The organism is Pseudoclavibacter sp. 13-3, from assembly GCF_021168475.1.
Classification (GTDB): domain Bacteria; phylum Actinomycetota; class Actinomycetes; order Actinomycetales; family Microbacteriaceae; genus Pseudoclavibacter_A.
Genome location: NZ_JAJOZT010000001.1, coordinates 516,869 through 574,321, shown reverse-complemented (window position 1 = coordinate 574,321; position 57,453 = coordinate 516,869). Strand labels below are relative to the sequence as shown.

Annotated in this window: 53 protein-coding genes (1 of these 53 running past the window's edge); 46 read left to right on the top strand and 7 right to left on the bottom strand. The window is 67.0% G+C overall.

Annotation, left to right across the window (positions count from 1 at the left end; translation table 11 throughout):
• Positions 1–161: the 3' end of a cation:dicarboxylate symporter family transporter gene (locus LRX77_RS02525; RefSeq protein WP_231831270.1), read on the top strand. It extends 1,174 nt beyond the left edge of the window; only the last 161 of its 1,335 coding nucleotides appear in the window; its start codon lies beyond the left edge, outside the window; the stop codon is at positions 159–161.
• Between the two features lie 146 nt (positions 162–307).
• Here the strand turns inward: LRX77_RS02525 and poxB are convergent, their stop codons facing one another.
• Positions 308–2,035, bottom strand: coding sequence for a ubiquinone-dependent pyruvate dehydrogenase (gene poxB, locus LRX77_RS02520; protein ID WP_231831269.1), 1,728 nt, complete (start codon positions 2,033–2,035; stop codon positions 308–310).
• A gap of 248 nt (positions 2,036–2,283) precedes the next feature.
• Here poxB and LRX77_RS02515 point away from each other — a divergent pair, with 248 nt between their 5' ends.
• The 6 genes from LRX77_RS02515 (at position 2,284) to LRX77_RS02490 (ending at position 8,452) form a co-directional block, all read left to right on the top strand.
• Complete coding sequence (locus LRX77_RS02515) at positions 2,284–3,303, top strand: TerC/Alx family metal homeostasis membrane protein (RefSeq protein WP_231831268.1); 1,020 nt, start codon at positions 2,284–2,286, stop codon at positions 3,301–3,303.
• 180 nt (positions 3,304–3,483) lie between these two features.
• Positions 3,484–5,028 carry a 3-isopropylmalate dehydratase large subunit gene (leuC, locus tag LRX77_RS02510; protein ID WP_231831267.1) on the top strand — a complete coding sequence of 515 codons (1,545 nt, stop codon included), beginning with the start codon at positions 3,484–3,486 and terminating at the stop codon, positions 5,026–5,028.
• A gap of 1 nt (position 5,029) precedes the next feature.
• On the top strand, positions 5,030–5,629 hold the full coding sequence (gene leuD, locus LRX77_RS02505; protein WP_231831266.1) for a 3-isopropylmalate dehydratase small subunit: 600 nt from the start codon (positions 5,030–5,032) through the stop codon (positions 5,627–5,629).
• A complete protein-coding gene (locus LRX77_RS02500) occupies positions 5,626–6,330 on the top strand; it encodes a lysophospholipid acyltransferase family protein (RefSeq protein ID WP_231831265.1) in 705 nt (234 codons plus the stop codon). Before leuD ends, LRX77_RS02500 begins: the two co-directional genes overlap by 4 nt.
• Positions 6,327–7,355: an NAD(P)H-dependent glycerol-3-phosphate dehydrogenase gene (locus LRX77_RS02495; protein ID WP_231831264.1), complete on the top strand. Its 1,029-nt coding sequence runs from the start codon at positions 6,327–6,329 to the stop codon at positions 7,353–7,355. The genes LRX77_RS02500 and LRX77_RS02495 overlap by 4 nt, the downstream gene beginning before the upstream one ends.
• Positions 7,352–8,452: a D-alanine--D-alanine ligase family protein gene (locus LRX77_RS02490; protein WP_231831263.1), complete on the top strand. Its 1,101-nt coding sequence runs from the start codon at positions 7,352–7,354 to the stop codon at positions 8,450–8,452. The genes LRX77_RS02495 and LRX77_RS02490 overlap by 4 nt, the downstream gene beginning before the upstream one ends.
• 3 nt (positions 8,453–8,455) lie before the next feature.
• On the opposite strand, the gene LRX77_RS02485 is transcribed toward LRX77_RS02490, so the two are convergent.
• Both LRX77_RS02485 and LRX77_RS02480 read right to left on the bottom strand, forming a co-directional pair.
• On the bottom strand, positions 8,456–9,007 hold the full coding sequence (locus LRX77_RS02485; RefSeq protein ID WP_231831262.1) for a DUF3515 family protein: 552 nt from the start codon (positions 9,005–9,007) through the stop codon (positions 8,456–8,458).
• Positions 9,008–9,011: 4 nt separating this feature from the next.
• Entirely contained in the window at positions 9,012–9,602 is a 591-nt protein-coding gene (locus tag LRX77_RS02480; RefSeq protein ID WP_231831261.1) for an RsmD family RNA methyltransferase, read from the bottom strand.
• 49 nt (positions 9,603–9,651) lie between these two features.
• Between LRX77_RS02480 and LRX77_RS02475 the strand changes: the two genes are divergently transcribed.
• The 12 genes from LRX77_RS02475 (at position 9,652) to ftsY (ending at position 28,765) form a co-directional block, all read left to right on the top strand.
• Entirely contained in the window at positions 9,652–11,868 is a 2,217-nt protein-coding gene (locus LRX77_RS02475; RefSeq protein WP_231831260.1) for an ATP-dependent DNA helicase RecG, read from the top strand.
• Positions 11,869–11,992: 124 nt separating this feature from the next.
• The gene (coaD, locus tag LRX77_RS02470; RefSeq protein WP_231831259.1) at positions 11,993–12,484 is read left to right on the top strand and encodes a pantetheine-phosphate adenylyltransferase; all 492 of its coding nucleotides are present in this window, start codon (positions 11,993–11,995) and stop codon (positions 12,482–12,484) included.
• A 64-nt stretch (positions 12,485–12,548) separates the two neighbouring features.
• A complete protein-coding gene (gene dinB / locus LRX77_RS02465; RefSeq protein WP_231831258.1) occupies positions 12,549–13,802 on the top strand; it encodes a DNA polymerase IV in 1,254 nt (417 codons plus the stop codon).
• Positions 13,803–14,041: 239 nt separating this feature from the next.
• Positions 14,042–16,063 carry an acetate--CoA ligase gene (gene acs, locus LRX77_RS02460; protein WP_231831257.1) on the top strand — a complete coding sequence of 674 codons (2,022 nt, stop codon included), beginning with the start codon at positions 14,042–14,044 and terminating at the stop codon, positions 16,061–16,063.
• Positions 16,064–16,107: 44 nt separating this feature from the next.
• The gene (locus LRX77_RS02455; protein ID WP_231831256.1) at positions 16,108–16,668 is read left to right on the top strand and encodes a YceD family protein; all 561 of its coding nucleotides are present in this window, start codon (positions 16,108–16,110) and stop codon (positions 16,666–16,668) included.
• A gap of 6 nt (positions 16,669–16,674) precedes the next feature.
• Positions 16,675–16,878 carry a 50S ribosomal protein L32 gene (rpmF, locus tag LRX77_RS02450; RefSeq protein ID WP_158031007.1) on the top strand — a complete coding sequence of 68 codons (204 nt, stop codon included), beginning with the start codon at positions 16,675–16,677 and terminating at the stop codon, positions 16,876–16,878.
• Between the two features lie 18 nt (positions 16,879–16,896).
• Positions 16,897–17,604 (top strand): ribonuclease III, encoded by a 708-nt coding sequence (gene rnc, locus LRX77_RS02445; protein WP_231831255.1) that lies wholly within the window; start codon positions 16,897–16,899, stop codon positions 17,602–17,604.
• Positions 17,597–18,502, top strand: a complete 906-nt coding sequence (gene mutM, locus LRX77_RS02440; protein ID WP_231831254.1) for a bifunctional DNA-formamidopyrimidine glycosylase/DNA-(apurinic or apyrimidinic site) lyase — start codon at positions 17,597–17,599, stop codon at positions 18,500–18,502. The genes rnc and mutM overlap by 8 nt, the downstream gene beginning before the upstream one ends.
• A gap of 173 nt (positions 18,503–18,675) precedes the next feature.
• Positions 18,676–19,146: an NUDIX hydrolase gene (locus LRX77_RS02435; RefSeq protein ID WP_231831253.1), complete on the top strand. Its 471-nt coding sequence runs from the start codon at positions 18,676–18,678 to the stop codon at positions 19,144–19,146.
• A 391-nt stretch (positions 19,147–19,537) separates the two neighbouring features.
• Complete coding sequence (locus LRX77_RS02430) at positions 19,538–24,112, top strand: FtsK/SpoIIIE domain-containing protein (RefSeq protein ID WP_231831252.1); 4,575 nt, start codon at positions 19,538–19,540, stop codon at positions 24,110–24,112.
• A gap of 136 nt (positions 24,113–24,248) precedes the next feature.
• The gene (smc, locus tag LRX77_RS02425; protein ID WP_231831251.1) at positions 24,249–27,872 is read left to right on the top strand and encodes a chromosome segregation protein SMC; all 3,624 of its coding nucleotides are present in this window, start codon (positions 24,249–24,251) and stop codon (positions 27,870–27,872) included.
• On the top strand, positions 27,869–28,765 hold the full coding sequence (gene ftsY / locus LRX77_RS02420; RefSeq protein WP_231831250.1) for a signal recognition particle-docking protein FtsY: 897 nt from the start codon (positions 27,869–27,871) through the stop codon (positions 28,763–28,765). The genes smc and ftsY overlap by 4 nt, the downstream gene beginning before the upstream one ends.
• Positions 28,766–28,782: 17 nt before the next feature.
• Here the strand turns inward: ftsY and LRX77_RS02415 are convergent, their stop codons facing one another.
• Positions 28,783–29,667: an A/G-specific adenine glycosylase gene (locus LRX77_RS02415; protein ID WP_231831249.1), complete on the bottom strand. Its 885-nt coding sequence runs from the start codon at positions 29,665–29,667 to the stop codon at positions 28,783–28,785.
• Between the two features lie 108 nt (positions 29,668–29,775).
• Here LRX77_RS02415 and LRX77_RS02410 point away from each other — a divergent pair, with 108 nt between their 5' ends.
• The 3 genes from LRX77_RS02410 to ffh all read left to right on the top strand — a co-directional run bounded on the left by LRX77_RS02410 (position 29,776) and on the right by ffh (position 33,700).
• On the top strand, positions 29,776–30,789 hold the full coding sequence (locus LRX77_RS02410; RefSeq protein WP_442961580.1) for a bile acid:sodium symporter family protein: 1,014 nt from the start codon (positions 29,776–29,778) through the stop codon (positions 30,787–30,789).
• Positions 30,790–30,880: 91 nt separating this feature from the next.
• On the top strand, positions 30,881–31,948 hold the full coding sequence (locus LRX77_RS02405; protein ID WP_231831248.1) for a 6-phosphofructokinase: 1,068 nt from the start codon (positions 30,881–30,883) through the stop codon (positions 31,946–31,948).
• A gap of 117 nt (positions 31,949–32,065) precedes the next feature.
• Positions 32,066–33,700, top strand: a complete 1,635-nt coding sequence (ffh, locus tag LRX77_RS02400; protein ID WP_231831247.1) for a signal recognition particle protein — start codon at positions 32,066–32,068, stop codon at positions 33,698–33,700.
• 85 nt (positions 33,701–33,785) lie between these two features.
• Here the strand turns inward: ffh and LRX77_RS02395 are convergent, their stop codons facing one another.
• Positions 33,786–34,922: a glutamate--cysteine ligase gene (locus LRX77_RS02395; protein WP_231831246.1), complete on the bottom strand. Its 1,137-nt coding sequence runs from the start codon at positions 34,920–34,922 to the stop codon at positions 33,786–33,788.
• Positions 34,923–35,139: 217 nt separating this feature from the next.
• Between LRX77_RS02395 and rpsP the strand changes: the two genes are divergently transcribed.
• From rpsP to LRX77_RS02335, 12 genes are all read left to right on the top strand, one after another.
• Positions 35,140–35,553 carry a 30S ribosomal protein S16 gene (gene rpsP / locus LRX77_RS02390; protein WP_231831245.1) on the top strand — a complete coding sequence of 138 codons (414 nt, stop codon included), beginning with the start codon at positions 35,140–35,142 and terminating at the stop codon, positions 35,551–35,553.
• Positions 35,554–35,555: 2 nt separating this feature from the next.
• Complete coding sequence (locus LRX77_RS02385) at positions 35,556–35,792, top strand: RNA-binding protein (protein WP_231831244.1); 237 nt, start codon at positions 35,556–35,558, stop codon at positions 35,790–35,792.
• Between the two features lie 3 nt (positions 35,793–35,795).
• Entirely contained in the window at positions 35,796–36,449 is a 654-nt protein-coding gene (gene rimM, locus LRX77_RS02380) for a ribosome maturation factor RimM (RefSeq protein ID WP_231831243.1), read from the top strand.
• Positions 36,450–36,469: 20 nt separating this feature from the next.
• Positions 36,470–37,153: a tRNA (guanosine(37)-N1)-methyltransferase TrmD gene (gene trmD / locus LRX77_RS02375; RefSeq protein WP_231831501.1), complete on the top strand. Its 684-nt coding sequence runs from the start codon at positions 36,470–36,472 to the stop codon at positions 37,151–37,153.
• A 229-nt stretch (positions 37,154–37,382) separates the two neighbouring features.
• Positions 37,383–37,727, top strand: a complete 345-nt coding sequence (rplS, locus tag LRX77_RS02370) for a 50S ribosomal protein L19 (RefSeq protein ID WP_158031021.1) — start codon at positions 37,383–37,385, stop codon at positions 37,725–37,727.
• A gap of 113 nt (positions 37,728–37,840) precedes the next feature.
• Positions 37,841–38,596 (top strand): signal peptidase I, encoded by a 756-nt coding sequence (gene lepB, locus LRX77_RS02365; RefSeq protein WP_231831242.1) that lies wholly within the window; start codon positions 37,841–37,843, stop codon positions 38,594–38,596.
• Positions 38,596–39,276 carry a ribonuclease HII gene (locus tag LRX77_RS02360; protein WP_231831241.1) on the top strand — a complete coding sequence of 227 codons (681 nt, stop codon included), beginning with the start codon at positions 38,596–38,598 and terminating at the stop codon, positions 39,274–39,276. Before lepB ends, LRX77_RS02360 begins: the two co-directional genes overlap by 1 nt.
• A gap of 13 nt (positions 39,277–39,289) precedes the next feature.
• Entirely contained in the window at positions 39,290–39,616 is a 327-nt protein-coding gene (locus LRX77_RS02355) for a DUF2469 family protein (protein WP_158031023.1), read from the top strand.
• Positions 39,617–39,751: 135 nt separating this feature from the next.
• The gene (locus LRX77_RS02350; RefSeq protein WP_231831240.1) at positions 39,752–40,159 is read left to right on the top strand and encodes a YraN family protein; all 408 of its coding nucleotides are present in this window, start codon (positions 39,752–39,754) and stop codon (positions 40,157–40,159) included.
• Positions 40,156–41,739, top strand: a complete 1,584-nt coding sequence (locus LRX77_RS02345; protein ID WP_231831239.1) for a YifB family Mg chelatase-like AAA ATPase — start codon at positions 40,156–40,158, stop codon at positions 41,737–41,739. The genes LRX77_RS02350 and LRX77_RS02345 overlap by 4 nt, the downstream gene beginning before the upstream one ends.
• Positions 41,729–42,964, top strand: coding sequence for a DNA-processing protein DprA (gene dprA / locus LRX77_RS02340; RefSeq protein ID WP_231831238.1), 1,236 nt, complete (start codon positions 41,729–41,731; stop codon positions 42,962–42,964). Before LRX77_RS02345 ends, dprA begins: the two co-directional genes overlap by 11 nt.
• 20 nt (positions 42,965–42,984) lie before the next feature.
• A complete protein-coding gene (locus LRX77_RS02335) occupies positions 42,985–43,911 on the top strand; it encodes a tyrosine recombinase XerC (protein WP_231831237.1) in 927 nt (308 codons plus the stop codon).
• 74 nt (positions 43,912–43,985) lie between these two features.
• Here the strand turns inward: LRX77_RS02335 and LRX77_RS02330 are convergent, their stop codons facing one another.
• Positions 43,986–44,654 carry a M23 family metallopeptidase gene (locus LRX77_RS02330; protein WP_231831236.1) on the bottom strand — a complete coding sequence of 223 codons (669 nt, stop codon included), beginning with the start codon at positions 44,652–44,654 and terminating at the stop codon, positions 43,986–43,988.
• 329 nt (positions 44,655–44,983) lie between these two features.
• Here LRX77_RS02330 and rpsB point away from each other — a divergent pair, with 329 nt between their 5' ends.
• From rpsB to LRX77_RS02285, 9 genes are all read left to right on the top strand, one after another.
• Positions 44,984–45,814, top strand: coding sequence for a 30S ribosomal protein S2 (gene rpsB, locus LRX77_RS02325; RefSeq protein WP_231831235.1), 831 nt, complete (start codon positions 44,984–44,986; stop codon positions 45,812–45,814).
• Positions 45,815–45,858: 44 nt separating this feature from the next.
• Positions 45,859–46,686, top strand: coding sequence for a translation elongation factor Ts (tsf, locus tag LRX77_RS02320; RefSeq protein WP_231831234.1), 828 nt, complete (start codon positions 45,859–45,861; stop codon positions 46,684–46,686).
• A gap of 198 nt (positions 46,687–46,884) precedes the next feature.
• Positions 46,885–47,598, top strand: a complete 714-nt coding sequence (gene pyrH / locus LRX77_RS02315; RefSeq protein ID WP_231831233.1) for a UMP kinase — start codon at positions 46,885–46,887, stop codon at positions 47,596–47,598.
• Positions 47,599–47,642: 44 nt separating this feature from the next.
• Complete coding sequence (gene frr / locus LRX77_RS02310) at positions 47,643–48,197, top strand: ribosome recycling factor (RefSeq protein WP_231831232.1); 555 nt, start codon at positions 47,643–47,645, stop codon at positions 48,195–48,197.
• Between the two features lie 24 nt (positions 48,198–48,221).
• Positions 48,222–49,124, top strand: coding sequence for a phosphatidate cytidylyltransferase (locus tag LRX77_RS02305; RefSeq protein WP_231831231.1), 903 nt, complete (start codon positions 48,222–48,224; stop codon positions 49,122–49,124).
• A 35-nt stretch (positions 49,125–49,159) separates the two neighbouring features.
• The gene (locus tag LRX77_RS02300; protein WP_231831230.1) at positions 49,160–49,702 is read left to right on the top strand and encodes a DivIVA domain-containing protein; all 543 of its coding nucleotides are present in this window, start codon (positions 49,160–49,162) and stop codon (positions 49,700–49,702) included.
• 75 nt (positions 49,703–49,777) lie between these two features.
• Positions 49,778–50,428 (top strand): transglycosylase family protein, encoded by a 651-nt coding sequence (locus LRX77_RS10315; RefSeq protein WP_269453600.1) that lies wholly within the window; start codon positions 49,778–49,780, stop codon positions 50,426–50,428.
• Between the two features lie 8 nt (positions 50,429–50,436).
• On the top strand, positions 50,437–51,033 hold the full coding sequence (locus LRX77_RS10575; protein ID WP_442961578.1) for a lytic transglycosylase domain-containing protein: 597 nt from the start codon (positions 50,437–50,439) through the stop codon (positions 51,031–51,033).
• A gap of 51 nt (positions 51,034–51,084) precedes the next feature.
• Positions 51,085–51,816 carry an alpha/beta hydrolase gene (locus LRX77_RS02285; RefSeq protein WP_231831229.1) on the top strand — a complete coding sequence of 244 codons (732 nt, stop codon included), beginning with the start codon at positions 51,085–51,087 and terminating at the stop codon, positions 51,814–51,816.
• 10 nt (positions 51,817–51,826) lie between these two features.
• Here the strand turns inward: LRX77_RS02285 and LRX77_RS02280 are convergent, their stop codons facing one another.
• Positions 51,827–53,020, bottom strand: a complete 1,194-nt coding sequence (locus tag LRX77_RS02280; RefSeq protein WP_231831228.1) for an AI-2E family transporter — start codon at positions 53,018–53,020, stop codon at positions 51,827–51,829.
• A gap of 233 nt (positions 53,021–53,253) precedes the next feature.
• Here LRX77_RS02280 and LRX77_RS02275 point away from each other — a divergent pair, with 233 nt between their 5' ends.
• From LRX77_RS02275 to LRX77_RS02265, 3 genes are read left to right on the top strand one after another with little or no spacing between them, the layout of a single operon-like run.
• The gene (locus LRX77_RS02275) at positions 53,254–55,197 is read left to right on the top strand and encodes a hypothetical protein (protein WP_231831227.1); all 1,944 of its coding nucleotides are present in this window, start codon (positions 53,254–53,256) and stop codon (positions 55,195–55,197) included.
• Between the two features lies 1 nt (position 55,198).
• Complete coding sequence (locus LRX77_RS02270) at positions 55,199–56,152, top strand: tetratricopeptide repeat protein (RefSeq protein WP_231831226.1); 954 nt, start codon at positions 55,199–55,201, stop codon at positions 56,150–56,152.
• Between the two features lie 2 nt (positions 56,153–56,154).
• Positions 56,155–57,354 carry a cysteine desulfurase family protein gene (locus LRX77_RS02265; RefSeq protein WP_231831225.1) on the top strand — a complete coding sequence of 400 codons (1,200 nt, stop codon included), beginning with the start codon at positions 56,155–56,157 and terminating at the stop codon, positions 57,352–57,354.
• Positions 57,355–57,453 lie beyond the last annotated feature (99 nt).

Here is a 57,453-nt window from a genome sequence, read left to right as displayed (position 1 = left end):
GGTTCATGTCTGAGGCTCGTGCTCTGACGAACTTCGCCGGCAACGCGATCGCGACCGTGCTCGTCGGCACCTGGACCAAAGAGATCGATCATGCTCAGGTCAAGAAGGTGCTGAGCGGCAACGACCCGTTCGACGAGGCCAACTTCGACGGCGGCCACTGATCGGCGCTGACCGGGCGCGCATGGCCAGCAGGTGCACCCGGTCGGTCTGCAGACGCAGAAGGGGCTGGGCCCGGAATCCTCATTCCAGGCCGAGCCCCTTCGTCATGCCCGACCGACATTCGCCGGCGTCTCGCCGCCTCAGTGCGTCAGAAGAGCTGCCGCCAGTTGGTCTGCGCCAGGTCGAGCAGCTCGTCGCCGCGCCCTGACATCACCGTGCGGATGGCATAGAGTGCGAAGCCCTTCATCTGCTGCGCCTTCACCGTCGGCGGCATCGAGAGCTCCTGCCTGTTGGTGACCACGTCGATCAGCGCAGGCCCGTCGTGGGCGAACGCCGCCTCGAGCGCGGGCCTGAGCTCACTGGGCTTCTCGACCCGCTGGCCGAAGATGCCGGCGCCGGTGGCGAGGTCGGCGAAGTTCGGGTTCTCGAGGCCGGTGCCGTAGTTCACGAAGCCGGCAGCCTTCATCTCGAGCTCGACGAAGTTCAGCGACGAGTTGTTGAACACGACCATCTTGACCGGCAGCTTCGACTGGGTCAGCGTCAGCAGGTCGCCGAGCATCATGGTGAGCCCGCCGTCGCCGCTGAACGTGACGATCTGACGGTCGGGGTGCGCCGACTGGGCACCGATGGCCTGTGGCACGGAGTTGGCCATCGAACCGTGCGTGAACGAGCCGAGCAGGCGCCGGCGGCCGTTCATGGTCAGGTAGCGTGCGGCCCAGACCACGGGAGAGCCGACGTCGGCCAGGAAGACCGCGTCGTCTGCGGCGAGTTCGTCGACGACCTTCGCGACGTACTGCGGATGCAGCGGGCCGTGATCGCGTCGGCCGGGGGTCGCGAGCTCGTCGAGCTTCGCTCTGGTCGACTTGTAGTGTGCGAGCGCGTCTTCCAGATGGCCGCGGTTCTGCTTGCGATCGAGCAGGGGAAGCAGTGCCTGCACGGTATCGCCGACGTCACCCACCAGACCGATGTCGAGCGGTGTGCGATGCCCGAGCTGCTCGCCACGGATGTCGACCTGGACGACCGTCGCATCCTGCGGGTAGAACTGGGGATACGGAAAATCGGTGCCCAGCATGAGCAGCACATCGGCCGCGTCGATGGCACGGTAGCCCGAAGCGAAGCCCAACAGGCCGGTCATGCCGACGCTGAAGGGGTTATCGTACTCGACGAACTCCTTGCCGCGCAGCGCGTGCACCACGGGTGCGCCGAGCGTGTCGGCGATCTGCACCAGCTCGTCGTGGGCACCCTGCACGCCGGCACCGGCCAGAATGGTCACCCTGTCGGCTCCGTTGAGCACGCTGGCGACGTGCTGCAGCTCATCGTCGCTGGGGCGCACCACGGGGTGCGTCCGGACGACTCTCGTCACGCGGCTGTCGAGCGCCTCGGTGAGCGCGACGTCGCCGGGAATGACGAGAACGGCGACGCCTCGGCGTTCGACCGCCGTGCGCATGGCGATCTCGAGCAGGCGAGGCATCTGCTTGGCATTCGAGACCAGCTCGGCATAGACGCTGCACTCGCGGAAGAGCTCCTGCGGGTGGGTCTCCTGGAAGTAGCCGGTGCCGACTTCTTCGCTGGGAATGTGCGCCGCGATGGCGAGCACCGGCGTGCGCGAGCGATTCGCGTCGAAGAGTCCGTTGATCAGGTGCAGGTTCCCCGGGCCGCACGATCCGGCGCAGACGGAGATCTCTCCGGTGAGCTGCGATTCCGCCCCGGCGGCGAAGGCGGCCGACTCCTCGTGTCGCACCTGCACCCAGTCGATGCCGTCGCTGGTTCGGATGGCATCGGTGATGCCGTTGAGCGAGTCGCCGGCGACTCCGTAGATTCGCGACACACCGTTCTTTTCGAGGGTGTCGATGAGGTTCTGCGCGATCGTCGTCATGGTGCTCTCCTCCTGACGGGGGCTGGTGGATGATGAGACGGTGCCGACTATACCGCTGTGGCCCGCGGCAGGACATGCTAGAGTTACCCCCTGCGAAGGGGAGTATCCCGACATCGCCAGGTCGTCAATACGTCAGATGCCATCATCCGACCGGCCGGCGGGCGTCTGCATGACGTGGGAGAGACTTTCGGCCATTGCAGTGCACCGTCGACGGTGCAGTGACCGGCCTCGAGAGGAAACCCCCGCCCATGGAACCCGTTCTGCCCGTCTCGTTCGAAATCGGCTCGACGATCGTCATGCTGCTGATTCTGGTCGCAGATCTGCTGCTGGTTCTCAAACGACCCCATGTGCCGTCGATGAAGGAGGCGAGCCTCTGGGTCGGCTTCTACGTGCTGCTGGCGCTCCTGTTCGCCGGCACCCTCTTCATCATCGGAGACGCTCAGCACGGCAGCGAGTTCATCGCCGGCTGGCTCACCGAGTATTCGCTGAGCATCGACAACCTCTTCGTCTTCGTGATCATCATGTCTCGCTTCGGCGTGCCCAAGAAGTACCAGCAAGAGGTGCTCATGGTCGGCATCATCGTGGCGCTCGTGCTGCGCGGCGTCTTCATCCTGCTCGGTGCTCAGCTCATCGAGAGCTTCAGCTTCGTCTTCTACCTCTTCGGCGCCTACCTCGTCTACACCGCGTGGAAGCAGGCGTTCGGCAAAGAGAACGAGAACGAGGGCCAGGAAGACAACCTCTTCATTCGCACGCTGCGCAAGCGCGTGGCGATCACCGACGAGTTCGACGGCTCCAAGCTGCGAACGACCATCGACGGTCAGCGCTTCTGGACACCGATGATCATCGTCTTTCTGGCGATCGGCAGCACCGATCTGCTCTTCGCCCTCGATTCGATCCCGGCGATCTTCGGCATCACGCAGAACGCCTTCCTCGTCTTCGCCACGAACGTCTTCGCACTGATGGGCCTGCGGCAGCTGTACTTCCTGCTCGGCGGGCTCCTCGAGAAGCTGGAGTACCTCAAGTACGGCATCGCGTTCATCCTGGCGTTCATCGGCGTGAAGCTCGTCTTCCACGCGATGCATGTGAACGAACTGCCGTTCCTCAACGGCGGTCAGCCGATCACGTGGGCGCCTGAGATCAGCACGCTGACGTCGCTGCTGGTCATTCTGGCCTCGATGGTGACCGCAACCGTGGCGAGCCTGGTGAAGGCTCGGAGAGAGGCGCGCCGAAGCGGCGAACACGGACCGCTTCCGGGCGTGCGGCTCTGAACCGCCTCCCGCAGGCGGATGCCGCCGCTGCCTGCGCATCGGTCTCTGCGTGGTAAAATCTCGGCCATGCAGTTCCAGCGGCTTCTTCTTGGGTGCCGCGACGAGATCGAGTTCTGACAGATCCACTCGTCGCGGAGTCTCACCGTGGTCTGAAGCCGAATGGAGAAAAGCGTAGCCAACATGTCAGAGACACAGTCACCAGCATCACACCCTCGCACACTGGCCGAGAAGATCTGGGACGCCCACGTCGTCAGAGCCGGTGAGAGCGGGTCGCCCGATCTGCTCTACATCGACCTGCATCTGCTGCACGAGGTGACGAGCCCGCAGGCGTTCGACGGTCTGCGGCAGGCCGGATGGCCCGTGCGCCGGCCCGATCTCACGATCGCCACCGAAGACCACAACACCCCGACGATCGACATCGATCAGCCGATCGCCGATCCGGTGAGTCGCGTGCAGATCGACACACTGCGTCAGAACGTCAAAGAGTTCGGCGTGCGACTGCATCAGCTCGGCGATGACGATCAGGGCATCGTGCACGTGGTCGGTCCGCAGTTGGGGCTCACCATGCCCGGCATCACCGTGGTCTGCGGTGATTCGCACACTTCGACGCACGGCGCATTCGGCGCCATCGGCCTGGGCATCGGCACCAGCGAGGTCGAGCATGTGCTGGCGACGCAGACGCTGCCGCTCAAGCGGTTCAAGACCATGGCGATCAACGTCGAGGGCACGCTTCGCCCGGGGGTGACGCCCAAAGACATCATCCTCGCCGTCATCGCCAAGATCGGCACCGGCGGCGGTCAGGGCTACATCCTCGAATACCGCGGCTCGGCCATCAGGGCCCTCTCGATGGAGGGGCGCATGACGATCTGCAACATGTCGATCGAGGCTGGAGCCCGGGCCGGCATGGTCGCTCCCGACGAGACCACCTTCGCCTACGTGCAGGGGCGCCCTCATGCTCCGCAGGGACAGGACTGGGACGACGCCGTCACCTACTGGCGCACGCTGCACAGCGATCCCGAGGCCGTCTTCGACCGTGAGGTCACCATCGACGTCGACACGCTCGAACCCTTCGTCACGTGGGGAACGAACCCGGGTCAAGGCGTGCCGCTGTCGTCGTCGGTGCCAGACCCGGCATCCTTCGACGACGACAACGACCAGCGCGAGGCCAGCCGTGCGATCGAGTACATGGGGCTCGACGTCGGCACTCCGATGCGCGACATCGCCGTCGACACGGTCTTCATCGGCTCATGCACCAACGGGCGCATCGAAGACCTGCGACAGGCCGCCTCGGTGATGGACGGACGCCACAAGGCCGCGGGACTGCGCGTGATGGTCGTCCCGGGATCGGCCCGTGTGCGCATGCAGGCCGAGGCCGAGGGCCTTGACCAGATCTTCACCGCGTTCGGAGCCGAGTGGCGTTTCGCCGGGTGCTCCATGTGCCTGGGCATGAATCCCGACCAGCTCTCACCGGGGCAGCGGGCGGCATCGACGTCGAACCGCAACTTCGAAGGCCGACAGGGCAGAGGCGGGCGCACCCACCTGGTGTCGCCTCTGGTGGCCGCGGCCACAGCCGTGCGCGGCACGCTGTCGTCGCCGAGCGATCTCGGCATCTCGAACGACCAGCTGCGGCGCAGCAGGCACTTCGCCCCGCTCGGCGAGCATCCAGTGAGGGCACGACCGATGCCCGCGCCACACACCCGACTGCTGCCAGTGGAGGTGCGCTGACATGGAGAAGTTCACCACGCTGACCGCCGTCGCCGCGCCGCTCAAACTCTCGAACGTCGACACCGACCAGATTCTGCCGGCCGTCTACCTGAAGCGCGTCACCAAGACCGGCTTCGAAGACGCACTGTTCCACCGCTGGCGCCAGAACCCCGACTTCATGCTGAACGACCCCGCGTTCGCACCGGCGCGCATCCTGGTCGCCGGCCCGGACTTCGCCACCGGCTCGTCACGCGAACATGCGGTCTGGGCGCTGCACGACTATGGGTTCCGCGCCGTCTTCTCACCGCGATTCGGCGACATCTTTCGCGGCAACGCAGGCAAGCAGGGGCTGGTCGCCGGCGTGCTCAGCGAGGCCGACACCGAACGGGTCTGGGCGCTGATCGACGAAGACCCGGGGCGTGCGGCGACGGTCGATCTGCTCGACCGCACGCTGACCGTCGGCGACGAGCAGTTCTCGTTCGACATTGATGACGACGTACGATGGAGGCTGCTCGAAGGTCTCGACGACATCTCGTTGACCCTGCGAGACGAAGAGGCGATCAGCCGATTCGAGGCCAAGCGCGCCTCCTGGCGCCCGAAGACACTACCGGCGAGGTCATGACGAGAAAACGACGGCGCAAGGCCGAGTATCCCCTGATCGCGTACGTCGTGGCGCTGATCATCGTGCCGGTCTCGAAGATCCTCGCGCGCTGCGAGTTCCGCGGACTCGACCGGCTGCCCGACGGGCCGTACATCCTCGTCGCGAATCACGTGACGAAGCTCGACCCGCTTCTGATGATCCGCTTCGTCTGGGAGGCACGCCGCATGCCGCACTTCATGGCGAAGGCGTCGCTGTTCAACCTGCCGATCGTCGGCTGGGTGCTGAGCGATTCCGGCCAGATTCCCGTCGATCGGCACGGCCACGGCGGCGCATCGGTCGAGGCGGCGGCCAAATGGCTCGCAGCGGGGCAGACGGTGCAGATCTATCCCGAGGGCACTCTGACCCGTGACCCGAACCTCTGGCCGATGAAGGGCAAGAGCGGCGCGGTGCGCCTGGCGCAAGAGGCGAACGTGCCGATCGTGCCGGTGGGGCAGTGGGGTGCGCAAGAGATTCTGCCGCCGTACGGCAAGGGTCTGCACATCTTTCCGCGCAAGCGATTCACCGTGCAGATCGGTGAGCCGATTCCTGCCGAGCACTTCGCGAATCTGCGCACCGGCGCCGAGTTCGCCGAGGCGACGGCGGATGTCATGGCCGCGATCACCGCAGAGGTCGAGACCCTGCGCGGTCCGAAACCGGTCGAGGCCGCCGGAGACGCCAAGTGACCCGCGCAGCGGTCGTCGGTGCAGGCTCCTGGGGCACCACTTTCGCGAAAGTGCTCGTCGACGCGGGCTGTGAGACCACGGTGCTCGCCCGACGAACCGAGGTCGCCGAACAGATCAACGGTCAGCATCGAAACGAGCAGTACCTTCCCGAGGTGGCGCTTCCCGAGTCGCTGCACGCGACCGTCGACCCGCATGATGCGCTGACGCACAGCGACCTGGTCTTTCTCTCGGTGCCCTCGCAGCAGCTGCGAGGGAGCCTCTCGGCGCTTAGAGCGAACCTGCCGAGCGACGCCGTGCTGGTCAGCCTGATCAAGGGGCTGGAACGCGGCAGCATGCTGCGGATGAGCGAAGTGCTCGTCAGCGAGATCGACTGGGACATCGGGCGTCTCGGCGTGCTGAGCGGCCCGAACATCGCCCGTGAGCTCGCGGCGGAGGAGCCCGCCGCTGCGGCTGTGGCCTCTGCAGACCTCGGCCTGGCCGAGTGGGTGGCGCAACAGGTCACCAATCGGTATTTCTCGGCGTTCGCCAACGACGACGTCGCCGGCACCGAATACGGCGGGGTGCTGAAGAACCTGATCGCGCTGGCCGTCGGCATCGTCACCGGTGTGGGCTATGGCGAGAACACCAAGGCCGCGATCATCACCCGCGGTCTCGAAGAGATCAGCCGATTCGCGGTCGCCCTCGGCGGGCATCCCGAGACGCTGGTCGGTCTCGCCGGTCTCGGCGACCTGATCGCCACCTGCGAGTCGCCGCTGTCGCGCAACCACACAGCCGGGCGTCTGCTCGGGCAGGGGCATCCGCTCGACGAAGTCGTGCACCGCATGCAGCAGACGGCAGAGGGCATCGGATCGGTGCGCCCTGTGCTCGACCTGGCTCGCGAACACGGCGTCGAGATGCCGATCGTCACCCAAGTCGCTCAGGTGCTCGACGGGCGCATGAACCCCGCCGATCTCACCGTGCACATCACACCCCGCAACGAAGAGGCCCTGGCCGACGCCACGGCCGGAGGAGACAGCATCCGATGACGAAGCAGAGAGTCGCGGTCGTGTTCGGCGGTCGCTCGAGCGAACACGCGATCAGCGTCGCGACGGCAGGCGGGGTGCTCGGGGCGATCGACCGCGAACGCTTCGACGTGGTGCCGGTGGGCATCACATCGGCAGGGCGCTTCGTGCTGCAGCCCGATGACGCGGGCCGCTTTCAGCTGGTCGACGGCATGCTGCCCGAGCTGGCCCCATCAGACACGACTGTGGTCTGGCCCAGCGGCACAGAGGATCACCATCTGAGAGCCATCGCCGACGACGGCACGGTCGCCGACCTCGGCGAGATCGACGTGGTGCTGCCGCTGCTGCACGGGCCGTTCGGCGAAGACGGCACGATTCAGGGGCTGCTCGCGCTGGCCGATCTGCCCTACGTCGGCTCGGGCGTGCTCGCCTCGGCCGTCGGCACAGACAAGGAGTACACGAAGATCGTTCTCGAGGCCGCCGGCATCGAGGTCGGACGCTACGTGACCGTGCGTCCCGACGAGTACCGCGCCGCACCCGCAGAGGTGCACGGCCGGGCGGCCGGTCTCGGCCTGCCGCTCTTCGTGAAGCCCGCCCGTGCCGGGTCGAGCGTGGGCGTCTCGAAGGTGACCGAAGACACTGAGCTGGATGCGGCGCTCGACGTCGCGTTCGCCGAAGACGACAAAGCCCTGATCGAAGCGGGCGTCACCGGTCGTGAGATCGAACTGGGCGTGCTCGGCTCGCTGCACGGCTCTGGCACCCGCGTCAGTTCGGTCGCTGGCGAGATCGTGGTCTCGGGCCAGGGATTCTACGACTTTGAGGCCAAGTATCTGGCCGACAGCCCGGCCCGTACGGTCTGCCCCGCCGACGTCACCGACGATGAGCTCGCCGAGCTGCGCCGAGTGGCCAAAGCCGCGTTCGAGGCCCTCGACTGCCACGGGCTGTGCCGCGTCGACGTCTTTCTGACGGCTGACGGGGTCGTGGTCAACGAGGTGAACACTATCCCCGGATTCACCCCGATCTCGATGTTCCCCCAGCTGTGGCACGCCTCTGGTCTCGACTACGGCGATCTGATCACCGATCTCATCGAGCAGGCGCTCGAACACGAGCCGCTGCGCTGAGGCCTAGTGGCAGCGCTTCGTCGCCGGGATGCGCTGCACCGCCGGCGAGATCTCGGCGAGCACGCTGTTGCCTGACACCGCAGTCGAGTCGATGACCAGCTCGGTCGCCGGGCTGCGCCCGTAGGTGGTGAAGCGATAGGTCGGGTCATCGGTGTCGTCGACGAGCCAGTCGACGTCGTCTACGGTCACGCAGCTCTGGCTGCTCACCTCGGGTTCGATGACTCCGCAGCTCAGCAGAATGCTCGCGGGCCTGCCCCAGGCCCCGGTCGCCTGCGCATTGGTGCGGCGCTTCTGCTGCTCGCCCAGCGTCGGCGGCAGGCGAACGATGATCTCTGCGCACGCCGGGTCATCGGCTCTGGGCGCGGGCTCCATCGGAACGGTACCGGTGCATCCGCTGAGCGCCGGCGTGAGCGCGGCGATTGCGCAGGCCGGCCCCAACACGGTGATCATGGGCCGGCGACGCGAGCGAACGACGGGCGCACCCGCAGTCGGCGCACCGCGCACGGCTGACGAATCGACAGCGGCAGCGGACGAGTTCACACGACGTACAGGCACCCTCTCAGCCTACCCGTGCATCCTGGGACTCGCCGAACCACAGCACCGTCTCGCCATAGCGCCGGGGCGGCTGCCCGATGTACCCGCTCGGCCAGTGCAGATCGGGCGTTCGCGAGCTGCGCTCGATCACGATGTCGGCCAGTGGCGAGAGCGCCGGTAGCAGGTCGACGAGGAGCGTCTCGAGCGTGCCGGTGCTGACCTCATAGGGCGGATCGACGAAGACCAGGTCGAAGTGCTCAGCCGGTGCACCCGGCAGCCAGCTCTGCACCCGCTGCTCGACCACGGTGATGCGGGCCGGGCGCACCGAGGCCTGAGCGAGCGCGTCGCCGACGGCCTGCGCGTTGCGCCGGGCGACGGATGCGGCGGTGCGGCCCGCCTCGACGGCGACGAGTTCCTCGGCACCGCGTGAGATCGCTTCGAGACCCAGCGCTGCCGACCCGGCGTACAGGTCGAGCACACGCAGGTCGGCGAAGTCGAGCCGCGCGTCGAGACGCGAGAAGAGCGCCTCTCTGGTGCGACCCGTGGTGGGGCGGGTGCGCGAATCAGGAGTCGCGAGAGAGAGGCCTCCGGCGATGCCGGCGATCAGACGAGTCATGCGGTCATTGTGCCACGGCGAGTGTCACCGGGGCCTCTACACTGAGAACATGCCTGCAGACGCGCTTGAGATCCCGCTTGAGCGGGTGCTCGGCGCGAAGACCGCGCGAGCGCTCACCCGTGCATACGCGGTGCGCACCGTCGGCGACCTGCTGAGCCTCTTTCCGCGCCGGTACGCGCATCGTGGCGAGCTCACCCCGATTCGGCTGCTGCACCCCAGCGAGCAGGTCACGATCGTGGCCGAGGTGGTCGAGACGCGCGAACGGGAGATGCGGGCGCGCCACGGCAAGATCACCGAGGCCCGTATCACCGACGGTCACGGCTTTCTCACACTGACCTTCTTCAACCAGCCATGGCGCACCGCCGAGCTGCAGCCGGGCGCACGCGGCGTGTTCTCCGGGCGAATCGGGGAGTACCGCGGCTCACTGCAGCTCGCGCACCCCGACTACGAGCTCTTCGCCGCCGAACCGGCAGACACCGCAGACGCCGCAGAGGCCTCCACAATCGACGAAGCCGCCGAAGACCAGGCTGACGCCTGGGCCCGGCAGCCGCTGCCGATCTATCCCGCCACGTCGACGCTGCCCAGCTGGAAGACCGCGAACAGCATCGCCGTCGTGCTCGAGGGGCTCGCCGACCTGCCCGAACTTCTGCCCGACGACGTGCGTCGTCGACACAGGCTGCTCGATCGCCGAGCCGCCTTCGAAGCGGTGCACCGCCCGAAAGACGACGGGCAGCTGCGTCGCGGTCTGCGTGCGGTGCGCTTCGAAGAGGCCTACGTGCTGCAGACCGCACTGCTCAGGCAGCGCGCAGAGCTCGAGGCCCAGCACGCCGAGGCGTTTCCGCACCTGCCCGGCGGCATGGTCGACGAACTCGACGAGCATCTGCCGTTCGACCTCACCGCCGGCCAGCGGGACGTCGGCGAGACCATCAGCGCCGAGCTGTCACAGGCGTCGCCCATGAATCGGCTGCTGCAGGGCGAGGTGGGCTCGGGCAAGACCCTCGTCGCACTGCGCGCCATGCTGCAGGTCGCCGACGGCGCCGGGCAGGCGGCGCTCATCGCTCCGACCGAGGTGCTCGCCACACAGCACTTGGCGAGTCTGCACGGCATGCTCGGGCATGACCTCTGGCAGCGGCTCATGCCGCAGCTGATCACCGGCAGCCTGCCGGCAGCCCAACGTCGTCACGCGGCGCTGGCGGTGGCCTCCGGGCGCTCGCGGCTGATCGTCGGCACGCACGCGCTGCTGAGTGACAGCACTCAGTTCGAGAACCTCGCTCTGGTCGTCGTCGACGAGCAGCACCGCTTCGGCGTCGAACAGCGTGAGGCTCTGAAGGCCAAGGGCGTGCAGCATCCGCATGTGCTGATGCTCACGGCCACGCCGATTCCGCGCACGGTCGCCATGACCGTCTTCGGTGACCTCGACATCTCGTCGCTGCATGAACTGCCGGCCGGGCGTCGACCGGTGGCGAGCTTCGTCGTGCCGCTCTCTGAGAAGCCCGCCTGGATCGAGCGCGTCTGGCAGCGTCTGGCCGAAGAGGTCGAGAAAGGCCGGCAGGGCTACATCGTCGCACCGTTCATCGACGATGCCGAGGTCGGCACAGCCGGCGCGACCAGCGCATCCGGCGTCGACACGGCCATCGGAGCCCCAGGCATGTCGGCGCAACGCTGGAGCGTCGATCGCGTGCTGCGCGTGCTGGCCGACCACCCGGCGACCAGACACCTTCGCGTCGCCGCGCTGCACGGTCGCATGAAGCCCGAGGAGCGCGAACAGGTCATGCGCGATTACGTCGAGCGCCGCCTCGACGTGCTGGTGGCCACGACGGTGATCGAAGTCGGGGTGAACGTGCCGAACGCCAGCGCGATGGTGGTCTTCGACGCCGACCGCTTCGGCGTGGCTCAGCTGCATCAGCTGCGCGGGCGCGTCGGCCGCGGCGAGCATCCGTCACTGGCGCTCTTCGTCACGACCGCCGCAGAGGGCACGCCGACCCGTGCGCGCATCGACGCCGTCGCGAACACGACAGACGGGTTCGAGCTCGCCGAACTCGATCTGAGTCTGCGACGCGAGGGCGATGTGCTGGGCGCCACACAGTCGGGCTCTCGCTCGCAGCTGCGCGCGCTGCAGGTCACTCGTGACGCCAAGATCATCGAGCAGGCCCGCGAGGCCGCTCACGAGCAGCTGCAGGCCGGGGAGCCACTGCCCGACGCGCTTGAACGCGCGATCCGTGCTGCGGTGACCGAGACCGACGAGCACTATCTGAGCGCATCGTAGCGACGTTGAGCGTCTCGTCTCGTCGCCATCGGTCTGCCGAAGAGCTGAGCCGCGAACCTGAGCGGCGTGCCCCGGGCAAGACGCCGAGACCGTGCATGTCGGCGGGGCAGCGTACGCTGTTGCCATGACCTCGACTGCTGTCTGCCCAGGCTCGTTCGATCCCGTGACCCTCGGCCATCTCGACGTGTTCGCGAAGGCCGCGCGCATCTTCGACGACGTCATCGCGCTCGTGGTGCACAATCCCAAGAAGAATCCGGCCTTCTCGCTGCAACAGCGCGTCGAGTTTCTGCGCGCAGCACTCGATGAGGCCGGTCTGTCACGGGTGCGGGTTGACACGCTCTCTGAGGGGCTGCTCGTCGAATACTGTCACCAGCAGCAGGCCAATGTCCTGGTCAAGGGCATTCGCGGCGATCTCGATGTGAGCTACGAGACGCCGATGGCCATCGTGAACCGCAACCTCGGCGCCGTCGAGACGGTCTTCCTGCTGCCCGAGCCCGAGCACTCACACGTCTCGAGCTCGCTGGTGCGCACACTCGCCGGCTTCGGCGGCGATGTCTCGCCCTACGTGCCCGAGCCGGTCGCTCGGCACTACCGCGAGCATCCGAGGCAGCAGTGAGACGCTTCGAGGGCGCTGGCAGAGACCCGCGCACACAGACGAGTCTGCCCGGCGAAAGGCACCGGTGAGCAGACAAGACGGCTCGCACCGTCGCGTCTCAGACGTGTCGGTCGACGACGGCACCGCACATATTCTGCACATCGACATGGACGCCTTCTTCGCGAGCGTCGAACTGCTCGAGCGCCCCGATCTGCAGGGCCTGCCGGTCATCGTCGCTCACGACGGCCCGCGCTCCATCATCACAACGGCCACCTACGAGGCTCGTCGATACGGCATCCACTCGGCGATGCCGCTGGCCCGCGCTCGGCAGCTCTGCCCGCGCGCCGTGCTGATCGAACCGCACTTCGAAAGGTACCGCACCGCGTCGGCCACGGTCATGCAGGTGCTGCAGCGCTTCACCCCGCTGGTCGAGCAGGTCAGCGTCGACGAGGCCTATCTCGACGTGCGAGGTGCGCAGCGGCTGTTCGGTTCGGCCGGTCAGATCGCCGAGCGCATTCGCCGCGAGGTGTTCGCCGCCACCGGGCTGCACTGCTCGGTGGGCGTCGCCACGGCGAAGTTCGTCGCAAAGCTCGCCTCGGGCATGGCGAAGCCCGACGGCATGCTCATCGTGCCCGCCGGCCAGACCCTGGCCTTTCTCGCGGCGCTCGAGGTCGGCGCGCTGCCCGGAGTGGGCGGCCGCACCGCCGAGAGGCTGCGGCGTCTGGGGCTGATGACGGTCGCCGATCTGGCGCAGGCCCCCGACCAGGTGCTCATGCGCGCCGTCGGCATCGCCCAGGGCACTCGCCTGCGCGAGCTCGCCCACGGCCGTGACGGGCGACTGGTCACCCCGGGCCGCGTCGAGAAGTCGATCGGCCATGAACGCACCTTTGACGACGACCTCGACGCGGCGACGGCCGCCGGTCGCGACCTGCTGCGGGCGGCCGTGCTCGACCTCGCCGAACGCACCTGCGCCCGCGCGCGCCGACATCACACAGTGGCACGCACGGTGGGGATCAAGGTGCGCGATGCCGCATTTCACACGGTGACGCGCTCGCAGACGCTGCGCGAGCCCACACAGACCGGCCGAACGGTGTTCGAGACGGCCTGGCGTCTCTTCGACGGGTCGGGCATGGCCAACAGTGCCATTCGACTGATCGGCGTGCGGCTCGAACAGCTCGGGCCGGTCGGAGCCGACGGCGCCGAGACCGCACTGTGGAGCGACGACGACCACTGGCGTGCCACCGACCAGGCGGTGGACGCCGTGGTCGACCGGTTCGGCCCCGGTGCGGTGCGCCCGGCCCGTCTGATGCGTCGTGACGAGCCGACGGGCGGCCACTGAGCGAGGCGGCCGGCAGAACCCCGCTTCTTCGCCAGAGGTGCAGGAATGCGATTCTTCTGGCGGCAACACCGAACTCGGGAGTGGTGCGCTTCGGGTGCTGCGCTAGTCTGGCTGCTACCCATCACGGTGTGGTGCGGGGAGCCGGACATGTCTCTGACGGCAATGGGGCCGTTCGACGTTCGACATGAGCCGGTTTCGGGCACCGCTCGGCACCGTGGAGCGCTCAACGAGGAGGGCCCATGAACGAACCAGCACCGGCGACGGCTCAGATCAATCGCATCTTCATCACCGATCAGCACGGCGTCATCGAAAGCCACCATCTCGATCTCGTCGATCGGTTCCCGCCGAGCACGGCGTTCGCCGCGCAGGCGAACTATGCTGCCGACGTCTACCGGCAGGCAGAGGCCGACCCCGAGGCGTTCTGGGCCGACCGCGCTCGTGAGCTGCACTGGCACAAGCCCTTCACCCGCACCCTCGACTGGAGCAGCCCGCCGTTCGCGAAATGGTTCGACGACGGCGAGATCAACGCCTCGTACAATGCGCTCGACCGGCATGTGATCGCAGGCACCGGCGACCGAGTCGCGCTGCACTGGGAGGGAGAGCCGGGCGACCGGCGAACGATCACCTACGCCCAGCTGCTCGACGAGGTGAAGCGCACGGCGAACGTGCTCACCGAGCTCGGCATCGGGCAGGGCGACCGGGTCGCAGTGTATCTGCCGATGATTCCCGAGACCGTCGCGACACTGCTGGCCATCGCCCGGGTCGGCGCCATCCACTCGGTCATCTTCGGCGGGTTCAGCGCCGACAGCCTGCGGGCCCGCATCGACGACTGCGAGGCGCGCCTGGTGGTCACCGCCGACGGCGGCTGGCGCAAAGGCCGCGTCTCACCGCTGAAGCCCACGGTGGATGCCGCGCTCGGCCTGTACCCGGAACGGCGGCACAGCGTCGAACACGTGCTCGTCGTGCGTCGTGGAGGCAACGACGTCGACTGGACGGACGGACGGGATCTCTGGTGGCACGACACCGTCGCCACGGCATCCGCCGAACACGAGGCACAGGGCTTTCCCGCCGAGAACCCGCTCTTCATTCTCTACACGAGCGGCACCACGGGTCGCCCCAAGGGCATTCTGCACACCACGGGCGGCTATCTCACGCAGACGTCGTTCACGCATCGGGCCGTGTTCGATCTGAAACCCGAGACCGACGTGTTCTGGTGCACGGCCGACGTCGGCTGGATCACCGGGCACAGCTATCTCGTCTACGGTCCGCTGATCAACGGCGCCACACAGGTGATGTACGAGGGCACACCCGAGACACCGAGCTGGGGGCGCTGGTGGCAGATCGTCGAGCGGTACGGGGTGACCACGCTGTACACCGCGCCGACGGCGATTCGGGCATTCATGCGGGTCGGGCGACAGGTGGTGGTCGATCACGACCTCAGCAGCATCCGTCTGCTGGGCAGCGTGGGCGAGCCGATCAACCCCGAGGCCTGGCTCTGGTATCGCGAGGTCGTCGGGTCGAATGCGGCACCGATCGTCGACACCTGGTGGCAGACCGAGACGGGAGCGATCATGGCGTCGCCGCTGCCCGGTGTCACGACCACGAAGCCGGGCAGTGCGCAGCGGGCGGTGCCCGGCGTCAGCCTCGGCGTGGTCGACGACAGCGGTGCCCCGGTGGGTAACGGCGACGGCGGGCTGCTCGTCGCCAACCGGCCGTGGCCCTCGATGCTGCGCGGCGTCTGGGGCGACGACCGACGCTATGTCGACACCTACTGGGCGACGTTCGGCGACCGATACTTCGCCGGAGACGGCGCCCGATACGACGACGACGGCGACATCTGGCTGCTCGGCCGGGTCGACGATGTGATGAACGTCTCTGGGCACCGTCTGTCGACGGCCGAGATCGAGTCTGCGCTGGTGGCCCATCATGCGGTCGCCGAGGCCGGCGTGGTCGGGGTGGCCGACGAGAACACAGGTGAGGCGGTCGTCGCCTTCGTGGCGCTCAAGCGCAACCAGCAGCTGGTCTCGGCGGCGGATGCGCCGGCTGAGCTGCGGCAGCACGTCGCGCAGCAGATCGGTGCGATCGCCCGGCCCAAGCGGGTCTACATCGTGAACGACCTGCCGAAGACGAGGTCGGGCAAGATCATCAGACGCGTGCTGCGCGATCTGGCCGAGGGCCGGCCGATCGGCGACACCACGACGGTGGCCGACCCCAAGGTGATCACCGCGATCGCTGAGCAGGTGCAGGCGACGAACGGCTGAGCGCCGCCGAACGGCTGCGTCGCCCTGGTCTAGACTTGGGCACCATGGCGAACCCCTATCTCATCAACGTTCATGACCTGGTCGGCAAGCCCGGCGCGATGCGCAGCCTGCAGGTGACGGTGCCTGCAGAGGCCGATCTGGGCGTCGGCCTGGCACGGGTGGCCGAGGGGTCGCCCATCGAGGCAGACCTGCGTCTGGAGTCGGTGCACGAGGGCATTCTCGTCACTGCCACGATTGATTTCGCAGTGGTGGGGGAGTCATCGCGCACCCTCGAGCCGCTGTCTTGGCGTGACGAAGTCGAATTTCGCGACCTTTTCGCGTATCCTGATTCAGAAGCAGCTTTAACACGCGATGACGGCGACGGCGAGATCCAGGTTCTGCAGAACGAACATGTCGATCTCAGCCAGAGCATCCGCGATGCGATCGTTCTGAATCTTCCTCTGAAACCAGTGGGAGACGAGCCTGCTGCCGAGATCTACTCCATCGGAGACCCGATCGAGCCTGCTGTCGCAGACGAAATCGATCCACGGTGGGCAGATCTGGGTAAACTGGCTCAGTTACCGAACGACGCGTCGTCGTCGCGTGCCGATTCAGAGAAGGAATGATCGATCATGGCAGTGCCCAAGCGCAAGCTCTCACGCAGCAACACCCGTAGCCGCCGCTCACAGTGGAAGGCCGAGGTGCCCAACCTCGTCAAGACCGTCGAGAACGGCAAGGTCGTCTACAGCCTGCCGCACCGTGCGAAGGTCGTCGAAGACTCAGCCGGCACCCCGCTCTACTTCGAGTACAAGGGTCGCAAGGTCGCTGACGCGTAGTCATACGCGGAGCAAGCGGTGAACGAGAGCGACAAAGCCGAGCTGCTGGAGCGGCTCGATGTGCAGATCGACGAGCCCTATCTCACGCGTGCGCTGACCCATCGGTCGTACGCGTTCGAGAATGGCGGTCTGCCGACGAATGAGCGCCTGGAGTTTCTCGGCGACTCCGTGCTGCAGCTGGTCGCGACAGACCTGCTGTTCCACGAGTTCCCCGACCTCTCTGAGGGCGAGCTGTCGCGGCGTCGTGCTGCGATCGTCAGCACCAATGCGCTCTCGTTCATCGCAGAAGACCGCGGCATCGGCGGCTACCTGCTGCTGGGCCGCGGCGAAGAGCTGACCGGCGGCCACCACAAGGCATCACTGCTGGCCGACATGGTCGAGTCTCTGATCGGCGCCACCTACCTCACCGGCGGGCTTGCGCAGGCGCGACCGTTCGTGCTCTGCCTGCTCTCACCGCTGCTGCCGCGCATTGAGACGCTGGCCGCACGCATGGATCCTAAGACCACACTGCAGGAATCCGCGTCAGAACACGGTCTGCCGTTTCCCGTCTACACCGTCTCGTCGACTGGCCCCGACCATGAGCGTCGTTGGGCCGCGAGCGTGCACTGCGGCGACGCGGTGAAGGGCGACGGCGAGGGCACCAGCAAGAAGCAGGCCGAGATGGCCGCGGCGTTCAACGCCTGGAAGTGCATCACCGACGCCGAGCTCAAGAAAGCGGATGCCTGAGCTTCCAGAAGTCGAGACGGTTCGCCTCGGCATCGAGCGTCTGTTCGCCGGCCATCGAATCGATGCGGTTCGCGTCTTCGACGAGCGTTCGCTGAAACGGCACCCGGGCGACAGCCAAGACTTCGTCCAGACGTTGGTCGGCGCACGCCTCGGCCAGCCGCAGCGACGTGGCAAGTTTCTCTGGATTCCGCTGGAACTCGCTGGCGCATCCTCAGCCGAATCGACCCCGCCACCCGCGCTGCTGGCGCACTTGGGCATGAGCGGGCAGCTGCTCGCCCACGACCTGCTGGCCGACGCGCCGCCGCTGCGGCACGAGCGCATCCGCATCGACACAGTCGACGAGCCGGGTCGACACCGCGAACTGAGCTTTCACGATCAGCGTCTCTTCGGGGCTCTGGCGGTCGACGCCCTCGTCGCCGATCGGTGTGCGCTGCGTGATCTCGTGCCGCAGCAGGCCGCGCATATCGCACCCGACCCGCTCGAAGCCGGATTCGATCGTGCGCGGCTGGCGCGCAGCATCCGCCGTCACCGGTCGGCGGTGAAACGCGTGCTGCTCGACCAGACCACCGTCTCGGGAATCGGCAACATCTATGCCGATGAGTCGCTCTGGGCGGCGCGGGTGCACCCCGAGCAGCCGGCCGACTCGCTGAGTCAGGCGCGTGCGCTGCGTCTGGTGGATGCGGTGGTCGCGGTGCTGCGTCGGGCGGTCGCCGTCGGCGGCACGAGTTTCGACGAGCAGTACAAGCACGTAAACGGGGAGTCGGGGTACTTCGCCATCGAGCTCAATGCCTACGGGCAGAGCGGGCAGTCGTGCCCGAGGTGCGGTCGGCCGATCAAGCGCGTGGCGTTCATGAACCGCCATTCGCATCTGTGCACCTACTGCCAGCGGCTGCGGTGAGTTCTTGCGCGGGAGTGGCTGGGTCTGGGTCTGGTGAGCTTTTGCCTAGGAGTGACAGCCCCTTCGGTTTTCAGCGCGAGAGTGACAGAAGCTGGCACTGCTGCGCAGATCAGTCACTTTTTGCGCTGCTGAATCTGACTCCGCTGCAGCATCTTCACACCACGAGGAACGCTATGAACGACAACGCTGAGAACCACGACCACGACCACGTGCTGCGCATCGCTGCAATCGTGCTCAACGACAGTGCCGGCCGCACACTGCTCGTGCGCAAACGAGGCACGACCGGGTTCATGCAGTGCGGCGGCAAACTCGAACCTGGCGAGACACCACTGCAGGCAGTCGTTCGCGAGGTCGGGGAGGAGCTGGGCCTGACCCTCGACCCAAGCGATCTCGAACATCTCGGGCGATTCGACGCTCCCGCACTGAACGAGGATCGCACACGTGTCGACGCTGACGCCTACTTCGTTCGAACGCCGTTCGTCGAGGCTGGAGTTCTCAGCGCGCATCGGGAGATCGCTGAGGTCGTCTGGGCCGATCCGGCACGGCCGGGTGTAGAGGTCGCTCCGTTGAGCCGCGATGTGCTGCTGCCGATCGCAGCCGAGCGCGCTGGCCAGCGACCACATGCCAGGACGAACACGCTGTGATCTGAGGGTCTGTGTTCGTAGGCTCTCGCAGGTAGCGCCTCTCAGACAGCGTGCAGCCAGTCAGTCTGGCAGTTATCCACACCCCCGAAAGCCGACGCTGCGCCTCGTCGGTAGAGTTGCGAACAGACTGCAGACCCGACATCGAGCGGTGCTCAGGCATCGTCCCCGAGACCGTCGGAACTGCAGAGGGGAGGGGTAGTCTGTGCGCATCGCATGCACCTTTGACACCGGTCGACAATGCACCGATATCGTCATCACGACTGATACGGCGACGCTCATCGGTGAAATCGCCGACCGTCTGCGTCATCACCTGCCGCCGACGCATCCCTTGTGCAGCCTAGCTCTGCGCACCGATGTGTCGCTCGCATCTGCACCGCCCGCGTCTGCACAGATGTCACACGTGCGGGCGACGCTCTGCGTCAGAATTTCCGGCCAGCCCACCCCGGTGATTCTCGACAGGCATCGCACACTGGGCGAGTCGGCACTGCAGCCCGGCTGCATCGTCTCAGTCGTCGACGATGCAGCGCCCAACAGCGATGCACGTCGCCAGTATCCACTGGCGGGGCACCTCGTCGAGCTCACACCATCGGCGCAGACCGGCGCGCCGCTGCGCCGCCGTCAGGTCGACACCGAAAACGCACCACGTGTCTACGGGCTGGTCGCGGGTGAGAATCTGATCGGTCGTGACCCCGCCACGAGGGTTCACCTGGCCACGCGCGACGTGTCGCGCCGCCATGCGCAGATCACCATCGCCGAAGACGGCACCGCTGCGGTGCACGATCTCGGCAGCGCCAACGGCGTCGAGGTGAACGACCAGACCGTCACAGACGCACCTCTGCGCAACGGTGACCGGCTGAGGCTCGGCACCAGACTGTTTCGTTACGACGCACTGGTACCGGGGCTCGCACAGCTGCAGAGTGAATCTGCGCTCACCCCACGAGTTGCGGTGATACCGGCCCCCGAGATCGTGCCCCGATTCGAACCGAGAGACCTCCACCTGCCGACTCAACCGCATCGACCTCGTCCGTCGCGCATGCCCGTGCTCGCCGCCTTGGCACCGCTGCTCGGTGGCATCGCGATGTTCGCGCTCACGAAGTCACCGTACAGTCTGATTCTTGTCGTGCTCTCTCCGCTGACACTGGCTGCGACCTGGCTCGACAGTCGCTTCGTCTCGGGGTGTGAGTATCGGCGGGAGCTCGCCGCATACCGGCAGTCGGTGCGCAAAATCGCAGACGAACTCGCCGACCAGCAGCAGCGTGAGCGAGCGGTGCGTCAACAGGCGAATCCGGGTTCGGGTGCGGCTCTGTGGAACCGACGGCCCGAACACCAGACCTTTCTCGAACTTCGCTTCGGGGCGGGCACTGATCTGAGCCTCACCGCGATTCCGACGGCTGAACGAGGAGAGCTGCCCGATGACGTCTGGGCGCAGATCGTCGATCTGCATGACCGCTTCGAGACGATCAGCGACGTGCCCGTGCTCGAGAAGCTGTCGAGCGCCGGCGCTATCGGCGTGACGGGCTCTGCTGGTGTCGCAGAAGAGGCCCTGCGTGCCCTGATCGTTCAGGTCGCCACGTCGCATTCGCCTGCGGACGCCGTGGTGGCGGCCTTCTGCGAGCCGCGTCAGCTGCCGGGCTGGAGCTGGCTCAAGTGGCTGCCGCACACCGCCTCGCCGCATTCGCCGATCTCGGGAGACCATCTGGCCAGCACCGCCGACGGTGCTCAGCAGCTCACGACGCGACTTGAAGAGGTGCTCGGCGAACGCAGCAGGTCGCCGACGCACGGCCAGGCCCGCTCACACCTGCCTGCGGGGGAGCGCCCGATTCGACATCATCACGAAGCTGCCGCGCCGTCTGAGCATTCGCCTGTCGTGATCGCCGTCGTGATCGGCAACCCCGGCGTCGACCCCGCCAGGCTTGTGCACATCGCCGAGGCGGGGCCCGATGCCGACATGCATGTGCTCTGGCTGGGCGAATCGGCGCAGGCTCTGCCAGCGGCATGCCGCACCTGGCTGCACATCGAAGATGACCTCACCGCTGCGCTGCACCGCGTGCGCTCGGCCAGCAGCATCCCCGTCACCAGACTCGACAGACTCGACGCGCGCCGGGCCGGCCAGATCGCTCGTGCACTTGCACCGCGGGTCGACAGCGGTGCGCTCGTCGTCGACGAGACCGACCTGCCTGCTCGCGTGCGGCTCAGCGAGATCGGCGACACCGACCTTTCAGAGCCGCTGGCGATCGAAAGGCGTTGGAAGGCCAACGACTCGCTCATGTCTGAGTGGGGCACTGACGGCACTCGGGTGCAGGCTCTGAACGCCGACTCCGGGCTGAACGCATATCTCGGCGTCGGCACGAATGGCACATTCGTCCTGAACCTGCGCGAACAGGGGCCGCACGCGTTGATTGGTGGCACGACTGGAAGTGGCAAAAGCGAATTCCTGCAGACGTGGATCATGGCGATGGCCGCCGAATACGCACCTGATCGTCTGACGTTTCTGCTCGTCGACTACAAGGGCGGGGCGGCATTCGCCGAGTGCGTCGGTCTGCCGCACACCGTCGGGCTGGTCACCGACCTCGACCCGCATCTCGTGCAGCGCACCCTGATATCGCTGCGTGCAGAGCTCACCCGACGCGAGCACCTGTTCAACGCCGTCGGAGCCAAAGACCTGCTCGGCATGGAGCGTCTGCGCGACCCGCGCACCCCGCCCACGCTCGTCATCGTGGTCGACGAGTTCGCCGCGCTCGTGGCCGATGTGCCCGAGTTCGTCACCGGCATCGTCGACATCGCGGCCCGCGGACGCTCGCTCGGGGTGCACCTGATTCTCGCGACGCAGCGCCCGTCGGGCGTCGTCAACGACAATCTTCGAGCCAATGCGAACCTGCGGGTCGCTCTGCGGATGGCAGACGAGCAGGACAGCACCGATGTGCTGGGCATACCTGACGCCGCGCACTTCTCGGCGAGCACCCCAGGTCGAGCCGCAGTGCGCGTCGGGCCCGGGCTCGTGCAGCACTTCCAGACGGCGTATCTGGGCGCACCGATGATCCTCGGCCGCGAAGCCGCACAGATCACGATCGCAGAGCTGCCCTTTCAGACGGCTCGACAGTGGCTGCAGCCCGCGACGCGCGATCGCACCGGTGCGCAGGCGCAGCGTGAGATCGAGGCCATGCGCGACGCGATGCTCGCCGCCGCCGAGGGGCTGCGGCTCGATGCACCGCGTCGCCCGTGGCTCGACGCGCTGCCCAGTCGGCTCGCGCTGCCACTGTCTGAGTCGTCTGAAATGAGTGAGTCGTCTGGGCTTTCTGGGCGACCTGGGTCGTCTGCAAGCGCTCAGACAGCCCAGCGGCCGCAGAGCGCCGATGAGATCGTGTTGGGGGTGGCAGACGACCCGCAGCATCAGCGGCAGCAGATCTATGCGTGGTCGCCTGCGGCAGACGGGCACCTTCGCGTGATCGGCAGCGCCGGCTCGGGCCGCACCCAGGTGCTGCGCACCCTCGCCTGGCAGCTGAGCGATCAGCCGAGCCGCACCGCGGCCACACACATCTATGTCATCGATGCCGCTGGAGCCGGGCTCGAACAGCTTGACACGCTGCCGACGGTCGGCGCGGTCATCGCCGCAGACGATCGTGAACGCATCCAACGCCTGCTGCGTCAGCTCGACGCCACTGCCACCGAGCGCCTCGCGCTGCTGCGACGAGCCAAGGCCTCAGCCGTCGACGAACTGCCGACGGCGACAGCCGACGGCCTGCCCCGGGTCTACGTGCTGATCGACGACCTGGCGGCAATGCAGGAACAGTACGAGTTCGCGCGAGGCTTCGACGTGATCGGCTCGCTCGCCGCGCTGTTCGCGACCGGGCGCGACGTGGGCATCCACTTCGCATTCACCACGAGCCGGCCGGGCGGACTGCCTGCAACGATCGCGTCGAGCCTGGGGCAGACTCTTGTGCTGCGGGTGACGGACGCTGCTGTCGGCGGCCTGCTCGACGTCGACACCGGCGTGCTCGATGATGCGCCTCCCGGTCGCGGCATCGTCATCGGCGGCATGTGCGGCGGTCTCGAAGCGCAGATCGGGGTGCCCCATGGCGCCGTCACTGTGACTGAACAGGCCGCGGTGCTCGCCGAAGCGGCCGCGCGTCTGGCCGACATCGGGGCGGAGCCGACACCGAGCATCCGTCGTCTGCCCGAGACGGTCGCACTCGATTCGCTGCCGGCCTTGGACGTCGATCATGCGCCGGTCTTCGCCGTGGCCGACGACACCCTCGCGCCAGTCGGACTGCCGGCGCACGAGCCGTTTCTGGTGCAGGGGCGCTCGAACGACGAGAACTCCGCGGTGCTCGGTGTGCTCACGCGAGCACTCGCGACATCGCGGCCTGCAGCACAGAGCATCCTCATCACGCCGAAGACGTCACCCCTCGACGCGGCGATCTCGTGGTCACGCGTCGCGAACGACGAAGCCCAGGTGATCAACGCGATCGACGAGATACTCGGGGCAGTCGAGGCGCCGGCAGCACGACCGAGCCTGGCGCAATTCGACACTGCCGGCTGGCTCGCCGACGACGACTGGCTGTCGGCCGCTCCCAGCCACTCCGGCGTGCAGTCGAAGCAGCCGGTGCAGACTTCAGAGCCCACTCGGCCAGCGCTCGACGGCGATCAGCTGCTGATCGTGATCGACCACACCGCCGATTTCGTGGGCACCCCTGCCGAGTCTCGTCTCGCCGCGCTCGTCGCACACTGCCGACGTGAGGGCATCACCTGCCTGGTCGATGTCGACCCTGCGACGCTGCCCGCAGCCTGGGAGCTGCACGGTGCCGTGCGAACGATCAGATGCGGTCTGCTGCTGCGCCCCGAGAACGATGACAGCGACCGCTATCTCAGGGCGAACGTGCCCGCCGACGACACGTCTCGGTGGCCGGCAGGGCGCGGCTATCTCGTTGCCGGCGGGCAGACCCGCCTGGTGCAGGTGGCGAAATAGAGCGGGCGTGCGAGACGTCGCGCGGATGCCATGGTGCGGTCGCCGGGAGCGCACCCGGTAGCCTGTATGCAGCGAGGAAGACCGCCGACCGACCAGACTGACGGCAGGCGGTGACAGAGAAAGCGAGCCGTTCGACGTGTATGTGAAGAGGCTGACCCTGAAAGGGTTCAAGTCGTTCGCGCACGCGACCACGTTCGAGTTCGAGCCCGGGGTCACTGCCGTCGTCGGCCCGAACGGGTCGGGCAAGTCGAACGTGGTGGATGCGCTTGCCTGGGTGATGGGCGAGCAGGGAGTCAAGACGCTGCGCGGCGGCAAGATGGAAGATGTCATCTTCGCCGGTACCGCGAAGAAGGGGCCGCTCGGCCGCGCCCAGGTCGAACTCACCATCGACAACACCGACGGTGCGCTGCCGATCGAATACACCGAGGTCACGATCTCGCGAACGCTGTTTCGCAACGGCGGCAGCGAGTACGCGGTCAACGGGCAGTCATGCCGACTGCTCGACGTGCAGGAGCTGCTGAGCGATTCGGGTCTGGGACGTGAGATGCACGTCATCGTCAGCCAGGGGCAGCTCGATCAGGTGCTGCGCGCGTCGCCGGAAGAGCGCCGCGGCTTCATCGAAGAGGCGGCCGGCATTCTCAAACACCGTCGTCGCAAAGAGCGCACAGTGCGCAAGCTCGATGCCATGGAGGCCAACCTGCAGCGGGTGAGTGACCTCACCGCCGAGCTGCGACGCCAGCTGAAGCCCCTCGGTCGCCAGGCCGAGATCGCACGTTCGGCACAGCAGATCCAGGCCGAGGTGCGTGACGCGACCTCTCGGCTGCTCGCCGCCGAGATCGTTGAGCTCGACACCGACCTGGGCACTCTCGCGGCCCAGCGACAGGCTCTTGAGAGTGAGCAGAGCACGCTGCGCGAGGCCATCGAGGCGAGCCGCGGCCGCCAGGTCGAACTTGAGGCGACCACAGTCTCAGACGATCTGGAGCGCTCGCGCAGGGTCGTGCACCGACTGGAGTCGGCGGCAGAACGCTTTCGCTCGCTGCGGTCGATCGCCGAGCAGCGGGTCGCGCTGCTCTCAGTGCGGCAGCAAACCTTCGACCTCGATGTCGCGGCCAGATTCGATCAGGCCGACAGCGCGAGGAGTGCCGCACGAGAGCTCGCCGACCGTGCGGCCGAGTTGGCGACTGCTCTCGACGAGCAGCGGGCGGCCACCCGCGGGGCCGTCGACGCGCTGCAGGCCGTCGACGCGCAGATCGCCGAGCAGGCCTCTCTGCTCAGCCGGCACGAACTGCGCCGCTCGGCGCTCGCGAACGCCGTCGAGATCGCCGCCGGCAAGGTCGAGGCTGCCGAACGGCAGGTGGAGTCGCAGACGGCCGCTGTGCAACAGGCAGCCGAACGCCGCGATCAGCGGGCGCAGGAGCTCGCCGAAGCCACAGCCGCCGAGCAGACGAAAGAGCCGACGCACGAAGGCGCAGAGACTCCGGGCAGCGCGACCACAGACCTCGACGCCGCCTACCGCGCCGCGACTGACCGGCTCGAAGCCGCCGAACGAACGTTGACCGGGGCACGCGATCTGCAGGCGAAGGCGACCGCTGAGGCAGACTCGCAGCAGGCTCGTGCCGCGGCCCTCGGCATGGCTCTCGAATCGCGCGACGGCTCAGCGCAGATCATCCATGCCGAGACCAACGGCGTGCGCGGCCGCGTCGCCGACGCGCTGCAGGTGCAGGCGGGCTTCGAGGCAGCCGTCGCCGCGGCGCTCGGCGCGCTGACCGATGCGCTGCTGGTCGACTCCAGCGCAGCCGGCGCAGCCGTTCTGCGCGACGCCCGTGCGGGTGATCTGGGGCAGGTGACCGGCGTCGTCGCCGAGCCCGTGGCGCCCCAGCCCGCGGGCGCGCTGAGCGACCGCCCGACGCTGCCGCCCGGGGCGACATGGGCGCCCGATGTGGCTCAGGGGCCGTCTGGAGTGCTCGCTCGACTCGCCCACACGGTGATCATTCGAGCAGCAGCGGGCGCTGACAGCACTGCAGCGGTGATCGACCCGGTCGCCGTGCTCGACGCCCTGCCCGACGGCGACTGGCAGGTCGTCACGCCCGAGGGCGACGTGATCGGTTGCGCTCTGGTGCGCGGCGGCGGCGATGCCGGACAGTCGCGACTGCAGCTGCTTGCTCAGCGCGATGAGGCGCTCCACGCCGCCGACGAGGCTCGAGCCTCGGTGGCGTCGGCGAGCGCACGCATCGACCTCGCCCGCGACGAGCGTGATGCCCGGCGCGTCGAACGCGATCGCGCTCTCGCCGCGCTGCGTGCGGCGGATGCCCGCGCAGCTGAGACCGCCAAACGGCTCGGTTCGCTGCGTGCCCAGGTCGACAGCGCCGAGGCGGAGCTCGCACGTCTCACGACGCAGGCGGAACACGCGCGAACGCGACTCGACGAAGCGACCGGCGCAAGCGAGCAGGCGCACGCAGCGTTGGCATCCTTCGACGCCGAGCCGCAGCCGCTGAACGAACCCGTCGACCGCCAGCCCGCCCTCGATGCGCTCGAGACGGCCCGAGCGCACGAGATGGAGGTGCGCATCTCGGTCGAGACCGCCCGCGAACGGGCGAAGGCCGAGCAGCGCCGGGCAGAGACGCTGCAACGCGATGCCGAACAGTCGAAGGCACAGGCCGAGGCGCAGGCGCGGGAGCAGGCGATCCGCAGCATCCAGCTGGAGCGCGCCGAACACGTGCAGGCGCTGCTGCCCGACATCACGGCGCACCTCGGCACGTCGCTGCAGCAGGCGCGACTCGCCGTCGCCGAGCACGAGGTGGCCCGAAACCAGCAGCACGGGCAGCTGCGCGACCTGCGCGAGCGCATCACCGAGCAGCAGCATCAGCTCGAACTGCTCGCCGAGCGCTCGCACGGCATCGAACTGCGCGAGCACGAGCAGCGGGTGCGCCGCGACTCGGCCGCCGAACGCGTGCGCACCGAGCTGAACATCGACGTCGACGTGCTGATCGCCGAGAGCGGGCCGCACCTGCCGATTCCGGTGACGGGCGAGTGGGCCGACGCCGACGAGACGGTCGAGACCGTGCCCTACGACCATGAGCAGCAGAGGCTGCGGCTGGTGAAGGCCCAGCGTGCGCTGAGCCGGCTGGGGCGGGTGAATCCGCTCGCGCTCGAAGAGTTCGCCGCGCTCGAAGAGCGGTACAACTACATGAACGACCAGCTCGTCGATCTGCGCAAGACGCGAGCTGATCTGATCGCCATCAGCGACGAGCTCGACGAGAAGATGCAGACGATCTTCGTCGAGGCCTTCGACGACACGCAGCGTGCCTTCGACGAGATCTTCCCGGTGCTCTTTCCCGGTGGGCGCGGGTCGCTCACGCTGACCGACCCGGAGCATCCGCTGACCACCGGCATCGCGGTGCACATCAGACCCGCCGGCAAGAAGATCGACCGGCTCTCGCTGCTCTCCGGCGGCGAGCGCTCGCTCGCGGCGGTCGCCCTGCTCGTCGCGATCTTCATCGCACGACCGAGCCCGTTCTACATCATGGACGAGGTCGAGGCGGCACTCGACGACGCGAACCTGGGGCGTCTGCTCTCGGTGTTCGAGCGGCTGCGGCGTGACTCCCAGCTCATCGTCATCACCCATCAGAAGCGCACGATGGAGATCGCCGACGCGCTGTATGGTGTGTCGATGCGGCAGGATGGGGTGTCGGCCGTGGTGGGGCAGCGCATGGAGCGCGACGAGCACGATGCCGAAGAGCACGACAGGAGCGGGAAATGAGCAAATGGTCACTGCGCGGCAGTCTGCGCAACCTCTTTCAGGGCACGCGGCCCATCGACGAGAGCAGCTGGGAAGGTCTCGAAGACAGCCTCATTCTCGGCGACTTCGGCGCTGAGGCCTCTGAGTCGATCGTCGAGGCGGTGCGGTCGAACGTCGAGCGGCTGGCCATCGCCGATGAACGCGAGCTGCGCAACGTGCTGCGCGACGAGCTGGCCGAGCGGCTGAGCGCGAACGATCCGACGTTGCGGCTGACCCGCCCGCAGGATGCTGCAACCGGTCGCCTGCTGCCTGCGGTCGTGCTGGTGGTCGGGGTCAACGGCGTCGGCAAGACGACGACGATCGGCAAGCTCGCGCGCTTCATCACCCGGGCCGACAGGCGCGTGGTGATCGGTGCGGCCGATACGTTCCGCGCGGCGGCCGTCGAGCAGGTGGCCACCTGGGGGCAGCGGGCCGGTGCCGAGGTGGTGCGACCGCAGCAGCAGGGGCAGGATCCCGCCTCGGTCGCATACCAGGCCGTGCAGCACGGCATCGACGTCGACGCGGATGTGGTCATCATCGATACGGCCGGCCGGCTGCAGACCAAGGCCGGGCTCATGGACGAGCTGACCAAGATTCGCCGTGTGGTCGAGAAGCTCGCGCCGATCGCCGAGGTGCTGCTGGTGCTCGACGCCACCACCGGGCAGAACGGGCTGAGCCAGGCGCAGGCCTTCATCGACCATGCCGGGGTCACCGGCATCGTGCTCTCGAAGATCGACGGCTCGGCCAAGGGCGGCTTCGTCGTGGGCGTGCAGCAGGCCACCGGAATCTCGGTCAAGCTGATCGGCTTCGGCGAGGGCATCGACGACATCGCCGCCTTCAACGCGAACACCTTCGCCGCCGAGCTGGTGGGGTAGCACCCGTCACCGCCCGGTCAGGGCAGCTGGAACCGGCCGCCATGCTCGCTCTCGACAGCGAGACCGTCGGCGACCAGCGAGGCGAGCGCGCGTTCGGCCTGCGGGCGATCCGGAGCATCCTGCAGCAGATCATCGACCGTCACCGGCTCGCGGGCTGCGCGCAGCACGGCCATGATGCGGCCCCGAGCCTGCCGGTCGCTGCCCTCGAACCGTGCCTGCGTGCGACGCTTCGGCACTGCAGACGGCGGTGACCCGGCGGCGACCCAGGCACACCGTGAACGAATCGAGCAGGTCTCGCAGCTCGGTGCACGGGCGGTGCAGACGAGCGCTCCGAACTCCATGAAGGCGTAGGTGGCCAGGCGAGCACGTTCGGCGTCCGCCGGCAGCTGCGCCGACATCGCGGGCAGATCGTGCACCGGTGTCGGCGCGCCCGGTTCGGCCTCGCCGTCGGCAGCTCGGGCGAGCACACGCCGAATGTTCGTGTCGACGACAGGATGCCGCTGATGAAACGCGAAGACCAGCACAGCGCGGGCGGTGTAGTCACCGACGCCCTTCAACGACAGCAGCGTGTCGAGGTCGTCGGGCACAATACCGGCGTGATCGGCGCAGATCTGACGCGCGGCGGCGTGCAGCCAGCCCGCCCGACGCGGGTAGCCGAGCCGATCCCAGGCGCGAATGGCATCGCCGGCGCTCGCAGCCGCAAGATCGCAGGGCGTCGGCCACGCCAGCATCCACTCGTGCCAGCGCGGCAGCACACGGTCGACCTGCGTCTGCTGCAGCATGAACTCGCTGACCAGCACGCCCCACGGCGTCGCGTCGTCGGCGCGCCAGGGCAGATCGCGGCGTTCGTCGAGATACCAGGCGATGAGGTCGTCGGCGAAGAGAGGGGTGCGGGGTGGCATCGACACCACTGTAGCGTTCGCCGGATGCGTCGGTCGCTGCGGGGCAGAGGCCGTGACCTTCGCCGTCCTTCTCGGCCGGCGGGCGAACGGAGAGTAGCATGGAGCGCCGTGAAGAACACCGACCAGACCGAATCATCATCTGACGCACCTCTGCAGGGTTCCGACACCCCGGCATCCGCACCACGGCCGAAGCGCGATCGCAACGCGATTCTCGCGGTGACGGTGTTCCCGGCGATCGTGATCATCGCCGCGGTGCTGGGCTTCTTTCTGCCGGCGACGTTCACGCCGATCACGCCGATCGTGCCGTACCTGCTGGGGCTCATCATGTTCCTGATGGGCATCACCCTCACCGGTGCCGATTTCAAGCGCATCGCCAGACGGCCGCTGGTCGTGCTGCTCGGTCTGGTCGCGCACTATGTGATCATGCCGCTCGCCGGGCTGCTCGTGGTGTGGGCGCTGCAGCTGCCCGCCGAGCTGGCCGTCGGCGTGATTCTGGTCGGCTGCGCGCCGAGCGGCACGGCCTCGAACGTGATGACGTATCTGGCCAAGGGCGACGTGGCGTTCTCAGTGTCGGTGGCGACGGTCTCGACACTCATCGCGCCGCTGCTGATGCCGCTGCTGACGCTGGCGCTCGCAGGGCAGTACATGTCGATTCCAGTCGAGGCGATGTTCCTCGACATCTTGAAGACGGTGCTGCTGCCGGTCATCGCCGGCGTCATCGTGCGCAGCCTGTTCGGGCGCATCATCGACTACATCAAGCCGGTGCTGCCCTGGCTGTCGGCGATCGCGATCGCGACGATCGTCACCGCGGTGATGGGCAAGAGCGCGGCTGCCTTCGCTCAGGCGGGGCTGCTGATCATTCTCGCGGTCGTGCTGCACAACGGCATCGGGCTGCTGCTCGGCTACCTCGCCGGTCGCGCCGTGCACCTCGATCACGCGGCGCGTCGTGCGCTCGCATTCGAGGTTGGCATGCAGAACTCGGGGCTCGCGGCCTCGCTGGCCACGGTGCACTTCAACCCGGCGGCCGCGCTGGCACCGGCGGTGTTCTCGGTCTGGCACAACATCAGTGGTGCGATCGTCGCGGCGTGGCTGGCGCGCAAGCCGATTCCCGCAGATCACTGAGGTTCCGTTCACAGAGTCGTCATTCCATGCCGATACGCTGGTGCTACACGTCGCAGCAGCTGACGACAGCCGCCGTTCACAGGGGAGCCGCATGGAGACACTGACCGACCCGACCGCTCTGGAGCAGATGCCGCGACGCATCGGCATCCTCACGTCTGGCGGCGACTGCCCTGGGCTCAACGCGGTGATCCGTGGTGCAGTGCTCAAGGGCACCGAAGTCTACGGCCAGGAGTTCGTCGGCTTTCTCGACGGCTGGCGCGGCATGATCGAGGGCGACTGCATCACGCTCGATCGCGCCCGGGTGCGCGGCCTCGCCAAAGAGGGCGGCACCATTCTCGGCACCTCGCGCATCGGGCCGTATCGAACCGAGGCGGGCCAGCCCGAGAACATTCTGCGCACCCTCGCCGAGCAGGGTGTGGATGCGGTGATCGCGATCGGCGGAGACGGCACGATGCGAGCGGCGAGTCTGCTGCGCAACGACGGCATCCCGATCGTCGGGGTGCCGAAGACCATCGACAACGATTTGGACGGCACCGACTACAGCTTCGGATTCGACACGGCGGTGTCGATCGCCACTGAGGCGATCGACCGACTGCGCACGACGGGCAATGCGCACAAACGGTGCATGGTGCTCGAGGTGATGGGCCGCCACGCCGGGTGGATCGCCTTGCACGCGGGCACGGCCGGCGGCGCGCATGCGATCCTGATTCCTGAGCAGACCGAGAGCCTCGACCAGGTGTGCGAGTGGGTGATCTCGGTGCGCGATCGCGGCCGTTCGCCGATGGTCGTCGTCGCCGAGGGGTTCACCCTGCCGGATATGGATGGGGCGTTCTCAGACAAGGGCCTCGACGGGTTCGGACGCGCTCGACTCGGCGGCATCGGAGAGATGCTCGCTCCGCTGATCGAGGAGCACACGGGCATCGAGAGTCGCGCGACGGTGCTCGGTCACATTCAGCGCGGGGGAGTGCCCACGGCGTTCGACCGAGTGCTGGCCACGAGACTCGGCCTCGAAGTCGTGGAGCTGGTCGCGCGTCGCCAATGGGGGCGCATGGTGGCTCTGCGCGGCACCGACATCATCAGCGTGCCCTTCGACGAGCTGGCCGAGACGAAGCAGGTGCCGGTCGGGCGCTACCACGAGCTGCGTGCGATCTTCGGGTGAGCCTCTGAGACGGCGGTCTCGCGTCTGCGCGTCGAATCTGCGTATCCGGGGTCGAACGTTCGAGCGTTGAGAGACGACTCCGCACAACGCGCCCGCGTCGGCTAGAATCGACCCGATATGGCTACTTTCTCGAATCTCTCTGAACGGCTGGTCCAGACCTTCGCGCACCTGCGCACCAAGGGCAAGCTGTCTCCTGCCGACGTCGACGCCACCGTGCGCGAGATCCGCCGCGCCCTGCTCGACGCCGACGTCGCGCTGAGTGTGGTCAAGGGCTTCACCTCCACCGTGCGCGAACGCGCGCTCTCAGACGAGGTCAACCAGGCGCTGAACCCGGCGCAGCAGGTCGTGAAGATCGTCGACGAAGAGCTCACCAACATCCTCGGCGGGCAGACCCGCCGACTGCAGCTCGCGAAGCAGCCGCCCACGGTCATCATGCTGGCCGGCCTGCAGGGTGCCGGCAAGACCACCTTCGCCGGCAAGCTGGCGAAGTTCCTGGCCAAAGACGGCCACACACCGATTCTCGTCGCCGCCGACCTGCAGCGCCCCAACGCCGTCGGCCAGCTGCAGGTGGTCGGCGAGCAGGCCGGAGTGCCGGTCTACGCGCCTGAGCCCGGCAACGGCATCGGCAACCCGGTCGAGGTGGCCAAGCACTCGATCTCGTACGCTCGCGACAAGCAGTACGACGTGGTCATCGTCGACACCGCCGGTCGAACCGGCGTCGACGCAGAGATGATGAAGCAGGCGAGTGACATCCGTCGGGCGATCAACCCCGACGAGGTGCTCTTCGTGATCGATGCGATGATCGGTCAGGATGCCGTCGCCACGGCGCAGGCCTTCAACGAGGGCGTCGACTTCACCGGTGTCGTGCTCTCGAAGCTCGACGGCGACACCCGCGGCGGCGCCGCGCTCTCAGTGGTGAGCGTCACGGGCAAGCCGATCCTCTTCGCCTCGACCGGCGAGCGTCTCGACGATCTCGAGATCTTCCACCCCGACCGCCAGGCCAAACGCATCCTCGACATGGGCGACGTGCTCACCCTGATCGAAGAGGCGCAGCGCACCTTCGACGAGGAGGAGGCGCGCAGAGTCGCCGAGAAGATCGCGAAGGACGCCTTCACCCTCGACGACTTTCTGCAGCAGATGCAGCAGATCAAGAAGATGGGCTCGATGAAGAAGCTGCTCGGCATGATGCCGGGAGCGGCTGGCATGCGTCAGCAGCTCGAGCAGTTCGACGAGTCGCAGCTGACCCGCACCGAGGCGATCATCCAGTCGATGACCAAGGCCGAGCGACAGAACCCCAAGCTGCTCAACGGTTCACGCCGGCTGCGCATCGCCAACGGTTCGGGCACCACCGTCAGCGAGGTGAACAGCCTCGTGCAGCGCTTCGAGCAGGCGGCCAAGATGATGAAGTCGGTTGCCCGCGGCGGCGTACCGAATCTTCCGGGCATGGGAGCCATGGGGCACGGCGGGCAGAAGCGCAAGAACGTCAAGGGCAAGGGCAAGAAGGGCAAGGCCAAGAGCGGCAACCCGGCGAAGCGGGCCCAGCAGGAGGCCGAGCTTCGCGACCAGCAGACCAAGGCGACCGAGCGCTCGCTCTCGCAGGCGGCATCCGCATTCGGGGCCGGCGCTGCGGGATCGGCTTTCGGCGCGGCCGGCGGGCCGGCCGGTGGCGAGGGCACGGGAGAGGCTGCAGGGGCTCCGCCGCGCATCGACCCGAACGAGGTGCCCGGCCTCGGCGGCCTGTTCAAACGCTGATCGCACGCGCGGTCACCACCGCGCAGCGGCTCTGCGCGAGCTGCCCGAGCGGCGGGAGTACGCTCTGACCCTCGCTGCTCGCAGCTCAGCGGTCGAGCGGTCGCCCCGCCTCGAACTCGGCCATCAGCGCATCGACGACGGCATGCAGATCGCCGCCGTGCTGTGAAGCGACGCGCAGCTGACGCTGGTAGCTGGCACCGCCGCGAATGATGGTCTCGACGTCGGCGAGCTGCTCGGCGCAGCCCAGTCTCTGGGCACGGGGCTGCCAGCGGTCGAGCAGCTCGAGCGTGTCGTCGATGATGCTGCGCTCCGTGAGATTCTGGTCGGCGATGAACACCGTGGGCAGCCCGTAGCGCGCTGCGCGCCACTTGTTCTCGGCGATCGCCCAGTCGGGAATGCGCTCGGGCGCACGACCCGTCTCGATCTGCTCGCTGAGCTCGTCGACCGCGCACTGGATGAACGCGGTGAGCGCCCCGACCTCGAGCAGGGTCGGCGGGCCGTCGCACACGCGGTTCTCGACCGTGCCGAACTTCGGCGCAGGGCGAACATCCCAGCGAATCTCGTTGAGCTGGTCGATCACCCCGGTCTGCAGCGCGCCGGCCACGAAGGTCTCGAAGTCCTGCCACGTCTCGACGTGCGGCGGCAGCCCGGCCGTCGGCAGCTGACGGAACATCATCGCCCGATTCGACGCGTAGCCCGTGTTCACGCCCTCCCACCAGGGGCTCGACGCGCTGAGGGCCTGCAGGTGCGGCAGATAGCCGAGCAGCCCGTTGACCAGAGGCACGGCCTTGCGGCGGTCGTCGACGCCGACGTGCACGTGCACGCCGTAGATGGCCATCATGCGACCCCACCACTGGGTGCGGTCGATCAGCTTCTGATACCGCTCGTTGCGCGTGTACGGCTGCTGCGTCGCCTTGGCGAACGGGTGCACGCCGGCGCAGAGGATGCCGAGGCCCAGCTCGTCGGCCGTCGCAGCGAGCGCAGTGCTCACCTGTTCGATCTCGCCGAGGGCAGACGACACGGTGCCGTGCACGCCGGTGACGATCTCGACGGTGTTCTCGAGCAGCTCGTGATCGAGGCGAGCGGCGACCGGCGTGCCCTGCAGGGCGTCGTGGATCTCGGCAGCACGTGAGGCGGGCTCCCGTGTGCTGCGGTCAATCAGCACCACCTCCCATTCGACGCCGAGCGTCGATGGGCGGGACTGAGCGAAGTCGATGCGCATGGGTAAAGCGTAGTGGTCTGCGCTGCGCACGTGGCGTCATGGCGCGTCACAGCGTCATGTGGCACACAAACGGTGCGGAGTGTGGCACAATAGACAGTCGGTAACCCGTGGGCGCGCAGACCCTCTCATCTGCATGCCCGCGATCATCCAGAGCTTTCCGTCGTGAGGCCCCACACCCACGACTGGGTTCGAATCGAATCTGAATTACAGGAGCATTGTGTCTGTCAAAATCCGTCTGAAGCGCTTCGGCAAGGTCCACGCACCCGAGTTTCGCGTCGTGGTCACCGATTCACGAGCCAAGCGCGATGGTCGCGTCATCGAGGAGATCGGCCGCTACGTGCCGACCATGCACCCCTCGCTGATCGAGATCGACTCAGATCGCGCGCAGTACTGGCTGTCGGTGGGCGCTCAGCCCTCTGACCAGCTGTTCAAGCTGCTCACCCTGACCGGTGACTGGGCGAAGTTCAAGGGCGAGAAAGACGCCAAGAGCACCGTCAAGGCCCCTGAGGCCAAGGTGAAGTTCGAGCGCGACACCGCCAAGAAGTCGGTGCTGCTGCCCAAGACCGAGAAGAAGGCCGCTCCCGCCGCCGAGGCAGAGGCCGCAGCCGAGCCCGCCGCTGACGAGGCGTGAGCATGCTGCAGCAGACCGTTGACCATCTGGTGCGTGGCATCGTCAGCAGCCCTGACGACGTCACCGTCGATGAGCGGCACACCGCTCGGGCCGACGTCATCGACGTGCGTGTCGCACCCGATGACCTGGGCCGCGTGATCGGTCGTTCAGGGCGCACGGCGCAGGCACTCCGCACTGTGGTCGACGCCCTGGCCGACGGCCGTCGCGTGCGGGTCAACATCGTCGACACCGACGCATAGGTCATGCTGCAGCTTCGCATCGCCCGTCTGACCAAGCCGCACGGGCTCAAAGGTGGCCTCAAGGTAGAGCTGTACACCGATGAGCCCGAGCGGCGCCTGGTTCCGGGCGCCACTTTCAACCTGCAGGTGCCGGCCAAATCCCCATGGCACGGCCGCACCATCTCTCTGCGCGAACTGCGCTGGTACAACACCAGTCCGGTCGCCTTCTTCGCAGAGATCCCTGACCGCACGGCGGCAGAGACCATCGCCAAGGCCATTCTGACCATCGATCAGGATGAGACCAAGCTGCCCGAAGAGACCGACGCCTGGTACGATCACCAGCTCGTCGACCTCGTGGTGATGCGCAATGGCGAGGCCGTCGGCACGGTCTCGCGAGTCGATCACCTGCCCGGCCAGGACATCCTCGCGATTCAGACCGAGAACGACGAAGTGCTGCTGCCTTTCGTCAAACACTTCGTGACCGGCGTCGATCTCGACGAGCGCACCGTCACCATCACCCCGCCCGGTGGGCTGTTCGAGCCTGCAGCCGACGGCGAAGACGAGGCCGACGAGGTGCCTGCCCAAGAGGTGGCGGATGTCGTGGCCGAGGTGAAGGGGCAGTCCTCGCCCGGCTCAGAGAAGGCTTCGTCAACAGCCGATGGCGCCGACAACGCATGAGCGCCGCTGAGCGGGCGCGCCTGCGCATCGACGTCATCACGATCTTTCCCGAGTACCTCGACGCGCTGAGGCTGTCGCTGGTCGGCAGATCGGTCGATCGGGGCATCATCGATCTGCGCGTGCACAGCCTGCGCGACTACACTCACGACGTGCACCGCACGGTCGACGACACCCCGTACGGCGGGGGCGCGGGCATGGTGATGCGTCCCGAGCCCTGGGGCGAGGCGTTCGACGACGTGCTCGCCGGCGCCGACGACCCACTGGTGCTGTTCACGACTCCTGCCGGTGCGGTATTCACCCAGCAGCGTGCGGTCGAGCTCTCGCACGAACGGCACATCGTCTTCTGCTGCGGCCGCTACGAGGGCATCGATCAGCGCGTCGTGGACTACGCCGCTGCGCACTGGCGCACCGGTGAGATCAGCATCGGCGACTACGTGCTCAACGGCGGCGAGGTCGCCGTTCTGGTCGTCGTCGAAGCCGTCGCCCGCCTGCTGCCCGGCGTGATCGGCAACCCCGAGTCGCTGGTCGAAGAGTCGCACAACCGTGGCCTGCTCGAGCACCCGAGCTACACGAAGCCCGCCGAGTGGCGCGGTCTCGAGGTGCCTGCCGTGCTGCTCAGCGGCAACCACCGTCTCGTCGCCGAGTGGCAGCACGAGCAGAGCGTCTCGCGCACCCGGAGCATGCGACCCGACCTGCTGCCCTGACGAGCGCAGTCGAATGCAGCCCGCATGCTCGTGACCGAACCGCAGCGGCGGGCGTGCGCGGTGCATCCGTCGCCGTGTCGCCAGAGGTTTGCGGCTCACCTCGGCATGTGGCAAGATGAGAGATTGTGTCATCGGCTTGTCTCTGCCGCAGGGGAGCGATCGTCGACACATCCGAATCGTTACGCATTCACGCTCCTGACCTGCGGCAGGTGCAGAGAGCGAAGAACTCATGAGCAACACGCTGGACAAAGTCGACGCAGCATCGCTGAAGAGCGACATCCCAGACTTCCGCGCCGGTGACACCGTCAAGGTGCACGTCAACATCATCGAGGGCAACCGCAGCCGTATCCAGGTGTTCCAGGGCGTCGTGCTCAAGCGCCAGGGTGCCGGTGTGCGCGAGACCTTCACCGTGCGCAAGATCTCGTTCCAGGTCGGCGTCGAGCGCACCTTCCCGGTGCACTCGCCGGTGATCGACAAGATCGAGCTCGTCTCGCGCGGCGACGTTCGTCGCGCCAAGCTGTACTACCTGCGCTCGCTGCGCGGCAAGGCAGCGAAGATTCGCGAGAAGCGCTGATCGAATCGCGTTCAACGGCCAGCGGATGCGTCGCAGTGCGGCGCCCGCTGGCCGTTGTCGTCACCACGCCGACTTTGCGCGGCGAACGCAGAGCATGAGAGAGAGGCCAACCGGTGAGCGGCGAAGAGGTGCTTGACTCAGAGGAGTCTCAGATTCCGAGCGACCAGCGGTCGGGCAGATCGCGCGGGCTGCTGATGCTGCGCGACGTCGCGGTGATCATCGTCGTCGCGCTCATCCTCTCGACCCTGCTGCGCACGTTCCTGGTGCGCACCTTCTCGATTCCCTCGGGATCGATGGAGCAGACGCTGCAGGTCGGCGACCGCGTGCTGGTCAACCGACTGCAGCCCAAACCCTTCGGCGTCTCACGCGGCGACGTCGTGGTCTTCCAGGATCCGGGCGGCTGGCTGGCCGCTCCATCGGCTGCGGCCCAGGGCTGGAGCCTGGGCAGAGGCGTTCAAGACGCTCTCACCTTCGTCGGCCTCGGCGACTCGGACAGCCACCAGTACCTGGTCAAGCGCATCATCGGCGTCGAAGGCGACCACCTGGTGTGCGAGCGCGTCGGCGGGCCGCTGAGCGTCAACGGCGTTCAGCTCGACGAGTCGGCGTACGTGGCCCCCGGCAATGCCTCATGCGCACGCACCTTCGATGTGACGGTGCCCGCCGATTCGCTCTGGATGATGGGTGACAACCGCGGCAACTCGCGCGATTCGAGCGCGCACATCGACGAGCCGGGCAAGGGCATGGTCGCCGTCGACCAAGTCGTCGGCAGAGCCTTCGTGATCTCCTGGCCCTCGTCGCGCTGGCAGGGCGTCGACGCGCATCACGAGGTCTTCGCAGACGTGCCCGATCAGTCGTCGTCTGCTGAGTGATGGCGTCGGTCGATCCCTCTCTCGAACTCGAGAAGCGGCTCTTCGCCGACGGCGCGACACTCGTGATCGGCTGCGACGAGGTCGGTCGCGGCGCGCTTGCCGGCCCGGTCACCGTGGGCGCGGTCGCGCTTCGAGCGGATGCGGGGGCATGGCCTGAGGGACTCCGCGATTCCAAGGCGCTCACCGACCGTCGTCGCCATGCCCTGGTCGAGCCGATTCGCGAGTGGGTGGCCGGTTGGACGGTCGCCTCGGTCGACAACACCCGCATCGACGGCGACGGCATCGTGAACTGTCTGCGCGAGGCCGCTTCAAGCGCCGTCGACGCGCTGCTGGCCGAGCAGCCGCCAGAGGCCCGGGCAGTGGTCATTCTGGACGGTTCGTCAGACTGGCTGACCGCCGGGCTGCATGCGACCTGCCAGGTGCGTGTGGTGATCCGTGCCAAAGCCGACCGCGACTGTGCGTCGGTGGCGGCCGCGAGTGTGCTCGCCAAGGTCGATCGCGACGACCGCATGGCGGTGTACGCCGAGCAGTACCCACAGTATTCATGGCAGACGAATCGCGGCTATGGCAGCGCCGCGCATTTCGCCGCGATCGCCGAGCACGGACCGTCTGCTCTGCACCGCCTGACCTGGCTGCACCAGTCTGGCGGCAGGGGCGACAAGAGCAGGAAGGGCAGCTAGAGTGAGAGGCGATATGGACCCTCAGGATTTCGACGACTATGAACGCGAGGCAGAGCTCTCGCTCTACCGCGAGTACCGCGATGTCGTGCACATGTTCAAGTACGTGGTCGAGACAGAACGCCGCTTCTATCTGGCCAACGACGTCAAGCTCGAGCGACGCGAGGTCGGGCCCGATTTCTACATCGAGCTGAATCTGACCGACGTCTGGGTCTGGGACATCTACCGGTCTGACCGCTTCGCCAAGCAGGTGCGCGTGCTGACGTACAAAGACGTGAACGTCGAAGAGCTCGCCGCCCACGATCTCGAACTGCCCAGTGAGCTTTCACTCGACGAACAGTGATAGAACTCGTCTGAGAAGCGTCACGCGTCAGCACGAGGGCAGTGTGCTCTGCACAGCCTCGAATGCAGCAGTGCGCTCTGCACAGTGATGTGACGGTTCTGGCCGGAGTGACCTTCGCGTGCCGACACTGGTGGCATGAACGCAAGCGAGAACCTCGAACAAGCAGGGCAGCAACCCGACGCAGCCGCCGACCCTCGTGTGCCGCTCGGCCGCCGAGGCGAGGCGTTCGCCGCCCACTTTCTGACCGATCTGGGCTACACGATCATCGACCGCAACTGGCGCTCCGGCCGTGCCGGAGAGATCGACATCATCGCTCGCGACAGTGAGACGCTCGTCTTCATCGAGGTGAAGACGCGTGCCAGCGACCGCCACGGCACGCCTTTCGACGCAATCGACGCCCGCAAGATGCGTCAGCTGCGCGCCTTGGCGGGGCAGTGGCTCGAAGTCAACAACGGCTGGCCCGGTCTGGTGCGCATCGACGCCATCGGTGTGCGGGCGTATCGAGACGGTCTGCAGGTCGAGCACCGACGAGGTGTGCGATGACGCTCGGCATCTGTCAAGCGGTCTCGTTGACCGGAATCGAGGGCTGTCTCATCGACATCGAGGCCGATGTGAGCGCGGGACTGCCCGCGACGCGCATCGTCGGTCTGGCCGACACGGCCGTCGCTCAGGCGGAGCACCGTGTGCGTGTCGCGTTGGGCAACACCGGCCAGCCGTATCCGGATACGCGTCTCACGGTCAACCTGGTGCCGGCGGGTGCACCCAAACACGGCACCGGTTTCGACGCGGCGATCGCCGTGGCCGTCCTGATCGCCCAGGGCATCGTGCCACCGCAGCCTTCACGCGACACCGTCGTGCTCGGCGAACTGACCCTCGAAGGTCGAATTCGGCCGATTCCAGGCGTGCTGCCGGCACTGCTCAGCGCGGTGCGAGACGGTGTGACGAAAGCGGTCGTGCCGAGCGAGAATCTGGCCGAGGCACGATTCGTCGACGGCATCCATGTCGTCGGTGTCGATGACCTGATCGAGCTGATCCGCCTCTTGGGCGCCCCACCGCATCCGCGGGATCGGCCACCTGCACTGGCCACGGCCCGGCCCGAGCCGGGCGAGTCCGCAGACGAGGTCGACGAGCTGGCCCCCGCGAACGTCGAGCGTCTGCATGCGCCCCCCGATCTCAGCGAGATCGTGGGGCAGCGCGACGCCGTCGAGGCCTTGATCGTCGCAGCGACCGGCAGACATCATCTGATGCTCACCGGCAGCCCGGGAGCCGGAAAATCGATGCTGGCGAACAGCCTCGCGACGCTGCTGCCGCCGCTGAGCAAGCGCGAGCAGCTCGAGGTGACCGCGGTGCGCTCGCTCACGTCGAGAACAGGCGTGCGCGAACTGCCGACTCAGCCGCCGTTCGAGGCGCCGCATCACAGTCTCACCATGGGCGGGCTGATCGGCGGAGGCAGCTCGCTCAGACCCGGGCTCGTGTCGCTGAGTGCACATGGCGTGCTCTTTCTCGACGAAGCGCCCGAGTTCAGAGCTCACGTGCTCGACTCACTGCGGCAGTGTCTCGAGACCGGCACGCTGACGTTGCACCGAGCAGGAGCCGTGGGTCGCCTGCCGGCAGACTTTCAGCTGGTGATGGCGGCCAACCCGTGCCCGTGCGGGTATGCCGGTGAGCCAGAGGGCACGTGCAGCTGCACGTCGGCTCAGCGCAGACGCTATCTGGCCAGGCTGAGCGGCCCGCTGCTCGACCGCGTCGATCTCAGAGTCGACGTTGGCCGGGTGCGCAGCCACCGCGTTCTGATCGACGATCCACAGACATTGACCAGTGCTCAGGCCAGGGCAGAGGTCGAACGCGCCAGAGCGGCCAGCGCCGAACGGCTTCGACCGCTGGGGCACGAGCTGAACAGTCAGGTGTCGGGTGAGACGCTTCGGGGCCGGCTGCGGCCCGCGTCACAGGCCACCGCGACGCTCGACCGGGCGCTCGACCTCGGCACCATCACGCTGCGCGGCTACTTTCGGCTGCTGCGCATCGCCTGGACGCTCTGCGATCTCGCCGGCGATCAGTCGCCGGGCAGCGAACACATCGCCAGGGCGATGTCGTGGCGAGGCGGAGGCGAACATGATCGGTGACAGATCACTGCTCGACATCTTGGCTGACGTTCACCGGCTGACGTCGGCAGAAACCAGAGAGGTGACGGCTCATCTGCATGAGCTGCGAGCGCCGGATCGGTCGGAGTCGATCGAGTCTGTGCTGGCGGCGGTCTGGTGGTCGTATCTGATCGAGCCGGGAGACGGCGTCGCCGGGCGCCTCGTGCGTCAGCACGGAATGGTCGACGCGCTGCGTCAGGCCATAGGCGGCATCCGGTCACAGCATGATCCGAGTCGACCCGGTGAGCAGACTTCACAGCTTCGAGAGGCGCTGCAGCGTTGGAGCCCTCGGCTCGGCGACCGCAGATTTCTCGACTCGATCTCTTCAGCGAGGAGTCTGCACGCAACGCTGCTGCTGCCGGGCGACGAGTCATGGCCCACACGGTTCTCAGACCTCGCCGAGCATGCGCCGATGTGTCTGTGGTCGATCGGCCGACCAGCGCTGCTGAACCGGGCACGTGCCATCTCGATCGTCGGTGCCCGATCAGCCAGCAGCTACGGGCTGGGAGTCTGCGCCGAACTCGTGCAGGGGTGTGTGCAGCACGGCTTCACCGTGGTCTCTGGCGGTGCCTACGGCATCGATCGGCAGGCACACCGCGCTGCGCTCAGCCTGCAGGGAGACACCGTGGCGGTGCTCGCCGGCGGCATCGACCGGCTCTACCCGGCAGGAAACGAAGAGCTGCTGCGCGAGATCGCCGACCGCGGCTGTCTGGTCGCCGAACAGGCGCCGGGCACACCGCCGACCCGCTGGAGATTTCTGCAGCGCAACCGGGTGATCGCTGCGCTCGGCGTGATGACGGTGGTGGTCGAGGCCGGTCGCAGATCAGGGGCGCTCAACACGGTGCATCATGCAGCGCAGATGGGGCGCCATGTCGCCGCTGTGCCGGGGTCAGTCTTCTCGGTGATGTCCGCGGGAACGAATCGGCTCATCCGCGACGGCCTCGCCGAACTGGTGACCGGCGCCGATGACTGCCTGTCGCTGCTCACGGCCCAGCCAGAGCTTGAGATGGAGCAGGTGCAGACCGACGGGCTGCGCGCTGATCTGGTGCGCGTGCATGACGCACTGCATCCGAGACAGGCGCATGACGCCCTGGGCATCGCACGGCTCTGCGGCATGCCACTGGCGACGGTGCGCGCGTGCCTGAACGAACTCGAGCTGCTGCAGCTCGCGCACGATCGCGGCGGCGGCACGTGGCTGCGCGGCTGACCGCGTGACATTCTGGTGGCATGACTGCTGAGATCTCTGTCGCCGAGGCGATCGACCGCTACCTGAACGACATTCGGGCGGTCAGAGGGCTGTCGGCAAACACGGTGAAGGCCTACGGCATCGACCTGAACGACCTCGCCGCAGAGCTCGCCGACGCGCAGGTCACACGCATTCAGCAGTTGAGCCTCGAGCACCTCAGAGACTGGCTGTGGCACAGCTCGCAGCGAGGTCTCGCCGAGACGAGTCTGGCCCGCCGATCCACCGTCGCACGGTCATTCGGACGCTGGGTGTTCGAACAGGGCATCGTCGAGACTGATCCCGCGGCCCGGCTCCAGGTGCCCAAGACCAGCCGCACCCTGCCGGTCGTTCACAGCCGCCAGACCATGCGGGCGCTGCTCGAGCACGCACACGAGGCCGCAGCCTCCGGCGACCCGGTGAAGGCGCGCGACTGGGCCATGCTCGAGGTGCTCTATGCCTCTGCGCTGCGCGTCTCCGAGCTGGTCGGTCTGACCCTGGACGACATAGATCACGACAACAGACTGATCACTGTCATCGGCAAGGGCGACAAAGAGCGTGTCGTGCCGATCGGCGAGATCGCGCTCGCGGCGATCGACCAGTACCTCGCGGCCGCGCGAGGTACGCTCGCAGCGCGTGCATTGCATCCTGATGCAGCTCATCATCTCTTTCTCGGCGCACGAGGCGGTCAGATCAACGCACGCACGGTGCACGGCGTCGTCACACAGGCGCTCACCGCAGTCGGCGCGCGCAATGCCGGCCCGCACTCGTTTCGTCACACGGCCGCGACGCACATGCTCGACGGGGGAGCCGACCTGCGCGCCGTGCAGACTCTGCTCGGGCACTCGAGCATCGGCACGACGCAGATCTACACGCACGTCTCGGTCGAGCAGCTCGCCTCGTCGTATCTGCAGGCGCATCCACGAGCCTGATCGTGCCAGACCCACCGCTGACGAGCGGAGGGCTCGGAACGAGGCTGCGCAGGCCACGTTGTCCGGCGCAGGAGTCAGGGCAGCGGCAGCAGCACCGACGGGTCGGCGCCCTCGATCAGCAGCAGGGGCGAGAAGTAGTCGTCCAGATGACGGGCCCCGAGGTGCAGGCAGCCGGAGCAGTGCGAGCCCGCGGCGATGCGCCCGATCACCTGGCCTCGCACGACCCGATCGCCCTGTGCCACGACGGGCTCCACGGGTTCGTGGCTGGAACGCCAGGAGTGATCGTGAGCGACCGTCACAACTGGGCGATCGACCACACGACCGGCGAACGACACGGTGCCGTCGTCGACGGCGAGCACCTCTGCGCCTTCGGCTGCGGTGATGTCGATGCCGCGATGCCCGGGGCCGTACGGATGCGGCGGTGCTCGAAACGGGCCGGCCACCGTTCTCGGTGCGGGCAGCGGCCATGACCAGCAGGGCAGATCGCTGCAGGGTGTGTGCGCAGGCAGGGTCGTAGCAGACTGCAGGTCGGCGGCCGCCGGCGTCCACAGAGCGAAGCCGGCAGCGATCAGCAGAGACGGAACCATCAGCTTCCAGCGGCCGCGGGTGGAACAGGACCATGACCCCTGACGGCGCCGCCCAGGTGTCTGCCGTCGCGGAGCCGATGCGCTGAGCTGGCCTGATCCATGCGAAGGCCGTGTGTCGAGACCGGTGCTGTTGCGGGCGTTGGCGTCTCTCGTCATAGAGCGATTCAAACGTCGCAGGCCCCGCGCTGAAAGACGTCAGAGACCGCTGTGCAGAACGGAAGGGATGCGTGGAGCCTGTGCGCACTCGCCAGGGCACGTCTCGCAGCGAAGACGCGTTCGTCGAGAGGGCGCGGAGAGCGCGCTTCGTGGGCTATGATTGTCGACAGCAGTAGAGCAATCTGCTGACTTCGCGTGCTCGCACAGATGACACAGCCTCAACGGTCCACTTCGGTGGTGAGGTGAGTCATGAGCACCAGGGGCCACCGACCCGGTGACCGCTCAACCGCAAGAGGCGTGTGAACACACGCAGAACAGGAGACACGGCAATGGCCGTCGTTACCATCCGCCAGCTGCTCGACAGCGGCGTGCACTTCGGGCACCAGACCCGCCGCTGGAACCCGAAAGTCAAGCGCTTCATCTTCACCGAGCGCTCGGGCATCTACATCATCGACCTGCAGAAGTCGCTGGGCTACATCGACAAGGCCTACGACTTCGTGAAGCAGACGGTCGCCCACGGCGGCACGATTCTCTTCGTCGGCACCAAGAAGCAGGCTCAGGAGGCCATCGCCGAGCAGGCGACGCGCGTGGGCCAGCCGTACATCAACCACCGCTGGCTCGGTGGTCTGCTGACCAACTTCTCGACCGTGCACAAGCGCCTGCAGCGTCTGAAAGAGCTCGAAGAGATCGACTTCGACGACGTGGCCGGCTCGGGTCGCACCAAGAAAGAGCTGCTCATCCTCAAGCGCGAGAAAGACAAGCTCGAGAAGACGCTGGGCGGCATCCGCAACCTCGACAAGACCCCTTCGGCCATGTGGATCGTCGACGCCAACAAAGAGCACCTCGCCGTGCAAGAGGCGAAGAAGCTGGGCATCCCGGTCGTCGCCATCCTCGACACCAACATCGACCCCGATGACATCGCCTACCCGATTCCGGGCAACGACGACGCGATTCGGTCGGTCTCGCTGCTCACCAAGATCATCGCCGACGCTGCTGCTGCCGGCCTGGTCGCGCGTCACAGCAAAGACGAAGAGGCCGGCGAGGCCGAGCCTCTGGCCGAGTGGGAGCGCGAGCTGCTGAAGCAGGATGAGCAGAAGCCCGCCGAGGCCGCTGCTGAGGTCGCCGAGCAGCCCGCTGCTGAGACCCCCGCCGACAAGTAAGTCTTCGAGACAACCCAACGCGAGAGAGCGAGAGAAACAGAAACATGGCGAATTACACTGCCGCTGATGTCAAAGCCCTGCGCGAGCGCACCGGCTCGGGCATGCTCGACTGCAAGAAGGCGCTTGACGAGGCCGAAGGCGACGTCGAGAAGGCCATTGAGCTGCTGCGCGTGAAGGGCCTGAAGGGCGTCGCGAAGCGCGAAGGTCGCACCACGACCAACGGGCTCATCGCTGCCAAGGTCGACGGGCGCCGCGCGTACCTGATCGAGCTGGCCTGCGAGACCGACTTCGTGGCCAAGAACGAGCGCTTCATCGAGCTCGCCGAGCAGGTGCTCACCGCAATCGCCGAGGTCGGCGCGGCTGACCTCACGGCTGCGCTCGCCGCTCCGGTCGAGGGCAAGAACGTCGAAGAGCTCATCACCGACACCAGCGCCATCATCGGCGAGAAGGTCGAGCTGCGTCGTCTGACTCAGCTCGAGGGCGAGCACTTCGCGGTCTACCTGCACCGCACCAACCCCGACCTGCCTCCGCAGCTCGGCGTGATCGTCTCGTACGACGGTGACGACAGCGAGACCGCGCACTCGATTGCGCAGCACATCTCGTTCGCCGATCCGAAGTACATGACTCGCGAGGAGGTCCCGGCAGAAGACGTCGAGAACGAGCGTCGCATCGCCGAAGAGACCTCGCGCAACGAGGGCAAGCCTGAGAAGGCCCTGCCCCGCATCGTCGAGGGTCGCCTCAACGGCTTCTTCAAGACGATCGTGCTGCCCGACCAGGACTACGCACGTGATCACAAGCTGAGCATCGCTCAGGTGTTGAAGGATGCCGGGCTGACGGTGAACTCGTTCGTCCGCTTCCGCGTCGGAGCCTGACGCTTCGTTGGTGGCCCGGCCGAGTGCCGGGCCACTTTCATGTATGCCCTCACTGGCTGGTCTCGGCAGTGCGGGATCCGGCTGCACGACAGCCGAGCTGCCCTCGACGGCAGCAACCGAGACCGAACCCTAGACTTGCAGAGCACAGTGACGCGGCCGTTCAGACCGGCGTCTCAGTATGAAGGAGCGCATGTGGTGATGGAACGACGTCGACGAGTTCTGCTGAAACTCTCCGGAGAGGCGTTCGGGGCAGGTGCTCTGGGAGTGAACCCCGACGTGGTCAGCTCCATCGCCCACCAGGTCGCAATCGCGTCGCGCACGGTCGAGGTTGCGATCGTCGTCGGCGGGGGCAACTTCTTTCGCGGTGCCGAGCTGTCGCTCAGCGGCATGGACCGCGCCCGTGCCGACTACATGGGCATGCTCGGCACAGTGATGAACGCCTTGGCGCTCCAAGACTTCCTGCAGCAGGCCGGCGTCGACACCCGCGTGCAGTCTGCGATCCAGATGACGCAGGTCGCCGAGTCATACATTCCGCTGCGTGCCATCCGTCACCTCGAGAAGGGCCGCGTCGTCGTCTTCGGCGCCGGTGCAGGGCTGCCGTACTTCTCGACCGACACCGTCTCAGCACAGCGAGCGCTCGAGATCAAATGCGACGAGGTGCTCTTCGCCAAGAACGGCGTCGACGGGGTCTACACCGCCGACCCCAAGACCCATCCCGACGCTGAGAAGATCGAGGCGATCACCTACACCGACGCCTTGGTGCGCGGTCTGAAAGTCGTCGACTCCACCGCGTTCAGTCTCTGCATGGACAACGCCATGCCGATGCGCATCTTCGGCATGGATGACCACGAGAACATCGCGCGGGCCATTCAAGGCACCGAGATCGGCACGCTGGTCAGTGCCGACGCCTGATCGACCGCACACCACACGACCATCGGCACAGAGGAGACATCATCATGATCAAAGACATCATTGACGAGACCAAGCAGCGCATGGCCAAGGCGGTCGAGGTCGCACGAGACGAGTTCGCGCAGGTGCGCACCGGCCGCGCGAACCCAGCGCTCTTCGCCAGCATCCCCGTCGACTACTACGGCACGCCCACGCCGCTGCAGCAGCTCGCCTCGCTGCAGAACCCCGAGGCTCGCACACTGCTGATCACGCCGTATGACAAATCGGCTCTGCACGAGATCGAGAAGGCGATTCGCAACGAGCCCAACCTCGGTGTGAACCCTACCAACGACGGCGACCTCATTCGCGTCGTGCTGCCAGAGCTCACCGAAGAGCGCCGCAAGGAGTACGTGAAACTGGTTCGCCAGAAGGCAGAAGAGGCTCGCGTGGTCGTGCGCAACCTGCGTCGCAAGGCGAAAGACGACTTCGACGCTCTGAAAGGCGAGGTCGGCGATGACGAGATCGCTCGTGGCGAGAAAGACCTTGAGGCCGTGACCAAGCAGCACGTCGAGCAGATCGACAAGTCGCTCGAGCGCAAAGAAGACGAGCTGCTCGAGGTCTGACCTCGCAGCACAGCCGACACCACCGTGAGCACCAACAGAGATCGTCACCAGGCCCAGGCGAAGGCCCTGGTCGAGCAGCTCGAGCAGGCGAACCAGCGTCTCGAGCAGAGGGCAGGCCGCAACCTGCCGTTGGCGATCGGCGTTGCTCTGCTCATCGGCGCAGTGGTGCTGGGCAGTCTGCTGCTCAGTCATGCGGCTTTCGTTCTGGTGCTCATGGCGGCGACCGGCCTGGCTGTGGCTGAGACGGCCCACGCACTGCGATTCCGGTCGATCTCTGCCTCACCGTGGATGCTGGGAATCGTGGCCGGTCTGCTTCCGGGCATCGCGTTCGTCTTCGGCGGAGCAGCTCTGCCGTGGGCCGGACTCGGCGCGCTGGTTCTGGCCGCTCTCTGGCAGATCATCGCCCACGGCATCCGCCGTCAGTCGCCTTGGCCCGCCGTGGGCTGGTCGACGGTTCTGATCGTCTACATCGCGATGAGCCTGTCGACCGTTGCACTTCTGATCGCTCATGAGGGCGGCGTGGAGTGGCTGATCTGTGCGCTCATCGTCGTGGTCTGCAACGACACCGGCGCCTACGCGAGCGGCGTGCTCTTCGGGCGTCATCCCATGGCCCCTCGGATCAGCCCCAAGAAGACGTGGGAAGGACAGGCCGGCGCGCTGGTCAGCACGGCCGTGGCCGGTGTGCTCTCGGTCTGGCTCATCGCAGGCATGCCGTGGTGGGTCGGGCTGATCGTCGGGCCGCTGCTGATGGTCACCGCCACCGCGGGCGACCTCGCCGAGTCATCAGTAAAGCGCTGGCTCGGCATCAAAGACATGAGCCGGTGGATTCCCGGTCACGGTGGATTCATGGACCGCCTGGACGCTATCATTCCCTCGATGCCGATGGCCTTTCTGCTCCTCCTGCTCTTCGCCACGCTTGCAGCCTGAACGCACTTTCGCACGGACTTTGGCAGAATGGGGATGTGACGACAGTTTTCGAGCGAGTACCCAAAGGCAAACGCGGCTATGACATCGACCAGGTTGACGATCTGCTCGAACGGGCACGAGCGGCCTATGACTCCGGTGCCGATGACGTGACTTCAGACACTGTTCGCGGTACGGCGTTCGACGTGGTCAGAGAAGGCTATGAACCGGCTCAGGTCGACGCGGCTCTCGATCGGCTCGAAGACGCCTTCGCACAGCGCGAACGGGATCAGGCCCATGCCGAGATGGGCGATGAGGCCTGGCAGGAGCGTGCCCGAGAACAGGCCCGCGTCGTCGTCGACAGGCTGCTGCGACCAGAGGGCCGCCGTTTTCGCCGTGTCGGCTGGTTCGGCGTCGGATACTCGCGCAAGCAGGTCGATCAGCTGGCCGACCGCATCGTGGCGTACTTTCGGCTGGGCACGCCGCTTGAGATCTCGGATATCAGGGATGCTGTCTTCGCCCGTCAGGGCAATGGCTATGACGAACGTCAGGTCGACGCGGTGCTCGATCGCACGGTCGAGATCATGCTGGCCATTCTCTGACCCCCTCTGAGACAGGGCTGTGAGCAGACTGCTGACGTTGGACGGCATGGAACAGACACGCTAGGGTGGAAATGTATGGTTTCTCTGAAGACTTCCTCAACGCTCATCGCCGGGGCCGTGGCTTTCGCCCTGGTGAGTTCCGGCGCACACAGCGCAGTGACCGATTCCGCGAATGCCGAGACGGTGAAGGCCGACACGCACAGCGTCTTCGGTGAGCAGAGCGCCGTGCAGGCGAATCTGCCGCAGATCGCGGGTGACCTGCAGCGACAGACGTTCACCGACGCCGTTCCCGCAGCACAGATCACGACCGTGAGCGTCGACACGCCACAGACGGTCATCGCGGCTGAGACGCGAGTGGTCACGCCAGCACCGGCTGCGCAGACCGAGACCACCACCGCTGACGACGGCTCAGACGCCAAGGCGGCCAAGAAGCAGTCAGACGCACAGTCGAAGACTGCCACCGCAGTCGCAACGCCGAGTGACGGCAGTGTCTGGGATCGCATGGCTCAGTGCGAGTCAGGAGGTCGTTGGAACATCAACACCGGCAACGGGTATTACGGTGGTTTGCAGTTCTCGGCGGCCACGTGGCGCGCGGCAGGTGGCACGAAGTACGCAGCGACCGCTGACGGCGCGACGCGCGAGCAGCAGATCGAGATCGCCTCTGGCCTGCAGGCCAGAGCCGGTTGGGGGCAGTGGGGCTGCAGCTCGAAGATTGGGGTGCTCTGATGGCGGCCGTGAGCGCATTCATCCGCACGGCATCCGTCGGGGCGGCCGGGGCACTGATGTTCGTGGCCGCCGGCGGTGTCAACACCGCATACGCCGACGAGGTGTCATCGATCACTGAGACCGCATCGCAGGAGTCCAACACGGTCATCGACACACAGAGCGTGCAGGCTGCGGTCGCGGTCATCGCGATGCAGTCCGACCTGGTGAAGGCTGAGACCCCGGTGCCGGTTCCGGCAGCGACGTCGGACGACACCGCTGCTGCGTCGAACACTGCTGCGTCGACGGCTGTCGCCACGCCGAACCCGACTGGTGCTCAGGCAGAGGCCTGGGCGCAGGTGCAGGCGCGCGGCTGGGGAGCCGACCAGTTCGTCTGCCTCGTCAGCCTCTGGCAGAAGGAGTCGGGGTGGCGGGTGAACGCCACGAACAGCAGCTCAGGGGCCTATGGCATCCCGCAGTCGCTACCGGGGAGCAAGATGGCTTCTGCCGGGGCTGACTGGCAGACGAACCCGGCCACCCAGATCACGTGGGGCCTCGGCTACATCGCCGGTCGCTACAGCACTCCGTGCGGCGCTTGGGGCCATTCGCAGTCATTCGGCTGGTACTGAACCCGATTCACCGTTTGTCGGTCGGCTGATCGATCAGAACGAGGTGCGCTCATGAGCGACATGCAGAAGATCCGTGCCAACACCGAGCTTCCGCGGCGTGCGCAAGAGATCACGCTGCAGACCGACGACGGCCTCACCCTGGTCGGCGAGCTCTCGCTGCCAGCCCATCGAGAGCCCGCAGCGACGCTGGTGACCTTTCACCCGCTGCCCACGCAGGGCGGCTTCATGGATTCGCACATTCTGCGCAAGGCCGCCTGGAGGCTGCCCGCAATGGCTGACATCGCCGTGCTGCGGTTCAACACCCGCGGCACGTCAAGCCCCCGCGGCACCAGCGAGGGCGCATTCGGCGAGGGAATCACCGAGCGCTTCGACGTCGCAGCGGCTATGCGCTTTGCCGAGCATCGAGGGCTGCCGCACGTCTGGCAGCTGGGATGGTCGTTCGGCACCGAGCTGCTGCTCAAATACGGTTTGGACTATCCTGCCGACGGCACCATTCTGCTGTCGCCACCGCTGCATCGCACGACCGCTGCCGAACTCGCCCGCTGGCATGGTGCCGGCCGACGACTGATCGCGGTGATCCCCGAGAACGACGACTTTCTGCGCCCGCCCGAGGCTCGACAGCGGTTCAGCATCGTGCCCGAAGCCGAACTCGTCGTGATCCCCGACGGCCGCCATCTCTGGATCGGCGAGAAGCAGACGCGTGAGGTGCTGACCGTGATCGTGCGCGCGATGCGGCCGAGCGCCCTCCCGCTGCCGACCGAATGGCCGGCCCTGAGCCAGTGAGCGATGGTGCTCAGCGCTTGTTCTGCCGCGGGACCCACAGTTCCTGCACCAGCAGAATGACCGAGGCCGCCACCGGAATCGACAGCAGCGCACCGAAGACGCCGAGCAGCGTGCCGCCGAGCAGCGCGGCGATCACCACGACCACACCGGGAATCGGCACGGCCCGATTGACGATGTGCGGCGTCAGCACATATGCCTCGAACTGCATGTAGATCAGGTAGTAGATCATGATGAACAGGGCAGGCCACAGGTTCACGTTCTCCGGGTTGGCCAGCACCTGAGTCACCACGGTCATGAGTGTCGTCAGCGTCGCGGCGGTCAGCGACCCGACCAGTGGCAGCAGGGCGAAGAGGAAGATCACCACGGCGAGCACCTCGCGAAAGCGCACCTGCAGAATCGACATCGCGATGTAGGCGCAGACCGCATTGATGAGCGCGATGATCGTCTGCGACATCACATACTTGCCGACGTTGTCGAAGATGCGGTCGCTGAGGCGGGTGAAGCGGCTGCGGCGAGAAGCCGGCAGCAGCGATATGAGTCCGCGCTTGAGCCCCTGCAACGACACCATGAAGTAGAGCGTGAGCACGACGATGATCACGGTCGCTGCGACGAAGTTGGCCAGGCCGGTACCCACCGTCACGAGACCGCCGGCGACCTGCAGCATGTTCTGCGGGTCGGCGGCGAAGCGCTGGGCCGCGTCGAGCCAGCCCGCGGCCGCACCGTCGACCTGTTGGTTGATGCTCTGGAACCAGTCCTGCTGGGTGAGCACGTGCACGAGCACGGGCGTGTTCTGAATCGCCTCGTCGACCTGCGTGTTGATCGCGGGGATCAGCAGCAGCACGACTCCGACCACGGCGAGCACGAAGAACAGGAAGACGACCAGCACGGCGATGCCACGCGGCATCCCGGTGCGACACAGCAGCCGCACGACCGGATCGAGTCCCAGCGCGAGAAACAGGGCGGCGCCGATATAGGTGATGACCATGGCGCTGGTCGCGACCATGCCGCCGACCACCAGAGCGAGCAGCACACCGAGGGTGCCGAGAAATGCGATGCCGAAGACGTTGTCGGTGCTGAGGCGCATGGTGCGGATGCGAGGGGGACGTGCGCTGGCGGGATTCGCGTCGGGCGCGGCCGGGGTCTCCGGCTCGGCGTTCATCGCCTCGCCGGCCTGTGCGGCATCCTCCGGTGTCGAAGCGCTCATCAGCCGTTCCTCGTTCCTCGTGTTCTCGTGCCGACGCACGTCTGTGCCGAAGGGGGGCACAGCCCTCTGCCAAGGGTACCTGTGCTTCTCGACCTCGCATGACCGTGCTGAGCCTGGTGGCCGGACTTCGCTCTCAGCGCAGGCACAGATGATTTTCAAAGAGGAACGCTATGATCTAGGGTCTTATGGGAAGAACTGGAAGGGTCTGAACTTTGCGCTTTTATACCGCCGTCGTGCTTTTCGCCATCGCGGCCCTGGCACTGATCGTCGGCTTCGGCCAGCAGACCATCTGGCGCCCGCCGGCTGAGATCGTCGAATCAGTCGATACCGCTGCCCAGGGCGATGCCGCTGCGCCACTGGCCGTCATCGACGGCTCCGCTCTCGCTCAGCACGACGGCAAGGCCACCGTGGTCGTCACGGGCTCGCAGCGCGTCTTCGCAGCGGCAGGCCCGTCCTCTGACGTGGACGCGTGGGTTGAGAACGCATCGGTCAACCGCATCACCTCCGCAGGCCGAGACCTCGGCGTGAGCACTGCCGGGTCAGAGCAGACGGTGCCTGACCCAGCGGGTTCAGATCTCTGGACCACTGAGCAGAGCGCTGACGGTCAGCTTCATCTCGAGGTCGACTCCGTGCAGACCTCGTCGCTGCTGATCGCCTCTGACGGCGAGCAGCCGGCGCCCACCCAGATCAGCATCAGCTGGCCGAACGTGAACCCGACACCGTGGGTGCGACCGCTGCAGATCATCGGATACGTGCTGCTGCTGGGCGGTTTCGTGCTGCTGCTGATCGATCGCATCGCGAACCGCCGCGGCCCGCGTCGTCGCACACACCGCGGCAAACGTCTCGTCACTGAAGAAACGAAGTCGCTGAAGGGCGGTGTCGTGCCCGGCGACGACTATGAGACCGAAGCAGGGAAGGCTCCTGTGGTACCCGGCAAGCCGTCGAACGACGATTCTTCGAACACGAAGCCGGCATCGTCTGGTCCTACGGCACAGCAGCCCCCGACCGCTTCGGCATCGAGTGCCAGGCCCACCGGCGAGAGGCCGCAGACGCCCGCCGCAGAGCCGGCAACCGGCAGCGCAGATGACGCCGAGTCGGAGAAGGCGAACCCTGACAAGACTCCGGGCACAGGCGCCAAGAGTCGTGCCGGCCTCGCGAAGAAGCCGCTGCGTGGGCTGTTCGTCTTCGCCATCGCCGGAATGCTGGCCCTGACCGGCTGCTCGCAGGCCGATCCGTCGGCGCCGAGCTCCGCAGCCTCCGACGCGCCCGCTGACAGTGATCAGTCGGCGACTCCCGTGCTGAAAGCGCATTTTCAGACCATTCTCGACCAGATCGCGACCACCGCGAGTCAGGCAGACGCCGCCCTCGATCCGAACATGCTGACCAGCAGATTCACCGGCGAGGCTCTCGCCGCACGGCAGGGCTACTATGCGATCAAGTCGAAGTTCCCCGATGAGCCGGCCATTGATTCGATCGTGTCGTCGCCCATGAACGTGTTCCTGCCGCAGTCTGGCAAAGACTTTCCCCGTACGGTGCTGGTCGGCGTTCAGGACGATCAGGCCGAGGGGCAGCCGAAGCGCCTGCTGCTGCTGCAGCAGGAGTCGGCCCGCGACAACTACAAGCTCAAGACGGTGATCAACAACCCGATCCCGCCGATTCCAGACCTCCCCAGCGAACTCGTCGGCTCGCAGGTGATTCCGAATGACAGCAGAGACCTCGCGATCGCTCCGGGAGTGGTCGGGGAGCACTATGCCGACCTGCTGGCGAACGGTGACTCCAGTCAGTTCGCGGCTCAGTTCGACATCGCCAACGACCAGTACCTGCAGCGTCGTCGTGAGAAGGTCAGTCAGCAGCGAGAGAATCTCGGTGATGACGGTCAGCTGAACGTGACCTATCCGCCGGGAGCCTCAGCTCCAGTGGCCCTGACCACCGCAGACGGCGACGGCCTGGTGTTCGTCAGCGTCAACGAGACGTGGGAGGTCAAGCCCGCGAAAGAGAACGGCGTGATCAAAGACCTCACGGCAGCAGACAGCGCCGTGATCGGCTCGAACGAGACCAGCAAGGGCCTGCAGCGGGTGTACAGCACCATGCTGGTCTTCCGAGTGCCGAAAGACGCCACGCAGAAGGCGACGCTGGTCGGCTACACGTGGCAGCAGGAATCAATCAAGGAGCTGTGACATGAGCGCACATGAAGTGCCGAACGCTTCAACCGGTGTGCCGGGAGTTCCCGACGCACACGGAGCAATCGATCTGGGGGCGGTGTCGAACCCGAACGGTGCGACCGGTGCCGCGCAGACTGCCACCGGAGGCGCCGCACGTGCGGTTCTGGTGACCACGCTTGACGAGCAGAGCTTCGGCGAGAGCGTGCAACGTTCCACGCGCACGCCGCTGCTGCTCGCGCTCGTCTCAGGAACACCGCAGGACCAGCCCCTGGTCGATACGCTCACCGAGTTGGTCATCGCCCAGCAGGGGCGCCTGCTGCTCGGCATCGTCAACGCACAGCAGCATCCGCAGATCGCTCAGGCTCTGCGCGTTCGCACGCTGCCGACCACCCTTGCCCTGATCGCCGGCCAGCCGGTGCCGCTCTTCGAAGGCCTCGCCGATCGCACCCAGATCGAGCCCGTCATCTCGCAGGTGCTGCAGGTGGCCGCCCAGCAGGGAGTGACCGAGGTCGTCGAGTTGCCGAGTGACGATGAAGCCGCAGAAACCGAGGAGCCGAAGCTGACGCCGCAGCAGATCGCCGCTCAGCAGGCCCTCGACGACGGGCGCTTCGCCGACGCATCGCATGCCTTCCAACGTATTCTCGACGAGTCGCCGAAAGACGAGTTCGCGCGCCACGGTCTGCTGCTGTCTCACCTGCGGGCACGTCTCGAACAGGTCGACCAGGGCACTCCCGAAGCCCAGAGCGCCAACGACGCGCAGCTCAGCACGGCCCTCGAACAGGCCGACCGCACCTGGCTCGCCGGCGACCCGGAGAAAGCCTTCGACGTGCTGCTGCAGCCTGCTCTCTGGGCAAACCCTGACGACCGCACGCCGCTGCAGCAGCGGCTGATCGGCCTGTTCGAGCTGACCGGCAACACCGATGCCCGGGTCAACGCCGCACGCACCAGGCTCGCCAGCCTGCTGTTCTGAACGTGATCGACTCGCAGACGTCATACCTCGACAACGCGGCCACTGCGCCGATGCTTCCTGCCTCCCTCGACGCCTATGTGCATGCGGCGCAGACGGTGGGCAACGCATCGGCCGTGCACACCGCTGGCCAGCAGTCACGCGCCCTGGTCGAAGAGGGGCGTGCTCGGGTCGCGGCGTCGCTCGGCGCAGACCCGGCCGAGGTGGTCTTCACCGCCGGCGGCACAGAGTCGATCAACCAGGCGGTGAAAGGCATCTACTGGTGGCGCGAGGCCGACGGCCGCCGCCCGCTCGTGGTGATCGCCGAGGCCGAACACCATGCGACCGAGGCCTCTGCCCGCTGGCTCGAGCAGACCCAGGGCGCGCAGGTCAGACGCGTTCCAGTCGATCACGACGCCCGCATCGACCTGGCCGCGCTGCGACAGCTGGTCGACGCCGAGGGCACACGTATCGCTCTGATCAGCGTCATCGCCGCCAACAACGAGGTCGGCACGCTGCAGCCGCTGGCCGAGATCGCTCAGATCGCACGCGAGCATGACATCCCGGTGCACGTCGACGCGGTCGCCGCCTACGGTCAGACGCCGCTCGGCTTTCACGACCTCGGCATCGCCGCGATGAGTGTCTCGGCGCACAAGATCGGCGGGCCGCTGGGCACCGGCGCACTTGTGCTGAGACGAGACGTCACTCCGGTGCCGCTGCTGCACGGCGGGGGGCAGGAGCGCCGCCTGCGCAGCGGAACGCTCGACACCCCGTCGATCGCGGCCTTCGGCGTCGCCGCCGAGCATGCCGCTGGCCAGCTCTCTGCTCGCGCCAGCCGGCTGGGCGAGCTGCGCGATCGACTGATCTGCGGCATCCGCCGCACAGTGCCCGAGGCCGTCGTGACCGGCGCCCTCGGAGACCAGCGGCTGCCCGGCAACGTGCATGCGGTCTTTCCCGGCTGCGAAGGCGACTCGCTGCTGTTCCTGCTCGACGCCGCCGGGGTGCGGGCCTCGACGGGTTCGGCGTGCACCGCAGGCATTCCGCAGCCCAGTCACGTGCTCGAGGCGATGGGCTTCGACGAGCAGGACTCCCGCTCCGCCCTGCGCTTCACTCTGGGCGAGGGCAGCGGCGAAGGCGATGTGGACGCGGTGCTCGCGGCACTGCCCGACGTCTATCGTCGAGCGCGGCAGGCCGGCATGAGTGCGACGCCGCCCAAGATCTACTGACGGCGGGACCATCTGCCAGAGGCCACCTCGGTGGATGCGCTGTCGGAGCTCGCGACTACACTGGAACGACGTCAGAGACCTGCTGACGGCACAGGACGG

Bases quoted from the DNA above. Each gene is read 5' to 3' on its own strand.
- LRX77_RS02430 (WP_231831252.1), top strand. From the start codon at position 19,538: ATGTCACACGTGCGGGCGACGCTCTGCGTCAGAATTTCCGGCCAGCCC.
- LRX77_RS02355 (WP_158031023.1), top strand. From the start codon at position 39,290: ATGGACCCTCAGGATTTCGACGACTATGAACGCGAGGCAGAGCTCTCG.
- LRX77_RS02515 (WP_231831268.1), top strand. From the start codon at position 2,284: ATGGAACCCGTTCTGCCCGTCTCGTTCGAAATCGGCTCGACGATCGTC.
- LRX77_RS02360 (WP_231831241.1), top strand. From the start codon at position 38,596: ATGGCGTCGGTCGATCCCTCTCTCGAACTCGAGAAGCGGCTCTTCGCC.
- LRX77_RS02455 (WP_231831256.1), top strand. From the start codon at position 16,108: ATGGCGAACCCCTATCTCATCAACGTTCATGACCTGGTCGGCAAGCCC.
- LRX77_RS02475 (WP_231831260.1), top strand. From the start codon at position 9,652: ATGCCTGCAGACGCGCTTGAGATCCCGCTTGAGCGGGTGCTCGGCGCG.
- pyrH (WP_231831233.1), top strand. From the start codon at position 46,885: ATGGAACGACGTCGACGAGTTCTGCTGAAACTCTCCGGAGAGGCGTTC.
- rpmF (WP_158031007.1), top strand. From the start codon at position 16,675: ATGGCAGTGCCCAAGCGCAAGCTCTCACGCAGCAACACCCGTAGCCGC.
- LRX77_RS02435 (WP_231831253.1), top strand. From the start codon at position 18,676: ATGAACGACAACGCTGAGAACCACGACCACGACCACGTGCTGCGCATC.
- LRX77_RS02395 (WP_231831246.1), bottom strand. From the start codon at position 34,922: ATGCGCATCGACTTCGCTCAGTCCCGCCCATCGACGCTCGGCGTCGAA.
- LRX77_RS02285 (WP_231831229.1), top strand. From the start codon at position 51,085: ATGAGCGACATGCAGAAGATCCGTGCCAACACCGAGCTTCCGCGGCGT.
- LRX77_RS02350 (WP_231831240.1), top strand. From the start codon at position 39,752: ATGAACGCAAGCGAGAACCTCGAACAAGCAGGGCAGCAACCCGACGCA.
- LRX77_RS02280 (WP_231831228.1), bottom strand. From the start codon at position 53,020: ATGAGCGCTTCGACACCGGAGGATGCCGCACAGGCCGGCGAGGCGATG.
- coaD (WP_231831259.1), top strand. From the start codon at position 11,993: ATGACCTCGACTGCTGTCTGCCCAGGCTCGTTCGATCCCGTGACCCTC.
- acs (WP_231831257.1), top strand. From the start codon at position 14,042: ATGAACGAACCAGCACCGGCGACGGCTCAGATCAATCGCATCTTCATC.
- LRX77_RS02335 (WP_231831237.1), top strand. From the start codon at position 42,985: ATGACTGCTGAGATCTCTGTCGCCGAGGCGATCGACCGCTACCTGAAC.
- LRX77_RS02405 (WP_231831248.1), top strand. From the start codon at position 30,881: ATGGAGACACTGACCGACCCGACCGCTCTGGAGCAGATGCCGCGACGC.
- LRX77_RS02345 (WP_231831239.1), top strand. From the start codon at position 40,156: ATGACGCTCGGCATCTGTCAAGCGGTCTCGTTGACCGGAATCGAGGGC.
- poxB (WP_231831269.1), bottom strand. From the start codon at position 2,035: ATGACGACGATCGCGCAGAACCTCATCGACACCCTCGAAAAGAACGGT.
- LRX77_RS02500 (WP_231831265.1), top strand. From the start codon at position 5,626: ATGACGAGAAAACGACGGCGCAAGGCCGAGTATCCCCTGATCGCGTAC.
- dprA (WP_231831238.1), top strand. From the start codon at position 41,729: ATGATCGGTGACAGATCACTGCTCGACATCTTGGCTGACGTTCACCGG.
- LRX77_RS02490 (WP_231831263.1), top strand. From the start codon at position 7,352: ATGACGAAGCAGAGAGTCGCGGTCGTGTTCGGCGGTCGCTCGAGCGAA.
- LRX77_RS02415 (WP_231831249.1), bottom strand. From the start codon at position 29,667: ATGCCACCCCGCACCCCTCTCTTCGCCGACGACCTCATCGCCTGGTAT.
- mutM (WP_231831254.1), top strand. From the start codon at position 17,597: ATGCCTGAGCTTCCAGAAGTCGAGACGGTTCGCCTCGGCATCGAGCGT.
- LRX77_RS02385 (WP_231831244.1), top strand. From the start codon at position 35,556: ATGCTGCAGCAGACCGTTGACCATCTGGTGCGTGGCATCGTCAGCAGC.
- leuC (WP_231831267.1), top strand. From the start codon at position 3,484: ATGTCAGAGACACAGTCACCAGCATCACACCCTCGCACACTGGCCGAG.
- ftsY (WP_231831250.1), top strand. From the start codon at position 27,869: ATGAGCAAATGGTCACTGCGCGGCAGTCTGCGCAACCTCTTTCAGGGC.
- leuD (WP_231831266.1), top strand. From the start codon at position 5,030: ATGGAGAAGTTCACCACGCTGACCGCCGTCGCCGCGCCGCTCAAACTC.
- LRX77_RS02480 (WP_231831261.1), bottom strand. From the start codon at position 9,602: ATGACTCGTCTGATCGCCGGCATCGCCGGAGGCCTCTCTCTCGCGACT.
- frr (WP_231831232.1), top strand. From the start codon at position 47,643: ATGATCAAAGACATCATTGACGAGACCAAGCAGCGCATGGCCAAGGCG.
- rimM (WP_231831243.1), top strand. From the start codon at position 35,796: ATGCTGCAGCTTCGCATCGCCCGTCTGACCAAGCCGCACGGGCTCAAA.
- ffh (WP_231831247.1), top strand. From the start codon at position 32,066: ATGGCTACTTTCTCGAATCTCTCTGAACGGCTGGTCCAGACCTTCGCG.
- LRX77_RS10315 (WP_269453600.1), top strand. From the start codon at position 49,778: ATGGTTTCTCTGAAGACTTCCTCAACGCTCATCGCCGGGGCCGTGGCT.
- LRX77_RS02270 (WP_231831226.1), top strand. From the start codon at position 55,199: ATGAGCGCACATGAAGTGCCGAACGCTTCAACCGGTGTGCCGGGAGTT.
- rplS (WP_158031021.1), top strand. From the start codon at position 37,383: ATGAGCAACACGCTGGACAAAGTCGACGCAGCATCGCTGAAGAGCGAC.
- rpsB (WP_231831235.1), top strand. From the start codon at position 44,984: ATGGCCGTCGTTACCATCCGCCAGCTGCTCGACAGCGGCGTGCACTTC.
- tsf (WP_231831234.1), top strand. From the start codon at position 45,859: ATGGCGAATTACACTGCCGCTGATGTCAAAGCCCTGCGCGAGCGCACC.
- LRX77_RS02330 (WP_231831236.1), bottom strand. From the start codon at position 44,654: ATGACGAGAGACGCCAACGCCCGCAACAGCACCGGTCTCGACACACGG.